Origin of the sequence: Prosthecomicrobium sp. N25 (genome assembly GCF_037203705.1) — a bacterium.
Classification (GTDB): domain Bacteria; phylum Pseudomonadota; class Alphaproteobacteria; order Rhizobiales; family Ancalomicrobiaceae; genus Prosthecodimorpha.
Map to the genome: position 1 here is coordinate 113,068 of NZ_JBBCAT010000005.1, position 57,487 is coordinate 170,554.

Sequence of the window (57,487 nt, forward strand, 5' to 3'; positions counted from 1 at the left end):
ACCCGGAGACCAATCTGCGCTGGGGCCTGAAGTATCTCGCCGGCGCGCACCGCAAGGCGGGAGGCGACGTCTGCCGGACGGCCATGAAGTTCCAGAGCGGCCATCCGGCCGAGAAGCCGACGGCGGCCAACCGGGCCTATTGCGACAAGGTCAAGCAGGCGATGGCCTCGCTCTGAGACGGGCTCGCGCCGGCTGGCGGGTTGACCGCGCGGCCCCCATGTGAAAGGACGGCGGCGCCAGTCGGCCGGACGGCCGCTCTTCCGCGAGGAGGGGAGGAAAGTCCGGGCTCCATGGAACAACGGTGCCGGCTAACGGCCGGCGGGGGCGACCCCAGGGACAGTGCCACAGAGATCGAACCGCCGCGGGTGCGCCCGCGGCAAGGGTGAAAAGGTGCGGTAAGAGCGCACCGCGGGACCGGCAACGGGACCGGCATGGCAAACCCCACCGGGAGCAAGACCAAATAGGGGCGACGCGGAGGCTTCGGCCTCCAGCTGGTTCCGAGCCAGTCGCCCGGGTCGGTCGCGCGAGGCGTGCGGCAACGCACGTCCCAGATGAATGGCCGTCGCGCCGGGGGCGACCCCGGCCTTACAGAACCCGGCTTACAGGCCGGCTGGCGCCTCTTCTCCTGCCGTCGAGCCCGCGCTGCGGCGCGACCGTGACGCCACGGCCACGCCATCGGATTCCCGTATGCCGGACGCAGCGGCCCTGCCGGCCGGCTCCGGGCCTCAGGCCTGGGCGGCCGGGCGCCCGGGCGGGACGTTCTGGATCTGAAATGTTGAATCGATTCAGCGCCGTTCAGCCGGGTTCCTCAACCGCTCGTTAACCTTGCTCAGGTCTGAATGGAGGCCCGTGTCCGACTGTGGACGGGGCGGCCGATTCCATTGACGCCCATATGAGCCCATGTTATCCCAAATCGTCCCGTTCGCGCTTTCGGTCTCTCCGACCGACCGGTGCCGGAGCCGCCGTCGCGGCCCCGCTCCCGGCTCCCTTGCGCGCGGTCCGGGTGTCTTTTCAGCGGGATTTCAGCCATCCGTCAGGAGCGGCGCAGGTCGTGAGCGGGGAGGGGAATGGAGCGGTTTCTCGGCCGGCACCCCAAGCGCATCGACGCCAAGGGGCGCGTCTCGATCCCGGCCCCGTTCCGAGCGGTCCTGGTGCGCGACGGCTTCGAGGGGCTGTTCTGCGTGAGGGCGCTCTCCCAGCCGGCCGTGGAGGCGGGCGGCCATGCGCTGATCCGGCAGATCGACGCAGTGGTGGACGCGCACGACCCCTTCTCGCCGGAGCACCTGCTTCTGGCCACGACCCTGATGGGCGCGGGCGATACGCTGACCATCGACGGCGAGGGCCGGATCGTCGTGCCGGACTGGATCCGCACGGCGACGGGGGCCGCGGACGAGCTCGTCTTCGTCGGCCTCGGGCAGAAGTTCCAAATCTGGGCACCGGAAGCCTTCGGGCGCTTCGAGGCGGAGGCGCGGGAGGCCGCGGCCGCGTTGATCGCCCGAACCCGCGGGGGCGCAGCATGACCGACGCGGAACGCCACGTGCCCGTCATGCTCGGGCCGGTGCTGGCGCATCTGGCGCCCAAGCCGGGCGAGCTGCACGTGGACGGCACCTTCGGCAACGGCGGCTACAGCCGCGCGATCCTGGCGGCCGGCGCCGCGGTGATCGCCATCGACCGCGACCCGGACGCGATCGCGCGCGGGCAGGCGCTGGTCGGCGGGTCCGGCGGCCGGCTGACCCTGGTGGAGGGGCGCTTCGGCGATCTCGACGAGCATGTCCGGGCGGCGGGGCACATGTCGGCCGACGGGGTGGTGCTCGACGTCGGGGTCTCCTCGATGCAGCTCGACGAGGCGGAGCGGGGCTTCTCGTTCCGGTTCGACGGTCCGCTCGACATGCGCATGAGCCGCTCGGGGCCGAGCGCGGCGGACGTCGTCAACGCGACGCCGGAGCGGGAGCTCGGCCGTATCCTGTATCTGCTCGGCGAGGAGCGGAAGGCGAACCAGCTCGCGCGGGCGATCGTCCGTCGGCGCGAGAGCACGCCTTTCGTGGGGACGCGCGACCTCGCGGACCTCTGCGAGCGGGTGCTCGGCCGCCCGAGGCGGGACGAGATCCATCCCGCGACGCGGACCTTCCAGGCGCTGCGCATCCACGTGAACGGCGAACTCGACGAGCTCGCCCGGGCGCTTGGCGCGGCCGAGCGGCTGCTGTCGGAGGGAGGGCGGCTGGTGGTCGTCTCCTTCCATTCGCTCGAGGACCGGATCGTCAAGCGCTTCATGGCCGACCGCTCGCGCGACCGGGCCGGCGGCTCCCGGCATGCGCCCGAGACCCTGGTGCCGGACCCGACCTTCACGCTCCTCGCCAAGGGCGCGGTCGAGCCGGACGCCGAGGAGGTGGCTGCCAACCCGCGGGCCCGCTCGGCGAAGCTTCGGGCCGCTCGCCGGACGGCGGCGCCGGCGCGTGCCGTCGATGCGGCGGCGCTCGGGGTGCCCGAGGTCGAGACCCGCGGATCGGGGAGGGGCCGGGCATGATGCGGACGATCAATATCCTGCTCGTCGGCGGCATGCTGGCCGGGGCCGGCTACGTCTACTACCTGAAGTACGACGCGGAGCGGGCGACGACCCATCTGGCCCAGCTCAACCGCAAGATCCAGCAGGAGCGCGAGACGATCGCGACGCTGAAGGCGGAATGGAGCCTCCTCAACCAGCCCCGTCGCCTGCAGGAGATGACCGAGCGCTACCACACCTACCTGGAGCTGGAGCCGCTCGACCCGAACCAGGTGGCGACCATCGACGAGATCCCGTTCCGCAGCGCCGTGCCGGCTGCTTCCGCGGACGCCGCCGGCGCCCGGAAGGACCTCAAGGGCGTGGCGGCGATCAAGCCGATCGACATCACCGGCACGGTGAAGAAGACCGGCGAGCGGCTGACCGGCAAGACCGACAAGCCGGCCGAGCCCAAGGGCATCGACCCCCGACCCAACGACCCCCTCAACAGCATCCTGAGATAGGCGGATCGGCGACATGGCCCTGACCGACACCCCAGCGCCGGCCGACCGCACGGAACGGCCCTCCGCCCCGGCACCGCGCAGCGCGATCGGCAAGGTCCGGCTGCGCTTCGCCATGGCGTGCTTCCTGGGCGTCTATGGCGTGATCGCCGGCAAGCTCGTCTATCTCGGCGTGAAGGGCCCGGAGCACACCGGCTCGGTGGCGATCGTCAACCAGACCTCGCCGCGTCCCGACCTCCTCGACCGCAACGGCGAGGTGCTGGCGACGGACATCAAGACGTCCTCGCTCTTCGCCGAGCCCAACCACATCCTCGACGTCGACGAGGCCGTGGAGGCGCTTGCCAGCGTGCTGCCGGAGATGCGCGACGCCTCCGTCCGCCACAAGCTCAGGAGCGGCGCCAAGTTCGTCTGGCTGAAGAGGGAGATCACCCCGGAGCAGCGCTTCCGCATCCACCGCCTCGGCATTCCCGGGATCGGCTTCCGAGACGAGAACAAGCGCTTCTATCCGGGCGGCGGCATGGTCAGCCATGTGGTCGGCCACGTCAACATCGACAACCAGGGCATCGCCGGGATCGAGAAGTACATCGACGACGAAATGGGCCTCGGCGACTTGCACAAGCTCGGCATGGTGCCCGACCGGGGGCTCGAGCCGCGCCGGCTGTCGCTCGACCTGCGCGTGCAGCACGTGGTGCGCGACGAGCTGTCGGCCGCCAAGGAGCGCTACCAGGCGGTCGCGGCGGTGGGCATCGTGCTCGACGTGCACACGGGCGAGGTCATCGCCATGTCGTCGCTGCCCGACTACGACCCGAACGACCCCGCGCAGGCGCTCGAGAAGGACCGCATGAACCGGGCGACCGGCGGCGTCTTCGAGATGGGCTCGGTCTTCAAGACCTTCAACTCGGCGATGGCGCTCGATTCCGGCAAGATCGGGCTCAACGACAGCTTCGACGCGCGCGGCGGCCTGTCGTTCGGCGGCGCCCGGATCTCCGACTTCCACGGCAAGAACCGCGTGTTGTCGGTGCCGGAGATCTTCATCTACTCGTCGAACATCGGCTCGGCCAAGATGGCGATGCGGGTCGGCGCGCAAGCGCAGTACGACTTCTTCTCCAAGATGGGCTTCCATTCCAAGATCCCCATGGAGCTGCCCGAAAACGCGCTGCCGCTCTGGCCCAAGAAGCTCTCGGAGGTGTCGACCGCGACCCAATCCTTCGGGCACGGCATCTCGATCAGCCCCATGCACACGGCCGCGGCGGCGGTCGCGGTGGTCAACGGCGGTCGCTTCATCCCGCCGACCTTCTTCCTGCGCACGGCCGCGGAGGCGAATGCCGTCGCCAAACAGGTGCTGCGTCCGGAGACCAGCGAGAAGATGAAGTATCTCTTCAAGCTCAACGCCGAGCGCGGCTCGGGCCGGCGCGCCGATGTGCCGGGCTACCGGGTCGGCGGCAAGACCGGCACGGCGGAGAAGCTCGAGAACGGCCACTACTCGGGCAACAAGCGCTTCAACTCCTACCTCTCGGCCTTCCCGATCGACGACCCCAAGTACGTCGTTCTCGTGGTGCTCGACGAACCCAAGCCGGAGAAGGAAGTCGGCGCCGCGACGGCCGCGCTCAACGCCGCCCCGACGGTCGGGGCGATCGTCAAGCGCATCGCGCCGATGCTCAACATCGCTCCCCGGTTCGACCTGGCGCCGGCGGCCTTCGCCTCCGCCAATTGACCTCATCATCGCGTTCGGTTACCCGCGTCCCTGGGAATCCCATTTTAGGACGAAGCACCGATGCGCCTCTCCGACCTCGCCCGGGGTCTCGCGATCCCGGGCGCCGCGCCGGCCGCCGATCCGGACGTCTCGGGCCTCACGGCCGACAGCCGCAAGGTGGCTGCCGGCGGCCTGTTCGTCGCGCTCGCGGGCACCCGGGCCGACGGGGCCGGCTTTGCCGCCGACGCGGTCGCGCGCGGGGCGGCGGCGGTGGTGGCGGGGGAGGGCGCGGACATCGGCGCGCTCGCCGTGCCCGTCTTGCGCGTCGCCGATCCGCGGCTCGCCCTCTCGGTGATGGCGGCGCGCTTCTATCGCCGCCAGCCGGAGACGATCGTGGCGGTCACGGGCACGAGCGGCAAGACCTCGGTCGCCGCCTTCGTGCGCCAGGTCTGGGCGGCGACGGGTCGGGCGGCGGCGTCGATCGGCACGGTCGGCGTGGTCAGCCCCAAGGGGGCCGTCTACGGGTCGCTGACGACGCCGGATCCGGTCGACCTCGCCCGCACGCTCGCCGATCTCGCCGCCGACGGCGTGACGCATGCCGCGCTCGAAGCCTCCTCGCACGGGCTCGACCAGCGGCGGCTCGACGGAGTCCGGCTCGCGGCGGGAGCCTTCACCAACCTGTCCCGGGACCACCTCGACTACCATCCGTCGGTCGAGGCCTATTTCGACGCCAAGATGCGGCTCTTCGAGGCCCTGCTGGCGCCCGGCCAGCCGGCCGTCGTCGACGTGGACACCGAGGCCGGGCGGGCGGCGGCGGCGCGGGCGAAGCGGCGGGGGCTTACGGTGTTCGCGGTCGGCCGCACGGGCGGCGACTTCCGTGTGACGCGGACCGAGCCCGACGGCTTCCGGCAGATCGTCACGGTGGACGCCGCCGGCCGCAGCCACACGATCCGGCTGCCGCTGCTCGGCACGTTCCAGGTCTCCAACGCGCTGGTGGCGGCCGGCCTCTGCACCGTCACGGGCACCGATGCCGGGGCCGCGCTCGGCGCGCTCGAGGGACTGGTCGGCGCCTCGGGGCGGCTCGACCTCGTCGGGACGACGCCGGAAGGCGCGCCCGTGTTCGTCGACTACGCGCACAAGCCGGACGCGCTGGAGAAGGTGCTCGAGGCGCTGCGCCCCTATACGCGCGGACGGCTCGTCGTGGTGTTCGGCTGCGGCGGCGACCGCGATCCCGGCAAGCGGCCGATCATGGGCGAGATCGCGACCCGGCTCGCCGACATCACGGTCGTCACCGACGACAATCCGCGCAGCGAAGACCCGGCGGCGATCCGGCGGGCGATCCTTGCGGCGGCGCCGGGCGCGCTGGAGATCGGCGACCGGCAGGCCGCCATCGAGGCGGGGGTCGCGATGCTGGGGGCCGGGGACATCCTGGTCGTCGCCGGCAAGGGACACGAAACCGGCCAGATCGTCGGCGATCGGGTACTCACCTTCTCGGACCACGATGCCGCCCGGGCGGCGCTCGCAAAGGCAGGCTCATGACAGCTCCGCTCTGGACCCTCGACGCGCTCGCGACGGCCTGCCGGGGCCGCATCGTCGGCGCCCCCGCGGCGGCGATCACGGGCATCTCGATCGACAGCCGGACGATCCTGCCCGGCGAGGCCTTCTTCGCCATCCGGGGCGACGTGCACGACGGGCACGGCTTCGTGGCCAAGGCGCTCGCGGCCGGCGCAGGGGTCGCGGTGGTGGCGGAGGAGAAGCTCGCCGACATGCCGGGCGGGGGCCGCTACGTGGTGGTCGACGACGTCCTGGAGGCGCTGCGGCGGCTCGGCGTCGCGGCGCGGGCGCGGACGGGGGCGAAGATCGTGGCGGTGACCGGCTCGGTCGGCAAGACCTCCACCAAGGAGGCGCTCCGGCTGGTCCTGTCAGCCCAGGGCCGGGTGCATGCCTCGGTGGCCTCCTTCAACAATCACTGGGGCGTGCCGCTGACGCTCGCCCGCATGCCGGCCGACGTCGACTTCGGGGTCTTCGAGATCGGCATGAACCACGCCGGCGAGATCACGCCGCTGACCCGGATGGTGCGCCCGCACGTGGCGATCGTCACCACGGTGGCGGCGGTGCACCTGGAGTTTTTCGCGAGCGTCGACGACATCGCGCGCGCCAAGGCGGAGATCTTCCTGGGCCTGGAGCCGGGCGGCGCGGCCGTTGTCAACGGCGACATCGAGCAGACCCCGATCCTGATCGAGGCCGCGCGCGCCGTCGGGGCGCGGGTGGTGACGTTCGGCGAGGGCGAGGGCCTGGACAGCCGGCTGGGCACCATCGCGCTGCTGCCGGACTGCTCGACCCTCAAGGCGACGGTGCTCGGCGAGCCGGTGACGGCCAAGATCGGGGCGCCGGGCCGGCACGTGGCGGTCAACGCGCTGGCGGTGCTCTCGGCCGCGGTGCTCGCCGGGGCGGACCTCGCCCGCGCGGCGCTGGCACTCGCCGATCTCGCGCCGCCCGAGGGGCGGGGCCAGCGATCGTCGCTCCGGATCGGCAAGAGCGAGGCGCTGCTGCTGGACGAGAGCTACAATGCCAACCCGGCCTCCATGCGGGCGGCGATCGACCTTCTCGGCCAGATGCCCGTCGGGCTGCGCGGGCGGCGGATCGCGGTCCTCGGCGACATGCTGGAACTGGGCGAGACCGGACCGGCCTTGCATGCCGGGCTCGCCCCCGCGCTCGAGGCGGCGGCGATCGACCTTGTCTTCTGCTGCGGCCCGCTGATGCGCTCGCTGTGGCAGGCCTTGCCGGCCGAGCGGCGGGGCGCGTATGCGGAGACTTCGAACGACCTGCAGCCGATTCTCCTCGAGGCCGTCTCGGCGGGCGACGCCGTGATGGTCAAAGGGTCCCTGGGCAGCCGCATGGGGCCTATCGTCAAGGCTCTCCAGGCCCGCCACGGGGCCGTCGCGGTCTCTGAAGACGCATCGGCCTGACCGGCCCGGAGGCTCCTGACGTGCTCTACCTGCTCGGTGATTTCTCCGACAAGCTCAACGCCCTCAACGTTTTCCGTTACATCACCTTCCGAACCGGCGGCGCCATCCTGACGGGGCTCGCCTTCGTGTTCATGTTCGGGCCGGCGATCATCAACACGCTGCGGGTCAAGCAGGGGAAGGGGCAGCCGATCCGTGCAGACGGGCCGCAGTCGCACCTTGCGAAGAAGGGGACGCCGACCATGGGCGGGCTGATGATCCTCTCCGGGGTCATCTTCTCGACCCTGCTGTGGGTCAACCTCACCAACATCTACATCTGGGTCGTGCTGATCGTCATGGTCGGCTTCGGCATGATCGGCTTCTTCGACGACTACCTGAAGGTGACCAAGCAGTCCCACAAGGGATTTTCCGGGCGCCAGCGGCTGGCGCTCGAGTTCCTGATCGCCGGCGTGGCGGTGTGGACCATCATGGCGGCGGGCCGGGCCCCCTTCTCGTCGTCGTTGACCTTCCCGTTCTTCAAGGACCTGCTCCTCAACCTCGGCTGGTTCTTCATCCTGTTCGGCGCCGTGGTGATCGTCGGGGCGGGCAACGCGGTCAACCTGACGGACGGCCTCGACGGGCTCGCGATCGTGCCGGTGATGATCGCGGCGGGGAGCTTCGGCGTCATCGCCTACGCGACCGGCAACGCGGTGTTCGCCGACTACCTCAACATCAACCACACGCCGGGCACGGGCGAGCTCGCGGTGGTGCTCGGAGCGGTGATCGGGGCGGGGCTCGGCTTCCTCTGGTTCAACGCGCCGCCCGCGGCGATCTTCATGGGCGACACCGGGTCGCTGGCGCTCGGGGGCCTGCTCGGCACGGTCGCGGTCGCCACCAAGCACGAGATCGTGCTCGCCATCATCGGCGGCATCTTCGTGCTGGAAGCCGCCTCGGTGATCATCCAGGTGGCGAGCTTCAAGCTGACCGGCAAGCGCGTCTTCAAGATGGCGCCGATCCACCACCATTTCGAACAGCTCGGCTGGAAGGAGCCGCAGGTCGTCATCCGCTTCTGGGTGATCGCCTTCGTGCTCGCGCTGATCGGGCTTTCGACCCTCAAGCTGCGGTGAGCCGATGATCCCGGTCGAGACCTTCGCGGGCAGGCGCGTCGCGGTGTTCGGGCTCGGCGGCTCCGGGATGGTGACCGCCGAGGCCCTGCGGGCCGGCGGCGCGGAGGCGATCGTGGCGGACGACAACGCCGCCGCGATGGACCGGGCCCGGGCGGCGGGTCTTTCGACGACGCCCTTCGAGGAGCTCGACTGGCGCAGCCTGTCGGCCCTCGTGCTGTCGCCGGGCGTGCCGCTCACCCATCCGAAGCCGCACTGGAGCGTGGACCTCGCGATCGGGCACGGCGTGCCGGTCATTGGCGACGTCGAGCTGTTCGCCCGCGAGCGCCGGGCGCGCTGCCCGGAGGCGCCCTTCGTGGCCATCACGGGCACAAACGGCAAGTCGACCACGACGGCGCTGATCGCGCATCTGCTCCGGCACGCGGGGCGGGACGTGGAGATGGGCGGCAACATCGGCCGCGCCGTCCTGTCGCTCGATCCGCCGCAGCCCGGTCGCCACTACGTGGTGGAGTGCTCGTCCTTCCAGATCGACCTCGCGCCGAGCCTCGACCCCACTGTGGGCATCCACCTGAACCTCTCCGAGGACCACCTCGACCGGCACGGGACGATGGCCAACTACGCGGCCATCAAGGAACGGCTGGTGGCGGGGGCGAAGACGGCCGTGGTCGGGGTCGACGATCCGCTGTCGACCGCCATCGCGGACCGGATCGAGCAGGCCGGCACCCGGGTCGTCCGCATCTCCAACCGGCGGCCGCTGCCGCACGGCTTCTACTACGAGGCCGGGCACGTGGTCGAAGCCGCGACCGCCTCGGCCACCGTGGTCGGCGACCTCGGCGGGATCTCGTCGCTGCGCGGCGCCCACAACGGGCAGAACGCGGCGGCGGCGATCGCGGCCGTCCGGGCGCTGGGGCTCGACGCGCGCACCATCATGGCGGGGCTGAAGACCTTCCCCGGGCTGCCGCACCGCATGGAACTGATCGGCCGGCTGGGGCGGACGCTGTTCGTCAACGACTCCAAGGCGACCAACGCGGATTCGACCGCGCAGGCGCTGGCGAGCTTCGACCGCATCTACTGGATCGTCGGCGGCAAGCCCAAGACGGGCGGCATCACCAGCCTGGAAGGCTTCTTCCCGCGCCTCGCCAAGGCCTACCTGATCGGCGTCTCGACGGAGGAGTTCGCGGCGACCCTCGAGGGGCGTGTGCCGTTCGAGCGATCCGGCACCATCGCGGCGGCGCTCGGGCAAGCGACACGGGATGCCGCGGCCGACGGCGCGGCCGAGCCCGTCGTCCTGCTGTCGCCCGCCTGCGCGTCCTACGACCAGTTCAGGAATTTCGAGGAGCGCGGCGACCATTTCCGCAGCCTCGTCCGGGACATCCCGGGCCTGGTGGGGCGGGGCGAGCGTTGAGCGTGGGCGTCCGCGGTCGGCTAACGAAGTATCAACGTTAAGCTTTTATGAGTCGCACCAAGGCATTCGCGCATCCTGTTCGAGAACCGCGCGAAGGCCTTCACAAACGGGGAGAGCCATGGTCGCCCGCACGGACCGTTCGAGCTTCGCAGCCTGGTGGTGGACGATCGACCGGGTCCTGCTCGCCGGCTTCCTGGCGCTGATGGTGACGGGGCTGGTGCTGTCTTTCGCGGCGAGCCCGCCGGTCGCCGAGCGCATCAACGTGGACAGCTTCCATTTCGTGAAGCGGCACGCGGCCTTCTTCGTGCCGGCGCTCCTGATCCTGGTGGCCGGGTCCTTCATGAGCCCGCGCACGGTGCGCCGGGTGGCGCTCGTTTCGCTCCTCATCGGGATCGCGCTGCTCGGGGCGACGCTCCTGTTCGGCCAGGAGGTCAAGGGCTCGCGACGCTGGATCAGCCTCGCCGGGCTCTCGATCCAGCCGTCCGAGTTCGTCAAGCCGGCCTTCGTGATCGTCATCGCCTGGCTCTTCGCGGAGCGGCAGCGGCGGCCGGAAATCCCCGGCAACCTCTTCGCCATCATGCTTCTCGGGGTCGTCATGGGGCTCCTCGTCGCGCAGCCGGACTTCGGCCAGACGGTGCTGACCGTCACGGCCTGGGGCGCGATGTTCTTCGTGGCCGGGGTGTCGCTCTTCTGGGTGATCCTGCTCGGGGTCGCGGGCGTCGGCGGCATCCTGGCTGCCTACGTGATGCTGCCCCACGTGGCGGCGCGCATCGACAAGTTCCTGCCGAAGTTCGACGGGACCGAGGCCCTGAAGCCCGGCTCGGAGAACTACCAAGCGGAACGGGCGATCGACAGCTTCACGAACGGCGGCTGGCTCGGGCGCGGCCCGGGCGAGGGCACGGTCAAATGGATCCTGCCGGACAGCCACACGGACTTCATCCCGGCGGTCCTCGGCGAGGAGTTCGGCATCATCGCCTGCCTGGTGCTCGTCACGGTCTTCGCGGCCATCATCCTGCGCGGCCTCCGCCACGCGCTGCAGAGCGAGGACCTGTTCATCCGGCTGGCGCTGACCGGCCTCGTGACGCTCTTCGGCATCCAGAGCGCCATCAACCTCGCGGTCAACCTGCACCTGGTGCCCTCCAAGGGCATGACGCTGCCCTTCATCTCCTACGGCGGCTCGTCGCTGCTGGCGATCGCCTTCGAGGCGAGCTGCATCCTGGCGCTCACCCGCCGACGCCCGCAGACGACCCGCATCGCCCGGCCGATCGAGGAGACGGCGCTCAGGGAGGCGCTGGCGTGAGCCGGACGGTGCTGGTCGCCGCCGGGGGGACCGGCGGGCATCTCTTCCCGGCGGAATCGCTCGCCGCCGAACTCGGCCGGCGCGGCTTCACGGTCGACCTCGCCACCGACGAGCGGGCCGACCGCTACGGGCGGGCCTTCCCGGCACGGGCCGTGCACATCATCGCGTCCGAGACGGTTCGCGGGCGGAGCCCGGCGGCGCTTGCCCGGACGGCCGCCAAGCTCGGCCTCGGCTTCCTGCAGGCCTGGCGACTCCTGGGGCGGATCCGCCCGGCGGCCGTGGTCGGCTTCGGCGGCTACCCGACCGTACCGCCCATGCTGGCGGCGGCGCTGCGGGGCGTGCCCACGATCCTGCACGACCAGAACGCCGTCATGGGGCGGGCGAACCGCGGGCTCGCGAAGCGGGCTACCCGGATCGCCCTGTCCTTCGCCAAGACCCGCCATGCGGAGAGCTTCGCGGCGAAGGCGGTGCACACCGGCAACCCGGTGCGCGACATGGTGATGGAGGCGGCCACGATCCCGTACGATCCGCCGCAGCCCGGGGGCGACTTCCGGCTCCTGGTGTTCGGCGGCAGCCAGGGGGCGCGGTTCTTCTCGGAGGCCGTGCCGCCGGCCCTCGAACGGCTGCCGGCCGAGCTGCGCGCCCGACTGAAGCTCGTCCAGCAGGTGCGGCCGGAGGACCTCGAGGCGACGCGCGCGGCCTTGTCGCGGCTCGGCATCGAGGCCGAGACGGCGCCCTTCTTCGTCGACCTGCCGGCGCGGATCGCCCGGTCGCATCTCGTCGTCTGCCGCTCCGGCGCCTCGACGGTCGGGGAACTGGCGGTGATCGGCCGACCCGCCATCATGGTGCCGCTCCCCCATGCTCTGGACCAGGATCAGGCCGAGAACGCGCGGACGCTGGAGGAGGCCGGGGGCGGCTGGACGATCCGGCAGGCGGACCTGACGCCCGAGCGGCTGGCCGGCCTCGTCGGCGACTTCATGCGCGAGCCCGGCCGGCTCGCGGCGGCCGCCGCGGCCGCGCGCGGCGAGGGGCGGCCGGACGCGGTGAAGCGGCTGGCGGACCTCGTGGAGGCGGTGGCGCGTTAGCCGGGCCACCCGGCCCGGCCGGACGGCTTCGATTGAACCAAGAGCCGCGGCGCGGCCGAGAACGGAGAACACCTCATGAAGATGCCCACCACGATCGGCCCCGTACACTTCGTGGGGATCGGCGGCATCGGGATGAGCGGCATCGCGGAGGTGCTGCACACGCTCGGCTTCACGGTCCAGGGCTCGGACGTCGCGGACAACTACAACGTCCAGCGGCTGCGCGAGAAGGGCATCGCTGTGGCGATCGGGCACGACGCCGCCAATCTCGGCGACGCGCGGGTGATCGTGGTGTCCTCGGCGATCAAGCGGGACAACCCGGAGCTCGTCGCGGCGCGGGCGCGGCTGCTGCCGGTCGTGCGGCGGGCCGAGATGCTGGCGGAGCTGATGCGCTTCAAGTCGGCGATCGCGATCGGCGGCACGCACGGCAAGACCACCACGACCTCGATGGTGGCGGCGCTGCTCGACGCGGGCGGCATGGACCCGACCGTCATCAACGGCGGCATCATCAACGCCTACGGGACGAACGCCCGGCTCGGGGCGGGGCAGTGGATGGTGGTGGAGTCCGACGAGTCGGACGGCTCCTTCGTCAAGCTGCCGGCCGACATCGCGGTCGTCACCAACATCGACCCGGAGCATCTCGATCACTACGGGGACTTCGACAAAGTCAAGGCGGCGTTCCGGCAGTTCGTCGAGAACGTCCCCTTCTACGGCTTCGCGGTGATGTGCCTCGACCATCCGGAGGTCCAGGCCATGGTTGGGCGGATCGAGGACCGGCGGATCGTCACCTACGGGTCGAACCCGCAGGCCGACGTGCGTTACGGGCAGGTGACCTCGGCGGGGCGCGCCTCGCGCTTCGTGGTCACGGTGCGTGACCGGGTGACCGGCGCCGAGAAGACGATCGACGACCTCGTCGTCAACATGCCGGGAATCCACAACGTGTCGAACGCCACGGCGGCGATCGCGGTCGCCGACCAGCTCGGCATCCCGGCGGAGGCGATCCGCAAGGGGCTCGCCGGCTTCACGGGCGTCAAGCGCCGCTTCACGCTGACCGGCGAGGCCAACGGCGTGCAGATCTTCGACGACTACGGGCATCATCCAGTGGAGATCATGGCCGTGCTGAAGGCGGCGCGCTCGGCGGTCGACGGGGAGGGCAGGGGCGGCCGGGTGGTGGCCGTCATGCAGCCGCACCGCTTCTCGCGGCTCGCCTCCCTGTTCGAGGAGTTCTGCCAGTCCTTCAACGATGCCGACGCGGTCATCGTCGCGGACGTCTACGCGGCCGGAGAGGCGCCGATCCCGGGCATGAGCCGCGATGCGCTCGTCGGCGGCCTCAGGGCGCGCGGGCACCGCAACGTGATGGCGTTGGAGAGCCCCGACCAGCTCGCCCAGATGGTGGGCGGCTTCGTCAAGCCGGGCGACTACGTCGTGTTCCTCGGGGCGGGCAACATCACCCAGTGGGCCTATGCACTGCCGAAGCAGCTCTCGGCATTCGAGGACCAGGGAGTGCGGGCGTGAGCGACCTCCTCGCGCGGATCGGCAAGGACGGCCTCCGCGGCGCGCTACAGCCCGGCTACGACCTCGCGGGACTGACCTGGTTCCGGGCCGGCGGGCCGGCGGAGCTCCTCTTCCAGCCTGCGGACGAGGCCGACCTGGCGCTCTTCATGGAGCGGCTGCCGGCCGACGTGCCGGTCACGGTCATCGGGCTCGGGTCGAACCTGCTGGTGCGCGAAGGGGGCATTCCGGGCGTGACCGTCCGCCTCTCCGCGCGGGGCTTCGGGCAGGTCGAGCCGGAGGGGCCGAACCGGCTCCGGGCCGGGGCGGCGGTGCCGGACAAACGGCTCGCGGAGGCGGCGCTGGCGGCCGGGCTCGGCGGCTTCGCCTTCTACTTCGGCATACCGGGCGGGATCGGCGGGGCCTTGCGCATGAACGCCGGGGCGAACGGCGGGGAGACGCGGCAACGCGTCGTCGAGGTCAGGGCGGTCGACCGCTCGGGCGCGGTCCGGGTGCTCTCGAACGCCGACATGGGCTACGCCTACCGGCATTCCTCGGCGCCCGCCGACCTCGTCTTCACCTCGGCCCTGTTCGAGGGCGAGCCGGCGCCGCCCGAGGAGATCCGTGCCGCCATGGAGGCCGTGACGGCGCACCGGGAGGCGGCGCAGCCGATCCGCTCGCGCACGGGCGGGTCGACCTTCAAGAACCCGCCGGGGCACAGCGCCTGGAAGCTCATCGACGCGGCCGGCTGCCGCGGCCTCACGATCGGGGGCGCGCAGGTCTCGGAGATGCACTGCAATTTCCTGATCAACCTCGGCGAGGCGACGGCCTACGACATCGAGCGGCTCGGCGAGACGGTCAGGGCGCGCGTGCTGGCCTCCTCGGGCGTCCGGCTCGAGTGGGAGATCAAGCGCTTCGGCCGCTTCCCGCCCGCGCGCGAGATCGCCGAGTTCCTGGGCGAGGGCTAGCGCCCGACCCGTCCGCCATCCGCCGGGACCACCCGGCCGTCCCTTCCCTCCGCTCCGTGGAGCGGCGCCTTCGGAGATTCGAATCATGGCCGATCGCAAACACGTCGCGGTGCTGATGGGCGGGTGGGATGCGGAGCGGCCGGTCTCGCTCAACTCCGGCGCGGGTTGCGTGAAGGCGCTCGAGGAGGCCGGATACAGGGTCACGCCGATCGACGTCGACCGTGGCATCGCGGACACACTCGCGGCCCTGAGGCCGGACGTCGCCTTCAACGCGCTGCACGGCCGCTACGGCGAGGGCGGGGCGATCCAGGGGGTCCTGGAGACCCTGCAGATCCCCTACACGCATTCGGGCGTGCTCGCCTCGGCGCTCGCCATGCAGAAGGACAAGGCCAAGATGGTCTTCGCGGCGGTCGGCCTCCCCGTAGCGGAAAGCCGGACCGTCACCCGGTTCGAGGCGGCGCGCGAGCACATCCTGCCGGCGCCCTACGTGGTCAAGCCGGTGGCCGAGGGCTCGTCCTTCGGGGTCATCATCGTCAAGGAGGACCGCAGCCATCCGCCCCAGGAACTGCTGCGCCCGGACTGGCCCTACGGCGAACGGGTGATCGTCGAGCGCTACATCCCGGGGCGGGAGCTGACCTGCGGCGTGATGGGGGACCGAGCCCTTGGAATCACAGAGGTAATCGCGAAGAGCGAGTCCTTCTACGGCTATGACGCGAAGTACGCGCCGGGGGGCTCCGAGCACATTCTTCCGGCGCCGCTTAAACCATTTATTTACCAAGGTATCCAAATGATGGCCGTGAAGGCGCACCAAGCGCTCGGCTGTCGAGGTGTTTCGCGGACGGATTTCCGCTTCGACGACCGGGGCGACGGTGAGGGCGAGATCGTCGTGCTCGAGACCAATACGCAGCCCGGCATGACAGCGACCTCCCTGGTGCCCGAGATGGCGGCTCACGAAGGCATGTCCTTCCCCGAGCTCGTCCGGTGGATGGTGGAGGACGCGAGTTGCGATCGTTAGCGAGACAGGGGCGGTGGACCCGGGCCGCGACCCCGGACGGAGGCGCCCTCTCGGCCGCTCTCCGCCGTGGTCGGATCGGCCGGACCTTCCGTCGTGTCTCGCGCGGGCTCAACGCCACCGCGGAATTCCTGCAGAAGCGCAACGGAACCACCTGGGCTGTCGTCTTCCTCGGCGGCTGGATCTCCTACGGCATGGCGCTCGGCGGCCAGTCGCGGCTGTTCCTGGACGAGGTCACGGCGGCGGCCGGCTTCGCGGTCAGCCAGATCGAGATCCGCGGCCTCGCCGAATCGGACTCGACCGAGATCGTCGACCGGATCGACGTCACCGAGACCTCCTCGCTGCTCATGCTCGACGCCGAAAAGGCGCGGTCGCGAATCGCCGAGATCCCGTGGCTCGCCGACGTGACCGTGAAGAAGGTCTATCCGGCCAAGATCGTCGTCTCGCTGCGCGAGCGGAAGCCCTACGCGCTCTGGCAGGACGACGGGCGAATCAAGGTCGTGGACCAGACCGGCGCGGTCATGTCGGAGGTGCTGCAGGCGAGCCACGCCGACCTGCCGCTCGTGGTCGGGCAAGGCGCCAACACGCGCGCCGCCGAGGCGATCGCCCTCATCAAGTCCGCCCCCTCGCTCCGCTCCAAGATTCGTGCCGCGGTGCTCGTCGCCGAGCGGCGCTGGAACCTCGTCACCGTCGACGGGGTGGAGATCCGCCTGCCGGAGGAGAACCCCGCGCCGGCGCTGGGCGAAATGGCGAAGCTGCAGGAGACCAAGAAGCTCCTGGAGCGGGACATCGACGCGGTCGACCTCAGGACCCCCGACCGGCTCTACATCAAGCTCTCCGACGCGGCCGCCAATGCCCGGAAGGAGCTGATCAAGCAGCGGCTCGCGAAGAAGAAGGCGACGGCGACATGAAGCGCTCGGCTCCCGGCCACGCCGTCCCCCGCATGCGGCCGCTGTCGGCGAAGAAGCCGACGGTGGTGTCGGTCCTCGACGTCGGCTCGTCGAAGGTCGCCTGCCTGATCGCGCGGCTGACGCCGCGCACGCCCGACAAGGTGCTGCCCGGCCGCACCCACGACCTGGCGGTGCTGGGCTACGGCATGCAACGCGCGCGGGGCATGAAGTCCGGGATGGTCGTCGACCTGGAGGAGGCCGAGCAGTCGATCCGCCTCGCGGTCGACGCGGCCGAGCGGATGGCGGGGCTGACCATCGAGAGCCTGATCGTCAACCTGAGCGCCGGGCGGCTGAAGAGCGAGATTTTCCGCGCCAGCGTCGAGGTCGCCGGCCTGGAGGTCGACGAGGCGGACATCCGCCGGGTGCTCGCCGCCGGCGGCGCGCATTCCTGCACGGAGGAGCGCTCGCTCCTGCATTCGCTGCCGATCGGCTACGCGCTCGACGGCGCCAAGGGCATCAAGGACCCGACCGGGATGCTCGGCCGGAAGCTCGCGGTCGACATGCACATCGTCACCGCCGAGACGGCGCCGGTGCGCAACCTGGAGCTCTGCATCAACCGCTGCCACCTCGAGGTCGAGACCATGGTGGCGACCCCCTATGCGGCGGGCCTCTCCACCCTCGTGGACGACGAGAGCGAGCTCGGCGTCGCCTGCGTCGACATGGGCGGCGGCACCACTTCGATCGCGGTCTTCGCCGACGGCCAGTTCTGCCACGTGGACGCCATCGCGATCGGCGGCCAGCACGTCACCATGGACATCGCGCGCGGGCTGTCGACGCGGCTCGCGGACGCCGAACGGATCAAGACGCTGCACGGCTCGGCGCTCGCCACCTCCTCGGACGACCACGAGATCGTGGGCGTGCCGGCGGTCGGCGAGGACAGCCACGACATCATCAACATCCCGCGGGGCTCGCTGACCCGCATCATCCGCCCGCGCATCGAGGAGATCCTCGAACTGACGCGCGACCGGCTGGCCGCCTCCGGCTTCGCAGGCCGGGTCGGGCGGCGGGTGGTGCTGACCGGCGGGGCGAGCCAACTCACCGGCCTCGTCGAGGTGGCCCGGCGCGTGCTCGGACGCAACGTCCGGCTCGGCCGTCCGCTCGGCATCGCCGGGCTGCCGCAGGCCGCCAAGGGGCCGGCCTTCTCGGCCGCCGTCGGGCTCCTGATCTACCCGCAGGTGGCGCAGATCGAGCAGTTCGAGACGCGCTCCCGCGGCATGCAGATGACGGGCACGGGCTATCTGGCCCGGGTCGGCCAGTGGTTTCGCGACAGTTGGTGATGCGTACCGGGTGACGCCCGGTCCGGCGGCCGGCGAGGCCCGCGGGATCCGGGGAGAGAGGACAGGTCCGTCCCGCGCTGTCGGGGCGGGGGACACGGAACAGATGGGATGCTCCCGCCGCGGCGGGTGGTCCGAAGAGGCGAGGGTGCCATGACGTTGAATCTCAAACTGCCCGACATTCGGGAACTCAGGCCGCGGATCACCGTGTTCGGCGTCGGCGGCGCCGGCGGTAACGCCGTCAACAACATGATCACCACGGGGCTCCACGGGGTCGACTTCGTCGTCGCCAACACGGACGCCCAGGCGCTCACCCTCACCAAGTCCGACCGCGTCATCCAGATGGGCGTGGCGGTGACCGAAGGCCTCGGCGCGGGCTCGCAGCCGGAGGTCGGCCGGGCGGCCGCCGAGGAGGTGATCGACGAGATCGCCGACCATCTCTCGGGTGCCCACATGGTGTTCATCACCGCCGGCATGGGCGGCGGCACCGGCACCGGCGCGGCGCCGGTGGTGGCGCGGGCGGCGCGCGAGCAGGGCATCCTGACCGTCGGCGTCGTGACGAAGCCGTTCCACTTCGAGGGCGCGCGGCGCATGCGCGTCGCCGAGCAGGGCATCGCCGAACTTCAGAAGAGCGTCGACACCCTCATCGTCATCCCGAACCAGAACCTGTTCCGAATCGCCAACGAGCGCACCACCTTCGCGGACGCCTTCGCGATGGCGGACCAGGTCCTCTACTCGGGCGTCGCCTGCATCACCGACCTGATGGTCAAGGAAGGCCTGATCAACCTCGACTTCGCCGATGTCCGCTCGATCATGCGCGGCATGGGCAAGGCGATGATGGGCACGGGCGAGGCCTCGGGCGACAAGCGCGCCCTGCAGGCGGCCGAGGCGGCGATCGCCAACCCGCTCCTCGACGAGACCTCGATGAAGGGCGCGCGCGGCGTGCTCATCTCGATCTCGGGCGGCAAGGACCTCACCCTCTACGAGGTGGACGAGGCCGCGACCCGCATCCGCGAGGAGGTCGACCCGGACGCCAACATCATCCTCGGCGCCACCTTCGACGACAGCCTCGAGGGCGTGGTGCGGGTGTCGGTGGTCGCCACCGGCATCGACCAGGAGCCCGGCGAGGGCCTCGCCACCATCGAGTATCGCCAGCCCGAGCAGCCGGTGCGCCCGCGCACGCCGGTCGCCCGCCAGGCGGCCCCGGCGTCCATCCCGGCGCCGCAGCCGCAGCCTCAGCCGGCCTTCGCGGCGCCCGCCCCGCGCTACGACGAGCCCGCGCCGCTGCAGCGCCGCGACCTCGCCCATGCGGCGGCCCTCCAGGCGGAGGCGGAAGCCCGCATCGAGCGTGAGATCGCCATTCCCGAGCCGCCGACCCAGCCGATCGCGGTGGCGGAGGATCCGGCCGTGACGATCCAGCGCCACTCGCCGGCCCCGGCCGCCTACGAGACGCCCGATCCGATCCACGACCTCGACGAGCCGCACCCGATGCGGCACGAGCCGGAGGTGTCGCGCGATCCCTACATCCCGCCGGCGGCCGCGCAGCCGAGCCAGCCGCGCATGCCGCGCTACGAGGACCTGCCGCGCCCCGGCAAGGCGCTCGCGGCGGCGGCCGGGCACGCGGGCGTCGACCCGCACGGCGACGACGGACGGCGTCCGATGAGCCTGCTGAAGCGCCTCGCCAACGGCTTCTCGCGCCAGCAGGAGGACGAGGTGCCGACCCAGGCGTCCGCGCCGCAGCCGCGCGAGCCGGGCTTCGCCCCGGCTCCGGCGCAGGACTTCGCCCGCCGGCCGCCGGTGCGGCCGCAGGCACCGGAAGCGCCCCCACGCGCTCCGCAGGGCCATCTCGATCCGCACGGCCGAATGCCCCAGGCTTCCGTCGAGCCGCAACCCCGGGCCGCCCGGGTCGGCGACGAGGACCACCTGGAGATTCCGGCCTTCCTGCGGCGGCAGGCCAACTGACGCCACACTCCGTTCCGTTTCGGGACAAGGCCCGGCGCGCCCTCGCGCCGGGCCTTCGCGTTCGTGTCATTCACCGAATTTTAGCAAAGGCCGCAATAGTTTAGACACCGTAGTACCGGTAACAATCCGTAACCAAGCGTGATTTTCCTCGCGGCGAGGGTGCCGCTACCTTCCAGGCTCACGGGATGGGCAAAGGCGTCACGCACGCTGGGTCGCTACCGGATTACGACCAAATCGAGGCTTTCCGCCGGCAGCGGCGCGGAGCCTCCGCTCGGGGTCCCAGGCGGGTGGTGAGAATGGCGCGAAACGGGGTGTACGCCCAGACGACGATCGCCGACACGGTTCGGCTGGTCGGAACAGGGGTTCACAGCGGCGAGCGCGTCTCCCTGGCGCTCCACCCCGCGGACGCCGGCACCGGCATCGTCTTCCTGCGCGGCGACCGGCGCTCCGGTCGCGAGATCGAGATCCGGGCGGACTGGACCAGCGTCTCCGCCACCGAGCTCTGCACCGTCATCGGGGATCCGGCACGCGGCACGGTCGCCACCATCGAGCACCTGATGGCCGCGCTCTCCGGCCTCGGCATCGACAATGTCACGGTCGAGATCGACGGTCCCGAAGTCCCCGTGATGGACGGCAGCGCCCGGGTGTTCGTCGAGGCGATCGAGGGCGTCGGCGTCGAGCCGCTCGCGGAGCGCCGCCGCTACATCAAGGTCCTGAAGCCGATTCGCGTGGAGAGCGGCCATTCCTTCGCGGAGTTGCGTCCGCACGAGGGGACCCGCTTCGAGATCACCATCGACTTCCCGAACACGCTCATCGGCCGGCAGACCTATGCGGCCGACCTGACGGCCAAGACCTTCGTCCGCCATGTCGCCCGGGCCCGGACCTTCGGCTTCGTCTCCGACCTCGAGAAGCTGCTGCCGCTCGGCCTCTGCCGGGGCTCCTCGCTCGAGAACTCCATCGCCATCAAGGACGACCGGGTGCTCAACCCGGAGGGTCTGCGCTACGCCGACGAGTTCGTGCGCCACAAGGCGCTCGACGCGATCGGCGACCTGGCGCTCGCGGGCGGGCCGATCATGGGCCTCTACCGCTCCTACCGGGGCGGCCACCGGCTGAACTTCCAGGCCCTCGCCGCGCTCTTCTCCGACCCGAACGCCTGGTGCATCGTGGAACAGCCCGTGCGGCGCGAGGCTCCCGTCGCCGAGATCGGCGCGGGGCTGCTCGCTCCGGCCTTCGGCCCGGACGTGCGCTGACGATCGCGGCCGACCCGCCGATCGGGACGGCGCCAGTGGCGATCCTCCACCGCCCGTCGCGCGGCCGGGCCTGTGGCACATCCGCCTCGGCCCCGACCCGAAGCAGCCGGCTTCTCCGGATCGCCACAAAAACGGACCAATCCGGACCGAGTGAGGGGCCTCTGCCGCGCTTCGGCTGCCTGCCGGGCGGGCCGGCTGTCCGAAAGCGGTATCTCGGCGACCGGATTTGCTCTAGAAGGCGGCGTCGGGCTCACAGGAACGGTTTCGAGGCATGACGGGTGAAGCGTTGATCATCACGAACCGGACCCCGCGCCTCCGCCCCGTCGCGGCCGTTCTCGTCGCCGTCGCGGCCGGCCTCGGGCTCGCCGCCTGCTCGTCCACGGACGACGGTGCCGACACGACCACGCCGGCGGACGTGCTCTACAACCAGGGCATCGCCGCGATGGCGTCCGGCAAGACCTCGGCGGCGGTCAAGAGCTTCGAGGAGGTCGACCGGCAGCACCCCTATTCGGAGCTCGCCAAGAAGTCGATCCTGCTGCAGGCCTACACGAACTTCGAGAAGGGCTCCTACACGGACGCCATCCAGGCCGCCAAGCGCTTCACGACTCTCTATCCGACCCATCCGGACGCCGCCTATGCGACGTTCCTGATCGGCGAATCCTACTACAAGCAGATCCCCGACATCTCGCGCGACCAGGAACAGACCACGAAGGCGCTCGAGGCCTATACGGAGGTCGTGCAGAAGTTCCCGACCTCGCCCTACGCCAAGGAAGCGCAGAAGAAGCTCGACTTCACGCGCGACCAGCTGGCCGGCAAGGAGATGGACATCGGCCGCTTCTATCTCGCCAAGAAGCAGTACCTGGCGGCCATCAACCGCTTCAAGACGGTGATCTCGCAATACCAGACGACGCGCCATGTCGAGGAGGCGCTGGCGCGTCTCGTCGAGAGCTACTACGCGCTCGGCGTCGTGACGGAGGCGCAGGCGGCCGCGGCCGTGCTCGGGCACAATTTCCCGGACAGTCCCTGGTACAAGGACTCCTACACGCTCCTCAAGACCGGCGGCTACGAGCCGGCCGGGTCGGAGGGAAGCTGGATCACCAAGGCCTTCAAGGGCGTCAAGCTGATCTGAGCCGAGCCGGACGCCTCGCCGCGGGGCGGCGGCGCCGCAGGCCCGCGGACGCCCAGGTTCCTGTTCCGTTCGCGGTCGCGATCTGCTAGACGACTCGGGCGAATCCGTTCGTGGAGGTCGGTCGTCCCGTCATGCTCGCTTCGCTGTCGATCCGCGACATCGTTCTGATCGAACGGCTCGAGATCGACTTCTCGCGCGGGCTCACCGTGCTTACGGGGGAGACCGGTGCGGGCAAGTCGATCCTGCTCGACGCGCTGTCGCTGGCGCTCGGCGGGCGAGGCGACGCCGGGCTGGTGCGCAGCGGAGCAGCCCAGGGACAGGTGACGGCCGTGTTCGACCTGGCGGCCGACCATCCCGCGCGGCGGCTCCTGGCCGACAACGAACTCGACCCGGAGGGCGACCTGATCGTCCGGCGCGTGCAGAGCGCGGACGGGCGGACGCGCGCCTTCGTCAACGACCAGGCGGTCAGCGCCGCGCTGCTGCGGGACCTCGGGGCTCGTCTCGTCGAGATCCACGGCCAGCACGACGACCGGGCGCTGGTCGACGAGCGGGAGCACCGCCGGCTGCTGGATGCCTTCGGGGGCCTGGAGCCGGAGGTCGCCGCCGTCGGCGAGGCCTTCGCGGCGTGGCGCCGGCTCAGCCGCGAGCGGGACCAGGCGCGGGCACGGATCGACGCGGCGCGGCGGGAGGCCGACTACCTGCGCTCGGTGCTCGACGAGCTCGACGCCCTGAAGCCGGAGGAGGGCGAGGAGACCGAGCTCGCCACCCTGCGCCACCGCATGATGCAGGCCGAGAAGGTGGCCGGCGACCTGAAGGAGGCCTTCGACACGCTCGACGGTTCGACCTCGCCGATCCCGACGGTGTCGGGCCTCCTCAGGCGGCTCGAACGCAAGGTGGCGCAGGATGCGCCGGGGCCGATGGAGGCCGTCGTGGCCGCGCTCGGGACGGCGCTCGATGCGCTCGATGAGGCACGGTCGGGGCTCGAGCTGTCGCTTCGCGAGGCCGCGTTCGACCCGCGCGTGCTGGAGCGGACGGAGGAGCGGCTCTTCGCGCTCCGTGCCGCGGCGCGCAAGCACGCCGTGCCGGTCGACGATCTTCCCCGCGTTCGGGCCAGGACGGCGGCGAGCCTGGAGGAACTCGACCACGGGGAGGAACGGCTGGGGCGCCTGACAGAGGAGGCGGAGGCCGCCAGCGGGGTCTATGCGGCGGCGGCGGAGCGCCTCTCCGAGCGGCGGCGGGCGGCGGCCTCGGCGCTGGAGGCGGCGGTCGCGGCGGAGCTGCCGGCGCTGAAGCTCGAGCGCGCGCGCTTCATCGTCGACCTGCAATCGGACGCCAGCCTGGCCGGGGCGGAGGGGAACGACCGGGCGGAGTTCCACGTGCAGACTAATCCGGGCACGCGCGCCGGGCCGATGATGAAGGTCGCCTCCGGGGGTGAGCTCTCGCGCTTCCTGCTCGCCCTCAAGGTTTCGCTGGCCGACCGGGGCTCGGCGCCGACCCTCGTTTTCGACGAGATCGACACCGGCGTGGGCGGGGCGGTCGCGGAGGCGATCGGGCTCAGGCTCGCGCGTCTCGCCGAAAGGGTACAGGTGGTCTCGGTCACGCACGCCCCGCAGGTGGCGGCCCGCGCGGCCTCGCATCTGCTGATCGCCAAGGAGCCCGTGAACGGCGAGCGGGAGGGGGAGGTCAGGGTCGCCACGCGGGTGGTCCCGCTGGAGGCGAAGTCGCGGCGGGAGGAGATCGCCAGGATGCTGGCCGGCGCCGTCATCACGGACGAGGCCCGGGCCGCGGCCGGCCGACTGCTCGCGGGCCGGTAACGGTCCAGGTGCCGCGCAGTTATAAGAACCGATAATACATTGATCTATTGAATTACCAGAATACGTATTCCGGTCTTTTCGATATTTCGCTTATACTGGCGTGTTTTCGCTCCAGAAGATGCACAACATTTCCGCAGTCGATCGGTGGTTTATTTACTATCGGGAAAGTCCGGCGCGGCAATCTTTTCGCAAAACCATTGAGGATGGCGAACGATGGCAAATGCGGTGCAGGTCGACGACGTCTTGTCAGGAGCCATTCGCGCCAAGGATCTCACCGAGGCCAAGATCGCGCAGATCAGGGCGATCACCGGGCGGCTCCGGATCCTGGCGCTCAACGCCATGATCGAGGCGACGCAGGCCGGCGCCCACGGGCGCGGTTTCGCAGTGGTGGCGCAGGAGGTGCGCAACATCTCCACCGAGGTCGAACGGATTTCCGGCTCCTTCGCGAGCGAGCTCGTCTCGGAGATCGCGGCGCTGGAGACTCTGACGCGCCGGATGGCCGAGGACGCGCAGGGGGCTCGGCTGGTTGACCTGGCGCTCAATGCCGTCGAACTGATCGACCGGAACCTCTACGAGCGAAGCTGCGACGTGCGCTGGTGGGCGACCGATTCGGCCGTCGTGGAGGCGCTCGCGGCACCCGGTCCGGAGGCCGGCGCCCATGCCTCCCTTCGCCTCGGCGTCATCCTCGACGCCTATACGGTCTACCTGGACCTCTGGCTGTGCGACATGGACGGTCGGGTGGTCGCCAACGGGCGGCCGGACCGGCACCGGGTGCAGGGCCTGGACGTGCGCGACCGGCCCTGGTTCCAGAAGGGGCGCCTGTTGGCGAGCGGCAACGACTATGCGGTGACGGAGGTCGACGCGGAGCCGGGGCTCGGCCGTGCCCAGGTCGCCACCTATGCGGCGAGCGTGCGGGAGGACGGCGACGCACACGGGCGGCCGCTCGGCATCCTGGCGATCCATTTCGACTGGGAGCCGCAGGCCCGGGCGATCGTGCAGGGGGTGCGCCTGGGGGAGGGCGAGCGCGACCGCACCCGCGTGCTCCTGGTCGACCGCGCACACCGCGTGATCGCGGCCTCGGACGGCCGCGGCCTTCTCACCGAGCGCTTCCCGCTGCGCACCGACGGCGCGCTCTCGGGCAGCTACGGGGAGCCCGGATCGGTGGTCGCCTTCCACCACACGCCCGGCTACGAAACCTACCAGGGCCTCGGCTGGTACGGGGTCATCGTCCAGCGGACGGCGTGACCGCCGCGCCGGCCGCATCGGCTTGAAGCGGGACGGCGGGGCTTCTATCGTCGCGCTCCCGCCGCCGAGGACGACGCGACGCATGCCCAGGCCCGCCCCCCAGATCCCCGTCGACGACCTGACGCCGGCCCAGGCCGAGGCCGAGCTGGCCCGCCTCGCCGCCGAGATCGCCACGCACGACGCGGCCTATTACAGGGAGGACGCGCCGCTCGTCTCGGATGCGGACTACGATGCGCTGAGGCGCCGCAACCTGGCGATCGAGATCCGCTTCCCGGAGCTGAAGCGGCCCGATTCGCCCTCCGAGCGGGTCGGAGCGGGGCCTTCGGAGAAGTTCGCCAAGGTGCGGCACGCGGTGCCGATGCTGTCGCTCGACAATGCCTTCGCGGACCAGGACGTCGTCGACTTCGCCGACCGGGTGCGGCGGTTCCTGCGCCTCGGGGAGGCGGAGGTGGCCTTCACGGCGGAACCCAAGATCGACGGCCTCTCCTGCAACCTCCGCTACGAGGGCGGGCGCCTCGTCTCCGCCGCGACGCGGGGCGACGGCCTGGAGGGCGAGAACGTCACCCTCAACGTGAAGACCATCCCGGACGTGCCCGGCGTGCTGCCCAGGGGCGTGCCGGAGATCGTCGAGGTGCGCGGCGAGGTCTACATGGGCCACGCCGAGTTCGCCAAGCTCAACGAGCGGCAGCGCGAGGCCGGCGACAAGGTCTTCGCCAACCCGCGCAACGCGGCGGCGGGATCGCTGCGGCAGCTCGACTGGCGAATCACCGCGGCGCGGCCGCTGCGCTTCTTCGCCTATGCGTGGGGCGAGATGAGCGCGATGCCGGCCGAGACCCAGATGGGCATGGTGCAGGCCTTCGCGGACTGGGGCTTCGTGATCAACCCGCTCCTCGTGCTGGCGCGCAGCACCGAAGAGCTGCTGGCGCACTACCGGCGGATCGAGGCGTCGCGGGCCTCGCTCGGCTACGACATCGACGGCGTCGTCTACAAGGTGGACCGGCTCGACTGGCAGCAGCGGCTCGGCTTCGTGTCGCGCAGCCCGCGCTGGGCGGTCGCGCACAAGTTCCCGGCCGAGAAGGCGACGACGATCCTGCGCGACATCGAGATCCAGGTCGGCCGGACCGGGGCCCTGACCCCGGTCGCCAAGCTCGAGCCGGTCACGGTTGGAGGCGTCGTCGTCTCCAACGCGACCTTGCACAATCCGGACGAGATCGCGCGCCTCGACGTGCGCAAGGGCGACACGGTCGTGGTCCAGCGGGCCGGCGACGTCATCCCGCAGATCCTCGGGGTCGTGGAGGGGCTGCGGCCGGCGGAGGCGGTGCCCTACGTCTTTCCGTCGGTCTGCCCCTGTCCCCTGCACACCCCGGTCGTCCGCGAGGAGACCGCGACGGGGGCCGAGGGGGCCGTCCGGCGCTGCACGGGCGAGTTCGCCTGCCCGTTCCAGCGACAGGAGCACCTCCGCCACTTCGTGTCGCGGCGGGCCTTCGACATCGAGGGGATCGGGGAGAAGCAGATCGAGTTCTTCTTCTCCGACCCCGACCTGCCGGTGAAGGAGCCCGCGGACCTCTTCACCCTCGCGGAGCGCGACGCGGGCAACCTCAGGAAGCTGAAGGACAAGGAGGGATTCGGAGCGACCTCCGCCGCCAAGCTCTTTGCCGCCATCGACGAGCGGCGGACGATCAGCCTGGAACGGCTCGTCTATGCGCTTGGGATCCGCAACGTGGGCGAGACCACGGCGCGCAGCCTGGCGCGGGCCTACGGATCGTGGGAGGCGTTCCACGCGGCGGCGGTCGCCGTCGCGGCGGGGGACGGGCAGGCGCGCGAGGAGATGGACGCCATCGACCAGATCGGCGAGACGGTGATCGACTCGATCGGACGCTACTTCGCGGAAGAGCACAACCTGCGCATCGTCGAGCGGCTCGTCGAGCAGCTGACCGGCGGCATCCGGGACGCCGAGCAGCCGAAGTCCGACACGGCCGTGGCGGGCAAGACGATCGTCTTCACGGGCACGCTGGAGAAGCTCACGCGCGAGGAGGCGAAGGCGCAGGCGGAGCGGCTCGGCGCCAAGGTGTCGGGCTCGGTGTCGGCGAAGACGGACCTTGTGGTCGCCGGCCCGGGCGCGGGCTCGAAGCTCGCCAAGGCCCGGGAACTCGGCGTGGCGGTGATCGACGAGGACCAGTGGATCGCGCTCACGGGCCGTTAGGTTCCGAGGAGCGCAGGGGTCGCCGCTCGAGACGGTTCGGGGCCTGCTCAGTCCGGGCAATCGCGCGCCGACGACGGATCAGGGCGCTGATAAGTACTACCCACTATCGACTTCGGAAACGGTCGATAACTTCGTTTTTCCGTAGCCCGCCGCTCGAGCCTATGGTTAATCGCAGGTGTACGGAGCGGACGAGGCCGGAAAGTCGAGCTTCCGCACCCTCCGGTTTTCTGCGGGCGACCATTCGATTTCTTATCATGGGTGCTTTTTCCCTATCCCCCCTGCAGCGCGCGGCGCTCGAAGCCGCGGCCCGGTCGCCCCTCAAGGCGTTCCGCCGGGGCTATGCGGCCGACCGGTTCGGGCCGTTCCACCGCATGACGACGATCGCGTCGCTGGAAGCGCGCGGGCTGGTCGAACGGCGACGAACGGGTAGTATCTGTCGTGCCACGCCGGAGGGGTTGGCCCGACTCGCGGCGGCGCGGGATCTCGCGCCGGCAGATGCCTGACGGTTCCCTCGATCCCGCGCAGGCACCGACAGGCGGAGCCCCATGTTCGTCTCCTACGCGCAGAATTTCGAAGACGTTATCCTCAACCGCCTGTTCGCCGACCGGGAGACCGGCACCTACGTGGACGTGGGCGCCTCGCACCCGGTGATCGACAGCGTCACACACGCCTTCTACGAGCGGGGCTGGTCGGGGCTGAACATCGAGCCGCTGCCGGAGCGCATCGCGGAGCTCGACTACGCGCGGCCGCGCGACCGCAACCTGCGGATCGCGGTGGCGGAGGCGGCGGGCACGGCGACCTTCCACGCCTTCCCGAAGTGGCACGGGCTCTCGACTCTCGACCCGGAGGTCGCGGCGGCGATGCGGCGCTGGGGCGACGAGGCGCACCCGGTGGAGGTGACGATCCGGACGCTGTCGGAGGTGCTCGCCGAGGAGAAGGTCGGCGCCATCGACTTCCTGAAGATCGACGTGGAGGGCGCGGAGGGCCGGGTCCTCGCCGGTCTCGACCTGACCCGGTGGCGCCCGGTGGTGATCCTGATCGAGGCCACCTATCCGACCACGTCGGAGCCGAGCCACCACGGCTGGGAGCCCGCGCTCCTCGCCTGCGGCTACCGCTTCGTCCTCTTCGACGGGCTCAACCGCTTCTACCTGCGCGAGGAATCCTCCGAATTCGCCGGACGCTTCAGCCTGCCGCCCAACGTCTTCGACAAATACGTGCGCTGGCAGGATGCCGGCCGCCCACTCGCCCACGAGGCGCATCCGGAGCACCGCTTCGCCCGCCACCTCGCCGACGCTTGGCTCGCCGACATCGGGCAGGTGGACGAGGCGGCGCTGGTGCGGCTCCTCGGGTCCGGCATCCCGCCGCACGCGATGGAGAAGCCGATCACGGCGGAGAGCTTCGCGGACCTGTGGCGGCGGGTGTTCGGCGAAGACGTTCCGGCCGGCGCCGCGGAGGCGGTGGCGGCCAACGACCCTAGGCCGACGGTCGCGGCGACGCTCAAGGGCCTCGTCGCCTCGGAGCGGTTCCGGCGCAAGCGGAGCCGGCTTGCCGGCTGGTGAGCCGGTCCGCCGGCTGGTGAGCCGGGACGGGCTCAGCCGAGGCCGCGCGTGGCCTCCTCCAGGAAGGCGCGGGTCTCCGCGTCGACCAGAGGGCCGACCTCGGCGAGGACACGGGCGTGATAGGCGTCCAGCCATTGCAGTTCGGCGCGGGTGAGGAGTTCCGGCGCGATCAGTCGACGGTCGATCGGCGCGAGGGTGAGGGTCTCGAAGGCCATCATGGGACGGTCGCCGCCGGGGATCTCGGCGGGCTCGGTCACCAGGATCAGGTTCTCGATGCGGATGCCGAAGGCCCCCGTCCGGTAGTAGCCGGGTTCGTTGGAGAGGATCATGCCCGGCTCGAGCGGGACCATGCCGGTCTTGGCGATCCGCTGGGGCCCCTCGTGGACGGAGAGGAAGCTGCCCACGCCGTGGCCGGTGCCGTGGTCGTAGTCGAGGCCCGCCTGCCAGAGCGCGGCGCGCGCGAAGGCGTCCAGATGGCCGCCGGCGGTCCCCTTGGGGAAGCGGGCGGTGGCGATGGCGATGTGGCCCTTGAGCACGCGGGTGAAGCAGGCGCGCATGGTCTCGGTCGGGGTGCCGACCGCGATCGTGCGGGTGATGTCGGTTGTGCCGTCCCGATACTGGGCGCCGGAATCGATCAGGAACAGCGTCCCGGGCTCGACCGGGCGGTTGGTCTTGCGGGTGACGCGGTAGTGCACGACGGCGCCGTTCGGGCCGGAGCCCGAGATGGTGTCGAAGGAGATGTCGACCAGCTCGCCCGTCTCCCGTCGGAACGCCTCGAGCGCCTCGACGACCGCGATCTCGTCCAGGCCGCCCTTCGGCGCCTCGCGGTCGAACCATGCGAGGAAGCGGGCGAAGGCCGCGGCGTCGCGCAGATGGGCGGAGCGGGTGCCGGCGATCTCGGCGGCGTTCTTGCGCGCCTTCGGGAGGATCACCGGGTCCTCGCCCTCGACGAGCTGGCCGCCGGCCTCGCGGATGCGGGTGGCGACCGCGGAGGCGACCCAGGCCGGGTCGATCAGCACCGCGGCCTTGCCGGCCCCCAGCGCCTCGAGGGCGGGGGCGAGGGCCGCGGGCTCCTCGACGTCCGCCAGGTCCTCCAGATGCGCGCGCTCCTCGTTGCCGAGCTTGCGGCCGTCGATGAAGAGGCTCGGCCGGCCGTCGCGGCGGAGGATCGCGAAGGAAAGGGGCAGGGGCGTGTGCGGCACGTCGGCGCCGCGGATGTTGAAGGTCCAGGCGATGGAGTCCGGCTGGGTCAGCACCACCGCGTCCGCGCGGCGCTCCGCCAGGATGCGGCCGAGGCGGGCGAGCTTGTCGGCGGGGGCCTCGCCGGCGAAGTCCAGGGGCTGCAGACGGACGCGGCCGAGCGGCGCGGCGGGCCGGTCCGGCCAGATGGCGTCGACCGGGTTGCCGTCGACGGCCACCAGCGTGGCGCCCGCGCGCTCGGCGGCGCGCTCGAGGGCGCGGACCCCCGCGACCGTATGGAGCCAGGGGTCGTAGCCGAAGCGGGCACCGGCGGGGAGGGCGGTCTCCAGCCAGACGCTCGGCGGGGTCGCGACCAGGTCGACCGGCTCGTAGGCGGCCATGTCCACCTGCTGGCGGACCTGCAGCGTGTAGCGGCCGTCGACGAAGACTGCGGCGCGGTCCCTCAGGACTACGGCGGCGCCGGCGGAGCCCGAGAAGCCGGTCAGCCACTTCAGGCGCTCGGCGGAGGGCGGGACGTATTCGCCCTGGTGCTCGTCGGCGCGCGGAACGATGAAGCCGTCGAGGCCGCGGCGGGCGAGTTCGGCGCGGAGGGCGGCAAGGCGCACGAGGCCGAGGGAGGGGTCGGCGCTGTCGTCGAAGGTCTGGAACATGGGGCGGACCTTAGCGGGGGCCGGACAGGGCGGCAACCGGCTCGGGGCGCACATCGGGCGCTGATCAGCGGCGCCCCTTCTCGAGCACGAGGGCCTGCCAGTCGTCCCGCTCGACGCGGCCGGCGAGCCGAAGGCCGTGGGGCAGCCAGGCCGAGAGGACGCGCGGGGCGTCGCTCCTGCGCAGGCCGGACAGGACGACGGTGGCCCGGGGCGCCAGGGCGCGCGCGACGGGGGCGGCGAGCAGCATGAGGGGGCGGGCGAGGATGTTGGCCACGACCAGGTCGTAGGGGGCCGCCTCGACGAGCCGGCGGGCGCGCATGCCGTCCGCCACCAGGCATTCGACGAGGCCGCCGACGCCGTTCAGGCGCACGTTGGCCTCGGCGATGCGCACCGCCACGGGATCGATGTCGGTGGCGATCACGGGCACGCGCAGGACACGGGCGGCCGCGATCGCCAGGACGGCGGTGCCGGTGCCGAGGTCGAGCGGGCGGACGAAGCGGCGCTTCAGGAACAGGCGGTCCAGGGCGGCCAGGCAGGCCCAGGTGGTCGCGTGGTGGCCGGTGCCGAAGGCGAGCTCCGCGTCGATCTCGATCGACTGGCCGGTCGGCGGGCGCTTGGCCCGGTCGTGTCGGCCATGGACGAAGAAGCGGCCGGCGCGGACGGGCTTGCGGATCTCCTCGCTCATGGCGATCCAGTTCGTCGCGTCGTCGAGGGCGGTCGCCGTGATGGCGAGCCTGTCGGCGACCGGGCCGAGGACAGCGCGGACGGCGGCCTCGGCGGTCTCGGGCTCGTGGTCGAACAGGATCGCGTCGACGGTCCAGATGCCGCTGTAGGCCGGGGTCTCCTCCTGGGTGACCGGATAGCCATCCGCCTCGAAGGCGGTCTCGAGGAGGGCGGCGAGCACGGGTGCGTCGGCGTCGCCGGCTTGGAAGCGGACCTGGACGGTGGGCATGGGCTACTCGCGGATCGGGGCTCGGCCGGCCGCCTTCATGCACGGCGGCGGGCGCCGGGTCCAGCGCCGGGACGGCGGAACTGCAGGGATGCCCATTCCCGGGTCACCAGCCGGCCTTCGAAGATCAAGCCGCGGGCCCGGTAGGCCGAGACGAGGCGGGGCTCCTCGCCGATGCGCAGTCCGGCGATGACGAGCGTCGCGCCCGGGGCCATGAGGGGGACGATCCCGGGAGCGAGCCGGGCGAGGGGGTCGGGCAGGATGTTGGCGAGGACGAGATCGTAGGGCGCGCCGGCCCGGATGCGCGCGTCGCCGAGGCCGTCGGCGAGGAGGGCGGCGAAGCGGCGGGAGACCGCGTTGCCGGCGCGGTTGGCCTCGGCCATGCGCACGGCGACCGGCTCGATGTCCGAGGCGACGACCCGGGCGTCCGGCACCGCGCGGGCCAGCGCCAGGCCGAGGATGCCGGTGCCGGTGCCGAGGTCCAGCACGCGGCGTGGGCGGCGCGCCCGGAGGATCCGGTCGAGACGGGCGAGGCTCAGCCAGGTGGAGGCGTGGTCGCCGGTGCCGAAGGCGGTGGAGGCGGCGATGACGAGGTCGCGGCGGCGGCGTTCGCCCGGCGGGGGGGCGTTGTGGTCGCCGAAGACGCGGAAGGCGCCGGCGATGATCGGGGGCAGGTCCGCGAGGCCGGCCGCGGTCCAGTCCTCCGCCGCGAAGGGACGGACCGTCAGGCCCGCGAGCGCCTCGCGTATCCCGGGAACGCCCTGCTCCAGCGCGCCGGCGAGGCGGTCCGCGAGGGCGTCGCGATCGGGTCGGCCGGTGAACCAGGCCTCGAGCCGCCAGCGTCCCCCGCCGATGTCGAAGGCGCCGGCGGCGTCGGCGCCGGCCCGCTCGTCGTCGCCGAGGCGGTCCGCGACGGCGGTCACCAGCGCGGCCGGGCCCTCCAGCGTGGCGAGGTAGGTGGACACGCGTCGGCCGGCTCCGTCAGCGGGGCTCGCCGGAGCCGCCCGGGGGGATCGCGTCGAGCAGATCCAACTGGGCCTTCAGCGACTCGATCTGGCCGGCGGCGGACAGGACGACCCCGTGGGCGATCTCGGGATCTCCCGACGAGAGATGGCTGTCCGCCGCGGCGAGGAAGCCTTCCAGCCGGTCGAGCGTGGCGCGCATCTTGGAGACGACATCGCGCATGGTGGAACGGTCCTCTGTTCCCTGCGGGGCGGACGTCTGTCCCGTCCCAAATTCGGACATGGCGCGCTTGATGGCGGCCGCGGTGAGTTCGCCCTTCGAGAGAACCCGCAGCCGCGCGCTCGGGTGATAGACCTCGAGCATCTCCTCCGGCGAGAGGTTCGACAGGACGACCACGGGCGGCCCGTTCTCCCGCGCCAGGCTGGCGGCGATGATCTGGGCGGAGCTGTCCGGCCCGACCCAGAAATCGAACACCAGCAGATCGAAGGACTCTGAGGCGAGCCGGCGCTCGGCCTCTGCGATCGAGGGGGCGACCGTGATGCGGCGCGGGTCGAGTCCCGCCTTGCCGGCGTACCAGACGAACAGCTTGGCGTCGGCCGGATCGTCCTCGACCAGGAGAATCGCAGGACCCTTGCCGTCGGGCGAGGGCGGAGCGACGGAGCCCTGGGTGGGGGCCGGCCGGCGGCGGATCGGCATGTGCAGGATCTTGGCGGTGGTCATGGGCGCGCGGTCGCCTCCAGGCTGCGTGTAGAGCGGGTGGGGCAGAGAACGCTGCCGCGCGGGATGACGAGAGAGAAGGTGGAGCCCTCGTCCACCCGGCTCTCGACTTCGATTGTCCAGCCATGGCGACGGGCGGCGGTCGCACAGATGGCGAGCCCGATGCCGGTGCCGGCGTATTCGTCGCGGCTGTGCAGGCGGCGGAAGGGCTCGAAGATGCGGCGCTGGTACTGCATGTCGAAGCCGATGCCGTTGTCGGCCACATCCAGGGAAAGGCCGCGACGGCGGTGCTCGCTGGTGCTCACCCTAATTTCGACTGGGCGGCCGGGCTTGCGGTACTTCACGGCGTTGGCGAGGAGATTTTGGAGGATCTGGCGGACCTGCACCATGTCGCCGCTGACAGCGTGGGCAGGGTCGACGGCGACCTCGACGGTCGCCCCGGCCGCCTCGATGTCGGCGGACAGGTCCCGAACGACGTCGTCGACGAGGGTGGCGAGCGAGATCGGCACGCGCTGGAGTTCCGCGTCCGAGGCACGGAAATAGTGCAGCAGGTCGGTGATCATCGTCTCGGCCCGCGCGGCGGCGTTCTGGATCACTCCGGCCGCCTGCTCGATCTCCTCGGGGTCGTCCCCGTCCAGCGTCTCCCGAAGCATGTCCGAATAGCCGACCAGCTTGCGCAGCGGCTCACGCAAGTCGTGGGAGAGGATCCGGCTGAACTGGCTCAGGTTCTCGTGCGCCTGGCTGAGCTCCCGGTAGAGTGCCGCCAGCTTCTGATGTTGCCGGCGGATGTTGTCGGACAGCGCCCGGGCTTCGGTGTTGTCGCGGCCGACGCTGAAGATCTCGATGACGCGGCCGTCCGGCCCGAAGATCGCACGGTCCGTCCAGGCGAGCCAGCGCAGGGCGCCGTCGCTGCGCAACTGCTGGTTCTCGTGCATGGTCAGCGGGTTCTCGGGCGTCATTGCGGCGATCAGGTCGAGAACCTCGCGGGCGAGTTCCGGCGACAGGGCGTCGGTGGCGCGCCGGCCGACGATCTCCGTCTCGGCGATGCCGAAGAACTCGCAATATTTCCGATTGACGAACACCACCGTCGTGTCCGGCAGCGCGCGGATGATCAATTCCGGGACATAGGCGAGCGTTTCCCGGTTCAGGCGCTCCTGCTCGACGACGCGGCGCTGAGCGTTGTTTCGCGCGCTCACGTCGGCCAGGATGGCCAGGCATCGCGCATTCGAACCCTCGCCCTGCATGGTGGCGCTGATCTCGACCTCGAGCACGCTGCCGTCCTTGCGGCGGAACTCCTGGGGCTGCTGCTTGAGGACGCCGGTCCGGGAGAAGGTCGGGAAGAGCACCTCGTGCGAGTAGATCCGGCTCGCATCGGTCAGGAACTCGCCCGAAAATCGGCCGATGACCTCGTCCCGCCGGTATCCGAGGACGCGCAGCCACTCGTCGGAGACCTCGATCAGGCGCCCGCAGCCGTCGACGGAATGCATCATGGCCGGGCTTTGGCGGACGATCTCGCGCCACTCGTCCGATACGACCGGAGCCAACCGGGGCCTGTGGCCTGACTGCGGCAGGACGTCGAGCATCCGGGCTCACCCCGTTCTGGTCTGGTCTGGAATTCCTCGGTGGCACCCCGAGCCTGCTCCGCCTGCCGGCGGCTGTCGATGCGGCACCGCAACGCAACGACTCTGATGCAAATCGATTGATTTGCATTTGATCCCTATCATGGACCGAGACCATTCAGCTTATTCACACTGGAAAAAATACAGAAGCGTTCCCCTGTAACGCAACGTAAGTGCGTATTTTCCTGCAGATCAAGCAGTCTCAGGGACGGGCGACGAAGCTGTCGAGCACCCGCTTGCGACCGGCGCGGTCGAAGTCGATCGTCAGCTTGTTGCCCTCGACTTCGGCGACCGTGCCGTTGCCGAACTTCTGGTGGAAGACGCGCTCTCCGACCGCGTAAAGGGGTTGCTCGGTGGCGACCGACTTGGCCACTAGCGCGCCCTCGATCACGGCGCCGGCGCGGCGCTGACGCACCGGATTGCCCCAGCGGTCGCGCATCTCGTCCCGGCGGCCATGGCCGGGCCCGGCGGCGTAGCCGGCCCGCGCCTCCTCGAAGCCGCCGGCCTCCGCCGCGCCCGCACCACTATCCTCGCGCAGCTTGCGGGCACGCTGCCAGCCCGGGGACGTGTAGGACGAGCCGAAGGGGTCCATCCGGTCGAAGCGGCTCTGGGTGTAGCCGCCATAGTTCGAGGAGGGCTCGACCACGTCGACGTGGGCTTCCGGCAGTTCGTCCAGGAAGCGGCTCGGGATGGAGGAACTCCAGGAGCCGTGGATGCGGCGGTTGGACGCGAACCAGATGCGGGCGCGCCGGCGGGCACGGGTCAGGCCTACATAGGCGAGGCGCCGCTCCTCCTCGAGGCCGGCCCGGCCCGATTCGTCGAGGGCGCGCTGGTGCGGGAACAGGCCCTCCTCCCAGCCCGGCAGGAAGACGGTGTCGAACTCCAGACCCTTGGCGGAATGGAGCGTCATGATGGTGACCGCGTCCACCTCCGCCTGGCTGTCGGCGTCCATCACGAGCGAGACGTGCTCCAGGAAGGCCGGCAGGGACTCGTAGTCCTCCATGGACCGGAGGAGTTCCTTGAGGTTCTCGAGACGGCCCGGGGCTTCCGCCGAGCGGTCCTGCTGCCACATCCCGGTGTAGCCGGACTCGTCCAGGATGATGCCGGCGAGCTCGGTATGGGACAACGCGTCGAGCTGGTTGCGCCAGCGGCCGAACGACGTGCCGAGGTCCTTCAGGGCGCTGCGCGCCTTGGGCTTCAGCTCCTCGGTCTCGACGATCTCGGCCGCGGCCTGCACCAGGGGGATGGACCGAGCGCGCGCGAAGGTGTGCAGCTGCTGGATGGTGGCGTCGCCGAGGCCGCGCTTCGGGACGTTGACGATGCGCTCGAAGGCGAGGTCGTCGGCGGGCTGGCAGGTGACGCGGAAATACGCCAGGGCGTCGCGGATCTCGGCGCGCTCGTAGAAGCGCGGGCCGCCGACCACCCGATAGGGCATGCCGAGGGTGACGAAGCGGTCCTCGAATTCGCGCATCTGGAAGGAGGCGCGGACCAGGATGGCGATGCCGTTCAGGGGATGGCCCTGGCGCTGGAGCCGCTCGATCTCCTCGCCGATCGAGCGGGCCTCCTCCTCGGAATCCCAGGCCGACGCCACCTTGACCTTCTCGGCGTCCGGGTCGGAGAGGTCGGTGAAGAGCGTCTTGCCGAGCCGGCCCTCGTTGTGGGCGATGAGGTGGGAGGCGGCGGCGAGGATATGGCTGGTGGAGCGGTAGTTGCGCTCCAGGCGGATCACCTTGGCGCCGGGGAAGTCGTGCTCGAAGCGCAGGATGTTGTCGACCTCGGCGCCGCGCCAGCCGTAGATCGACTGGTCGTCGTCGCCGACGCAGCAGACGTTCTTGGAGCCCGTCGCGATCAGGCGCAGCCAGAGATACTGGGCCACGTTGGTGTCCTGGTACTCGTCGACGAGGATGTAGCGGAAGCGCTGCTGGTAGTCGGCGAGCACGTCCGGGTGGCCGCGCCAGATGCGGATCACGTGGACGAGAAGGTCGCCGAAGTCGCAGGCGTTGAGGGTGCGCAGGCGGTCCTGGTAGGCTTGGTAGAGCGCGGCCCCCTTGCCGTTGCCGAAGGCGCGGCCCTCGAGCGGGGGCACCTCGGAGGGGCCGAGGCCCTTGTTCTTCCAGCTGTCGATGAAGCTCGCCAGCTGGCGGGCGGGCCAGCGCTTCTCGTCGATGCCCTCCGCCTGGATGACCTGCTTCAGGAGCCGGAGCTGGTCGTCCATGTCGAGGATGGTGAAATCGGATCTGAGGCCGACCAGCTCGGCGTGCCGGCGCAGGACCCGGGTGCCGATCGAGTGGAAGGTGCCGAGCCAGGGCATGCCCTCGACCGCCTCGCCCACCAGGGCGGAGATGCGGTGCTTCATCTCGCGCGCGGCCTTGTTGGTGAAGGTGACGGCCAGGATCTGGCTCGCACGGGCGCGGCCGGTCGCCAGGATGTGGGCGATGCGGGTGGTCAGGACGCGGGTCTTGCCGGTGCCGGCGCCGGCGAGGACCAGGAGCGGGCCCTCGGTCGACAGGATGGCCTCGCGCTGCTCGGGGTTGAGGCCCTGCAGGTAGCCGGTCTCGGCCGGCATGCGGGCGCCGGCGGCGCGGGCCGCGATGCCGCCCGGGCGGGGCGCGGGCGCATCGACCGGCCGGTTCGTGGCGGGACGGGCGGGAGCCGGGCGCACGTCGAAGGGCGGCTCCTCGAAGGGCGGCTCGTCTTGCGCATCGGTTTCGGGACCGGACGCAAGGGGAGCGTCGCCCGGGAAGCCCTCCGCGAAGGGATCGTCGAAGGCGTCGTCGGCCGAGGCCGACGAACGGGAAGAAGGCTTGCCAGCGGCCATGGATGTTTCCGACTCGTTCTCCGCGAGCCTTTATATAGATCATGCGGCAGGGATGCGGCAGGGCGGGCCTCGCCTCTCCCGCGCGACGGCCCGGCCGGTCCGGCTCACATCATCGCGGCATTGAGCCGGCGGAACTTGGCGATCCCTCTCGCGGACCGCGGGTTCTCCGCGACGCTGTCGGCGGCGAGCGCGGGCGCGGGCGCGGTGGCGGCCCTCACGAGGCCGGTCATCGGGGCGATCGCGCCGCTGCCCGGGAATACGGCCGTGTCGAGCGTGGTCCGGCCGACGCCGAGGTGGTCGGCGAGCAGGCCCTTGAAGACGGCGCGGAGATCGGTTGTCGGCCTCAGGTCGCGGCCCTCGTAGAGGTTCGCGGCGGCGAGGCCGGGCCAGTCGCCGTAGACCTTGCCGCCCTGGACGGAGCCGCCCGCGAGAAGCGCGACGGTGCCGACGCCGTGGTCGGTGCCGTAGGTCCCGTTGGTCTTGGCGGTGCGGCCGAATTCGGTGACGCAGGCGACGACGGTCTGGCTCCAGGCCGCGCCGGAGACCGTTCGGAAGTCGTCGAGCGCGGTGTCGAGCTGGCCGAGGACGGCGGCGAGCGCGCTCGCCTGGTTGATGTGCGTGTCGAAGCCGGTGACCGACAGGACGGCGATGCGGGGCCCGGTCGGCTGCGCCATCAGGGCGGCGGCGCCGCGGAACGATTTCTGCAGGGAGGTCAGGGTGCCGGTCGTCGAGGTGCCGGCCGCGGTCGCCATGGCGTTGGCGGCGAGGCCCCGGGAGAGGTTGTCGTAGAGCACCGGGTCGGCGGTCCGGTAGAGGTTGACGAGGTTGTTGTCGAAGACCTGGTCGGGGCGGCCGAAGGCGGCGGGCGACCAGCCGAGGACGGGGGCGGGCCCGGCGAGGATCAGCGGGGCCGGGCCGACCTGCAGGGCGCCGTTGACACGGACGGGGCTGCCGGCCGGCAGCGCGGTCAGGAGCCGGTTCAGCCATCCGCTCGGGGCGGTCGAGACCTGGCCGGGCTGGCCGTTCTCCAGATTGTCCTGGCAGTCGAAATGGGAGCGATTGCGCAGCGGCACGCAGGCCGCGTGCACGACCGCGGCTTCGCCGGCCTGCACCATGGCGCCGAATTTCGGCATCGCGGCGTTGAGGCCGAAGAAGCCGTCGATGGCGATGGTCGAGGCGGCCGGGATGGCGAGGCCGCCGCGCAGGGTCACGTAGTCGGGGTCGCCGAAGGGGACGACGGTGTTCAGGCCGTCCATGCCGCCGCGCAGGACGACGATCAGGAGGCGCGGGTCCGTGGCGCTGCCGGCCTCGGCGAAGCCGGGGACCATGGCCCAGGAGAAGAAGCTCGCCGACAGGCCGAGGACGGCACGCCGACTGAGGGCGAGGCGGGACTCCTCGCATCCGGCCGCAGCGGCGGCGGCGATGCGCGGGTCGATGTCGTCGTGGTCTTGCGCCATCGTCAGCTCCGCAGGAATTCGGGGGTCATGAACAGGGTGGCGAGGCCGCGCCGGGTATCGGGCCAGAGGGTCACGGCCTGCAGCGAGGCGGCCGAGAGGGACCCGGGGTAGAGCTGGGCGGCGAGATCCTTCGGGGCCGGGCCGGCGTAGCCCGACTGGACCATGCCGGCGACCATGTAGGCGGCGTCCTCGCGGACCCGGACGGCGTCCGGGTTGATCCACGCGAAGCTCTCGTCCGGATAGCCGTCCGGGGTCAGGCACTGCCACGGGGCGTGGTTGAGAGTGGAGAGGGCCCAGTTGACGGCGTTCTCGTTGGTGGTGTCGACGGCCTTGCCGGACGCCCTGAGCTGGGCGACCATCGACAGGTAGGGCGTGCGGATGCGCGAAAGCGGCGCCGACCAGGCCTCCGGCATGAGCACCAGGGCCCGGGCCATCGCCTTGAGGTCGCCGCCGGACCTGGTAAAGGCGTCGACGAGCGTCTTCACCATGGCGGCCGTCGGCGCGTCGGTGACGAAGTGGACCAGCATGCGGAAAGCGAGGTGCTGGGCGGTGGCGGGATGGGCGGCCAGCATGCGCAGGACGGCGAGGCCCTGCTGCTGGCCGGTGGCCGGCCAGCTCCGGCCGAGCACCGTGAAGGGGCCGGGCTCGTGGCCCTGGTCGCGGTAGACGAACTGGCCGACGACCGCCTGGGTGGCCCCGAGCCAGCCGTTGTCCGCCTCCCACTTGCTGACATAGGACCAGCCGGTCAGCACATTGGCGAAGTTGGTGACGTCCGCCTGCGTGTACGGGCCGCCGACGCCGAGGGTGTGGAGCTCGAGGGTCTCGCGGGCGAGGTTCTCGTTGTAGCCGAAGTGGGCGCCCTTTCCGATCGGCGAGTTCGGTCCGTAGGACTTCTGGTTGTCCAGGTAGGTGATCATGGCCGGGTGCTGGAACACCGCGAGCAGCATGTCGGAGAACTTGCCGAGCACGGTCTTGCGGATGACGTCCCGCTCCCATTGGCCGATGGTGGCCCGGACCACGTCGTTCTTGCCGCGGTTCATCGAAAAGTGGTTCGACCAGAACAGGACGAGGCGCTCGACGAAGCCGATCTCGGGGGCGAGGTGCTTGGCGTAGCGGGCGCGCAGCTCCTGCTTGTTGAGGGTGTCGGCGCCGCTGAACCCGGTCGTCCCGAGTGCGCAGGCCGCCGCGTAGGTCGGAAGGGCCGGGTCGGAGATCAGGGCGATGTTCGGCGTGTCCAGCTCGGCGAGGAGCGCGTCGCGGGCCGCGTTGGCGCTGGCGGCGAGGCGGGCGGCCGTGCCGCCGGGCTTGGCGCCGAGGCCGAAGCGCTGCAGCGCGATGCGCGCCTTCATCTGCGGCGTCAGGACCGGGGCGGCGGTGGTCGTGGTCGCCCCCGCGGTGCCGGCCTTCTTGCGCCGCGTCTCGTCTTGCATGGCGTCGAGCATGGTCCGCCTCCGGGTCGATCGCGGAGGGGACGTTCGGCCGCCGTCTCCTAACGGGTCCTGAATCCGATCGGTGAATGACGCTTCGTCAGCAACCAAGATTACCCAAAGGCAAAGCGGCTCCGGCACAGTTTAACGGAGGGCGCGCCCGCCCCGCGCGGCGGGCGTCACCCATGCGGCTGCGGGGCTGGCCGGGGGCGACGGGGATCGGCATAGTTGCATCCCCTCGTCGTCCCCCGGAATGGATCCCGCCCCCGTGAGTGTCTCCTCCTCGTCCGATGCCGCCCCGGCCGGGCCTGCCCAGACCGGTGCGGTGGCCGGGATCCTGGTCGCGGTCAGCCTCGGGCACTTCATCAACGACACCATCCAGTCGCTCGTGCCGGCGATCTACCCGATCCTCAAGGACGGGTTCCGGCTCGACTTCGGGCAGATCGGCATCATCACGCTGGTCTGGCAGCTGACCGCCTCGATCTTCCAGCCGCTGGTCGGCATCGCGACCGACCGGCGGCCGCAGTCCTACAGCCTCGTCGCCGCCATGGCGCTGACCTCGGTCGGCGTTCTGATGCTGGCGCGGGCGGGGAGCTACGGAGCGATCCTGGCGGCGGTCGCGCTGGTCGGGCTCGGCTCGGCGGTGTTCCATCCGGAATCGGCGCGGGTCGCCCGGCTCGCCTCGGGCGGGCGGCACGGCTTCGCCCAGTCGATCTTCCAGGTCGGCGGTAATGCCGGCTCCGCTGTCGGGCCGCTGCTCGCGGCCTTCATCGTGCTCCCCTACGGCCAGGGCGCGATCGGGTGGTTCGCGGCCTTGTCGATGGCCGGGCTCGTGCTGCTGGCCGGGGTGGGACGCTGGTACGCGGCCCACCGGCGCAAGCCCGCCGCCGCGGCGGCGCCCCGGGCGAGCGGGGTCGACCCCCGGCAGGTGACGATCGCCATCGCGGTCCTGTGCCTGCTCGTCTTCTCGAAGTACTTCACCTACGCGGCGATCTCGAACTACTTCACCTTCTACCTCATCGAGCGCTTCGGGCTGTCGGTCGGCGAGGCGCAGGTGCGGCTGTTCCTGTTCCTGGCCGCCACCGCCGTGGGCACGCTCGTGGGCGGACCGATCGGCGACCGGATCGGGCGGCGGACCGTGATCTGGTTCTCGATCCTCGGCGTCCTGCCCTTCACGATCGGGCTGCCCTACATGGGGCCGGTCGGCGCGGTCGTCTGCGCACTCGCGACCGGGGTGATCCTGGCCTCGGCCTTCCCGGCGATCGTGGTCTACGCGCAGGAGCTCCTGCCGGGGCGGGTCGGGATGGTCAACGGGCTCTTCTTCGGCCTCGCCTTCGGGATGGGCGGCCTCGGCGGCGCGCTCCTCGGAGAAATGGCGGACGTCACCGGCCTGACCGTCATGTTCCAGGCGGCGGGATTCCTGCCGGCGATCGGGCTCCTCGCCTGGTTCCTGCCGGACCTCAAGGGCGCGCGCCGGAGCTAGCCGCGCCGCGGGATGCCGATGGCGCGGCCGGCCCGCTCGGGCCGGGGCAGGGCGTCGGCGGCGCGCTTCATCGCCTCGAAGCCGGCGCGGATCTCGAGCGGCCACGGGGCGGTGCGCCGGGCCGTCATGTCGACGTGCAAGTACATCTGCTCGCTCGTCGCCGAGACCCAGCCCTCCTCGGCATGCAGGAGCTCGGAGAAGACGTGCAGGCGCTTGTCGTCGACGTCGAGGACGCGCAGCCGGACCCGGACCGGCGTCTCCAGGAAGATCTCGCGCAGGTAGCAGACGTGGATCTCCGCCGTCATGTAGCTCATGGCGCGGGTCTTCACATAGTCCGGGCCGAGGCCCAGGTGCTCGAAGACGGCGTCGGCGGCGCGGTCGAAGAAGACGTTGTAGTAGGCCATGTTGAGGTGGCCGTTGTAGTCGATCCAGGCCGGTTCCACGGCCATGATCGGCGACAGGGGGAGGGTCAGGTCGGCGTCCATTCTGGGTCCCGCAATCCTTGCATAGCCCGAAGAGCCTAACCCTCCGGGACGCCTGTCGTCATCCGGTCCCTTCTGGTAGCGTCCGCCGGCCTCGACGATCGGCACCGTCGCGGCGCGCGGCGGGGAGGAGACAACCATGGACAAGCCCGGTTTCATGACGGCGCGGCCGGATCCGGCGACGGTCGAGACGGCGGTCGGCATCCTGAAGCAGCGCTTCGGCGAGCGGCTGTCGACCTCGCAGGCGCTGCGCGAGCAGCACGCGCACACCACGACCTGGATCCCCGTCGAGGCGCCCGACGCGGTGGTGTTCGCGGAGAGCGAGGCGGAGGTGCAGGAGATCGTGCAGGTCGCCGCCGCGCACCGGATTCCGATCGTACCCTTCGGGACCGGTTCGTCGCTCGAGGGGCACCTCAACGCGACCTTCGGCGGCATTTCGATCGACCTGTCGCGGATGAACCGCATCCTGGCCATCCATGCGGAGGATCTCGACGCGGTGGTGCAGCCGGGCGTCACCCGCAAGCTCCTCAACGAGACCCTGCGCGACACCGGCCTCTTCTTCCCCATCGACCCGGGCGCGGACGCCTCGCTCGGCGGCATGGCGGCGACGCGCGCCTCGGGCACCAACGCGGTGCGGTACGGCACCATGAAGGACAACGTGCTGGCGCTCAGGGCCGTGACGGCGGACGGGTCGGTGGTGAAGACCTCCCAGCGGGCGCGCAAGTCGTCGGCCGGCTACGACCTGACGCGGCTCTTCGTCGGCTCGGAGGGCACGCTCGGCATCATCACGGAGCTGACCGTCAAGCTGCAGGGCATCCCCGAGGCGATCTCGGCCGGCTCCTGCCCGTTCCCTTCCGTAAAGGCGGCGGCGGACGCCGTCATCCTGACCATCCAGGCGGGGATCCCGGTGGCCCGCATCGAGCTCCTGGACGAGCTCCAGGTGCGCGCCGTCAACACCTACTCCAAGCTCGGCCTGCCGGAGACGCCGCTTCTGCTTCTCGAATTCCACGGCACCGACGCCTGGGTGGCGGAGCAGTCGGAGCGCTTCGGCGAGATCGCGGCGGAGTTCGGCGGCGGCCCCTTCACGTGGGTGACCAAGCCGGAGGAGCGTTCGAAGCTCTGGCAGGCGCGGCACGACGTCTACTGGGCGAGCCTCGCCTTGCGGCCGGGCGCCAAGGGCGTGTCGACGGACGTCTGCGTGCCGATCTCGCGGCTCGCCGAGTGCATCGACGAGACGAAGCACGACATCGAGGCGACCGGCCTGCTGGCCCCGATCGTCGGGCACGTGGGCGACGGCAACTTCCATGTCCTGCCGCTCGTCGACGTGGAGAACGCCGCGGAGGTCGCGGTCGCCAAGGCCTTCATCGAGCGCATGGTCGAGCGCGCGATCGCGATGGAGGGCACCTGCACGGGCGAGCACGGGGTCGGGTCGGGCAAGATGAAGTACATGCTGGCCGAGCACGGGGCGCCGGCGCTGGCGGTCATGCGCAGCCTCAAGGGGGCGCTCGATCCGCTCGGCATCATGAACCCCGGCAAGATCGTCGACCCCGCGTGACGCCGGGACAAGGCCGCGCCGGCGTCACAGGATCGCCGGATCAAGGCCTTAGAGGTGGCACTCCGCAATTCGGCTTCGCACGATCCGTCCGCATGGACTAGATTGGGCGGGTGGCGGCCGGGTCGGACGGCCGCCGGCGCGGAGCGGGGAGGAGGCGCTTGAACTCGCTCTACATCGGCATCGGGCTCGCCATCATCGCGGCGCTGGTGGCCGCGCTGGTCGGTCCGCTGTTCGTGGACTGGACGGCCTATCGCGCCGCTTTCGAGCGCGAGGGGGGCCGCATTCTCGGCGCGCGCGTGACCGTGCTGGGGGACGTGGAAGCGCGCCTGCTGCCGAGCCCGCGGGTGGTGCTCGGCGACGTGGTCGTCGGCAATCCGGAACGGCCCGGGGCCACGGTCGCCCGATTCGAGATGCAGCTCGAGCTGACGCCGCTCCTCAAGGGCGAGATGCGCATCGCCGACCTGCGGCTCGAGCGGCCGCTCGCGCGGGTGTCGATCGGGCGGACGGGCTCCCTCGTGCTCGCCGCCGGAGGGCCGGGCGTCGACGGGGTCGACCGCCGCGACCTGTCCCAGGCCGCCCTTGAGGCGGCCGAGATCGTCGACGGCCGGATCGAGTTCGAGGACGAGCGCAACGGCCAGCGCCTTTCGGTGGAGCGCGTCAATGCGACACTGTCGGCGGGGGCCCTGACCGGACCGCTCAAGGCCGAGGGCGGCGCCGAGTCGGACGGGCAGGCCTATTCGTTCCGGATCGCGACCGGCCGGGCCGCTCCGGACGGGACCTTCGCGCTCAAGGTCCAGGTGTCACCGGCCGCGCAGCCGCTCGTGTTCACGGTCGATTCGACCGTCAACCTGGGGCAGGGCGCGACCCCGCCGCGCGCCTCCGGGCAGGCGAGCCTGGTCAGGGCCGGGGACGTGGAGGGCAAGCGCGACCGCGGCGACACCGGGCCGATGCCCTGGCGGGCGGACACGAAGTTCACCCTCGATCCGGCGCGCCTGAAGCTCGAGACCCTGGCCTTCACGTTCGGCTCCGAAGACCGCTCCTATTCGATCGGCGGCACGGCGAGCATCGACTTCGGGGTGAAGCCCTCCTTCGACGCGACGCTCGCCGCCAAGCAGGTGGACCTCGACCGGGCGCTGGCCGGCAAGGTCGGCGAGGCCGCGGACCTGCAGGCGGCGATCGCGCGCTTCGCGGGCGTCCTCGGCGTGCTGCCGACGCCGGAGATGCCGGGGCGGGTCGCGGTCGACCTGCCGGGCGTGGTGCTCGGGGGCGGGGTCCTGCAGGAGCTGCGCCTGGTGGCGCGGCCGCGGCCGGGCGGCTTCACGATCGAGGAATTCTCCGCCCGCCTGCCGGGCCGTACCGCCATGACGGCCTCCGGCCGGCTGACGATCGACCAGGCGCAGCCGGCCTTCGAGGGCCGGCTCTACGTCACCTCCGAGCAGCCGAACAGCTTCGCGACCTGGTTCCGCCAGGGCTCCAGCCTGCCGCGGCTGGATCCGCTCAGCGTCGACGCGCTGGTGACCGCCGGGCCGGCCGGCTTCCGGGCCGACCAGATCGTCGCCCGCCTCGGGGCGGCGCAGGCGCGCGGCTGGATCCAGATCGCGGGCGGCGAGGCCGGGCGCGGCCCGCGGCTCGAGACGGGGCTGACAGCCGACCGCCTCGACCTCGACCAGATCAAGGCCCTGAGCGTGCTGCTCTGGGGCCGCGAGGGAGCCGACGCGCCCGCGGAGGCGCGGGTCGACATCGACGCCGGCCAGGTGGTGGTCGGCGGCGTGACCCTGCGCGGCGTGGCGGCGCGGGTCGCCATCGAGGGCGAAGGGCTGGTCGTCGACCGCTTCTCGGTCAAGGACGCCGCCGGGGCGTCGATCGAGGTGGCCGGTCGCATCGACCGGGCGCTGACCCGGCCGGACGGCAGCCTGGAGGCGAAGATCGCCGCGGATCGGCTGGACGGCCTCCTCACCCTGGCGCGGCTCGTCCTCCCCGAGGGCGGGGCCTTCGACCGGCTCGCCGCGGCGGCCCCGAACCTCGCGCCGCTCGCGCTGACCGCCCGCCTGACGGGGCAGGCCGGTGCGGACCGGAGCGCCGTCCGCCTCGTCCTCGAAGGGCCGGTCGCCGCCAGCCGCCTGACCGTCGACGGCCGCTTCGACGGCAGCCCGGCGGACTGGCGTCGCGGGCGGGTCGACGTCGCGGCGCGGCTCGAGGGGCCGGACGGCGGCGGCGTGCTGCGCCAGCTCGGCCTCGGCGCCACGCCCACCAAGGGGCAGGCGGGGGCGGTCGCGCTCACGGCCGCGGGCGTGCCGGCCGACGGCCTGGACACGCGTCTCTCGACCGCCGTCGCGGGCGCGGTCCTGGAGGCCTCGGGCAAGGTCGCGCTCGACGACTCCGGCCGGGTGACGACCTCCGGCGAGGCGAGCCTCAAGGCGGCCGACATCGCCCCGCTGGCGCTCGCGCTCGATCGTCCGCTCAGCCTCACCGGCGAGCGGGTGCCGGCGGACCTCAAGGCCGCCTTCGCGGGCAGCCTGCCGCGGATCGGGGTGAGCGCGGTCGAAGGCACCTTCGCGGGGGTGGGCCTGCGGGGGGACGGCACGGTCGACCTGGGGCAGAGCCCGCCTCTCGCCGAAGGGCGGTTGTCGCTCGGGGAGGTGCCGCTCGCGGGACTCATCGAGCTCGGGATCGGACCGGACGAACTCAGCGTGCCGCCGGAGCGCAACGCGGCCTGGCCGTCCCGGCCGGTCGCCGGCCCAGTGGTCGCGGGCGTCGCGGCGGATCTGGCGGTCACGGCGGAGCGGGTGCTCCTGACGGGGTTCCGGCCGATCGAGAAGGCCCAGTTCCGGCTCAGGGCGCGGCCGGGCGAGACGGGGGTCGAGAGTTTCCGCGGCGCGGTCGCGGGCGGCACGGTGCAGGGGCAGTTGCGGTTCCGGCGCGCGTCCGGCGGCGACCTGGCGGTCTCGGGCGACATCAAGCTGGAGAAGACGTCGGTCGAGGAGTTCGTCTGGCGCCGGGACGGGCGCCCGGTGGCGACGGGAACGGCGGACCTCAGCGTCTCCTTCGACACGGGCGGGCGTTCGGTGGCGGCGCTGATGTCCAACCTTCAGGGCAGCGGGGCGCTGTCGGTGCGCGGCGGGGCGATCCGCTACGTGAACGCCGATGCGTTCAACGCCATCGTGGTGGCGGCGGACGGCGGGCTGGAGCTGAAGGAGGACCGGATCCGCTCGGTCTTCCAGAGTTATCTCGACGCCGGCACGCTGCCCTTCGACCGCATCGAGGCCGCCTTCCAGATGGGCGGCGGCGTCGCGCGGCTGCGCGAGGTGTCGGTGGAGAGCCCGCGGGCGCGGACCTCGGGGTCGGCGACCCTCGACCTCGGGCGCTGGACCATGGAGGCGGACTGGACCGTCAAGGTCGACGCCGGCAAGAACGCCGTCACGGGGGCGGAGCCGCAGGTGGGCGTGCTCCTGCGCGGGCCGATCGGAGACCCCGTCCGCAGCCTCGACGTCGCGCCCCTCAACGCCTTCCTGACGCTCAGGGCCTTCGAGCGCGAGGTGCAGCGCGTTGAGGCGCTGCAGCAGGACATCATGGAGCGCGAGCGCTTCGCCCGCGAGCTGAAGCGCTTGCGCGATCAGCAGGCCCGCAGGGAGCAGGAGGCGCGCGAGGCCGAGGCGGCGCGCCAGGCCGAGGAGGTGCGCAAGCGGGCCGAGGAGGAAGCCCGCCGGCAGGCGATCGAAGCCGCGCGCCGCAAGGCCGAGGACGACCAGCGCCGGCGCGCTGAAGAAGCCCGCCGCGTGGAGGAGGCCCGCCAGGCCGAGGAGTCCCGCAAGGCCGCGGAGGCGGCGCGGCTGGCCGAAGAAGCGCGCAAGGCGGAAGAAGCCCGGAAGGCCGAGGAGGCGCGAAGGGCCGCGGAGGCGGCGCGGCTGGCCGAGGAAGCGCGCAAGGCGGAAGAAGCGCGCAAAGCGGAGGAGGCCCGCAAGGCCGAGGAGACGCGCAGGGCAGCGGAAGCGGCGCGGCTGGCCGAGGAGGCCCGCAAGGCGGAAGAAGTCCGGAAGGCCGAGGAGGCGCGCAGGGCCGCGGAGGCGGCACGGCTGGCCGAGGAGGTCCGCAAGGCGGACGAAGCGCGCAAGGCCGAGGAGGCCCGCAAGGCGGAGGAAGCCCGGAAGGCCGAGGAGGCGCGCAGGGCCGCCGAGGCGGCGCGTCGGGCCGAGGACGCCAGGAAGGCCGAGGAGGCGCGGCGGCGCGAGGTGGAGGAGGTCTCGCGGCGGGCCGAAGAGGAACGCCGCAAGGTCCTTGGCCCCCTGCCGACCCTGCCGCAGGCGGAGACGACCGAGGGAACGGCTCCCGCGCCGGTCAGGGCCGGGGAGGGCGCTGCCGTCCCGCCGCCGCTGCCGCCGCCCATCGTGATCCCGCCCGCGCCCGCCATCCTGCCCGGCGGCGGCCAGCGGCCGCTCAGCATCCTGCCGGGCGGGTGACGCGCCCTCGCAGAGCCCCGGACGGCGGGAATGGTCCCGCGCATTCCGACCCTCTCAGCCGGTAAGGCGTCCCGGCTGGCCGTCGGTCCTGTCGTCCCCGGGCCTTCCCCGGTCCGCATGGTCGAGGGGGTCGAGACGGGCCGTCTGGCCACGTCCCGCCCAAGCCGATGGGCCCGGCAAAGGAGGCGATGCCGCCGGAACGGCCGTATGTCAGCCCCGGCCGGCCTTGTAGTGGGCGAGGACGGCGAGGCGGATGGCGGAGGCGAGGTTCTGGGCTTCGCGGGCCTCGGCGGCGCGGTCGCGGTCGATCTCGGCGACGAGGCGGGGGAGGGTGAGGCCGCGGGCGGCGGCGATCTCCTCGAGCCCCTGCCAGAACTCGGCCTCCAGGGCGAGGCTGGTGCGGTGGCCGGCAATGGTCAGGGAGCGCTTGATCACGTCGGGCCCGCGAGGATCGGGCGGCCTTCCGCCGGCAGGCCCGTCGCGGACGATGCCGCGTTGCGCCGGGCGGTCGATTGCGAGGCGGAACCGCTCACGAGCCGGCCGGGCCGCCGTCCCGGCGGTGGGCCTCGATCCGGCGGAGGGCGGCCTCGGCCTCGGCGCGGGCCTTCTCCTTCTCGGCGCGCGTGCGGCCGAAGCGGACGCGATTCTCCGCGGCCTCGGCGGCGCGGGCCGCCTTGTCGCGCGCCTTGCGCGCCTTGCCGAGACCGACGACCTCGCCCATGCGGCGGCGCTCCTCAGGTCTTCTTGCGGAAGCTGTCCATGGAGATGACCTTGGCCGGCTCGGCCGCGTCGGCAGCCGGCGGCTCGGCGGCGGCCTCGGCAGGCGCCGGTTTCGGGGCCGGGGCGGGCTTCGGGGCCGACTTGGGAGCCGGCGTCTTGCGGCCGGGCTCGGACTGGTCGGGACGCACCAGCGCCGCCGGCTTGGCCGGTTCGGGGGCCGCCTCGGCGGTCTCCTCCTCGTCCTCGTCGTCCTCGTCGTTCGCCGCCTCGCCGACGTCGAACTGCAGGCCGAACTGGACGGAGGGGTCGAAGAAGCCCTTCACGGCCGTGAAGGGGACGAGCAGTCGTTCCGGGATGCCGCCGAAGGACAGGCCGACCTCGAGGGCGTAGTCGGTGACGACCAGATCCCAGAACTGGTGCTGGAGGACGATCGTCATCTCCTCCGGATAGCGCTGGCGCATCCGGGTCGACAGCCTGACGCCGGGGTGTCGGGTGTCGAAGGAGACGTAGAAGTGGTGCTGCCCGGGCAGGCCGGTCTTGACCACCTCCTGGAGCACCTTCTTGACGACGCCGCGCAGCGCCTCCTGCACCAGAACGTCGTAGCGGATGAGATCCTGGGGAGCGTCTGAGGCCATGCGCAGTCTTCGACTCACGGAAAAGGCCGGCTCTGCCGAGGGCGGCCGGGCCGGCGGAATGAAGTGGAGGTTTCTGTTGCCAGGTACCTCCGAACCCCGCCTGCCGGGGCTAACCGTCAGGACTTGAACCCGGATTAGTTACCGCTTACGCGGCAACCGCAACCGGAGCATAGTTGTCGTTGGCAACTATAAAGTGACCCGATAACGGCGGTATCATGCCGGGCAAAAAGACGACTTTTAGGCCCTCGTCGATCCTAGTTCGCCCCCGCCGGAGCCCGCCGGCCGCTCGTCGCGGCCCGTGGGCTCGGGTGGAGGCGCCGGGTACTGCCCCCGGGTCCGATAGGCTTATTACGACGCCCGTTTATCGCCATAGTCGCCTTGCGGCGACAGGCCGAATATAGGGGGGCGGAGCGCGCGGGGAAAGGCCCCCGCCCCGTGTTCTTTCGCAAGTTCATCAGAGCCACCGCTCTTCGCGGCGGCGGCGGACGAGTTCGGCGAGCCGGACGTCGGTCCCCGCCAGGGTGTCTCGGCGGGTCTCCGCCTCGAGGTCGGCGCGGGTCAGGCCGATGTCCTGGAGGAGGTGGTCGTCGAGGTCGGCGAGCACCATCCAGGTGCGCCGGCCGCGGATGCGTGCCCGAATCCCGACAGCGAGGTCGCGGACGAGGTCGGCCACGCGCTCGGCGAGGCTCGGGGCATAGCCGTCCTGCTGGGCGGCGATCATTCTGGCTGCATCGCGCATGGCATGAGTCCTCCGTTGCCGAAAACCGTTCCGTCCGAATCGGTTCGCGGGCTCGTTTGCGGTGCTTCTCGAAGGACGGAGGGGGGCGTCCCTCTCCGACATTGCCCAAGATACGCCCCCGGATTGATCAATCAAACGAAAAGGAGTAATGGATCGGTTCAGCGAAACTGATCGAACGCCGGAGGGCTACCATGGCGCTGATGGACGAGTTGGAGGTCGCAACGCGGCTCGGGGGCGGACCGGGCTTCTCGGCCGGCCCGGTGCTGGAGATCGATCTCCTGCGCACGCTGGTGGCGATCGTGTCCACGGGGAGCTTCAACCGCGCCGCCAAGGCGGTGTTCCGCACCCCGTCGGCGGTCTCCATGCAGATGAAGAAGCTCGAGGACATCGTCGGCAAGCCGATCTTCGCCAAGGACGGGCGCGGGGTGGCGCTGACCACCGACGGCGAGGAGCTCCTGGGCTTCGCCCGGCGCATGCTGCAGCTCAACGACGAGGCCCTGTCGCGCTTCCGTTGCCAGAAGACCGAGGGCGTGGTGCGCCTCGGAACCCCGGACGACTACGCGACCGGCTTCCTGCCGCGCATCCTCTCGCGCTTCGCCGCGACCCACCCCCTGGTGCAGGTGGACGTCACCTGCAAACCATCCAGCGAGCTGGTCGCCATGGTGGACGAGGGCGAGATCGACGTCGGCCTGATGAGCGTCGGGGCGACCTGCGGGGCGCCCAACACGGGCGACATCGTGCATCGCGAGCGGCTCGTGTGGGCGGGCCTGCGCCACGGCCAGGCGCACACGCGGCGGCCGCTGCCGATCGCCGCCTCCGGGCGGACCTGCTGCTGGCGCGCGATGGCGACCGAGAAGCTCGACAAGGCCGGCATCCCGTATCGCATCGCCTATTCGAGCGCGCATTACGTGGGGCAGGTCGCGGCGGTGCTCGCCGACCTCGCGGTCGCGCCGCTGCCCAAGAGCGTGCTCGACGGCGACCTGATGCCCGTCGACGACCGGGCGCTGCCCTCGATCGGCTACTACGAGATCCAGATCCGCACCTCGCCGCTCGCCTCCGGGGCGGCCGTGGAGGCGCTGGCGAATCACATCCGGCAGAGCTTCGAGACGGAGGCGCTCGCGGCGGCCTGAGGATTCACAGGGCAAGTCCCTGGAAACGCTGTGGTTCGCGCCCGACACGTGCGGCCGGATCCGGTCCGGTCTAGGGTGAGCCGCCCGGGGCGGCCGGGCGGGCGGACCGGGCCATGCAGCAGTACCACGACCTGATGCGGCGCATCCTCGAAACCGGGGCGACGAAGCACGACCGGACGGGGACCGGCACCCGCTCCGTGTTCGGCCACCAGATGCGGTTCGACCTGGCCGCGGGCTTCCCGCTCGTGACGACCAAGAAGCTGCACCTGAAGTCGATCGTGTACGAGCTCCTGTGGTTCCTGCGCGGCGAGACCAACGTGCGCTGGCTCAACGAGCGCGGCGTGACGATCTGGGACGAATGGGCCGACGCGAACGGGGACCTGGGGCCCGTCTACGGACACCAGTGGCGCTCCTGGCCGACGCCGGACGGCGGCACCATCGACCAGATCGCCTGGGTGGAGCAGGAGATCCGGCGTAATCCCGACTCCCGCCGCCTGATGGTCACCGCCTGGAACCCGGCCGACATCCCCAAGATGAAGCTGCCGCCCTGTCATGCGCTGTTCCAGTTCTACGTGGCGGAGGGCCGGCTCTCCTGCCAGCTCTACCAGCGATCGGCCGACGTCTTCCTCGGCGTCCCCTTCAACATCGCCAGCTACGCGCTCCTGACCCTGATGATGGCGCAGGTGACGGGCCTCAAACCGGGCGAGTTCGTCCACACCCTCGGCGACGCCCACCTCTACCTCAACCACCTCGACCAGGCCCGCCTGCAACTCGCCCGCAGCCCCCGGCCCTTGCCGACGATGCGCCTCGACCCGGCGGTGAAGTCCTTGTTTGACTTCTCGTACGAGAGCTTCCGCCTCGAAGGGTACGACCCGCATCCGCATATCGCGGCCGCCGTCGCGGTCTGATCTTGCGCCGGCGGGCGATCCGGTCGTAGCCCTTCTGCCTCCACTCTCCGAGTAACACCATGTCCCTCTCCATCCGCCCCGCCGAGCCGGCCGATGCCGCGCTGGTTTTCGCGTTCGTGATGAAGCTCGCGGACTACGAGCGGCTGGCGCACGAGGTGGAGGCGACGCGGGAGGGGATCGCGGCGGCGCTCTTCGGGGAGGCCCCGCGCGTCTTCTGCGACCTCGCCTTCTGGGACGGCGCGCCGGCCGGCTTCGCGCTCTGGTTCTACAACTACTCCACCTTCCGCGGCCGCCACGGGATCTACCTGGAGGACCTGTTCGTCGAGCCGGCGCTGCGCGGGAAGGGGATCGGCAAGGCCCTTCTGGTGCATCTGGCCCGGCGCTGCGTGGCGGAGGGGCTCGGCCGGTTCGAATGGTCGGTGCTCGACTGGAACGAGCCGTCGATCCGCTTCTACCGATCGCTTGGCGCCGTGGCCAAGGACGAATGGACCATGTACCAGGTGGCCGGCGACGCGCTGGCCCGGCTCGGGGCGCCGGAGGGGATGCGGTGAGGGACGACCCCGAGATCGTGATCGTGGTGGCGGTGGCCCGGAACGGCGTCATCGGGCGCGAGAACGGCATGCCCTGGCGGCTGCCCTCGGATCTCCGGCACTTCCGCGCCACCACGATGGGTCGGCCGGTGGTGATGGGGCGCAAGACGTTCGAATCGATCGGCCGGCCGCTCGACGGGCGGACCAACATCGTGGTGACCCGGGACCCGGGCTATGCGCCCGAGGGGGTCGTGGTGGCCGGGTCGCTCGCAGAGGCGCTCGACCGGGCCCGGGCGGTGGCTCGGCGGGACGGGGTCGGGCAGGTCATGGTGACGGGCGGCGGCCAGATCTACGCGGAGGCCTTGCCGCTCGCCGACAGGGTCGTCCTGACCGAGGTCGACCTGGCGCCGGACGGGACGGTGACGTTTCCCCCCCTCGATCCGACGGTCTGGCGCGAGACGGCGCGCGAGGCGGGCTCGCGCGGCCCGAAGGACGAGGCCGGCTTCTCCTTCGTCACCTACGAAAGGTCATCGGCGGCAAGCTGACGAGATTGACAGCTTGCTGGTGGCGTCCCACTTACCGTTCCGTCGGATGAGGCTCGAGCGGGGCAGGCGCTTCGTTGAAAGCGGCGGCGCTCGCCCCTATAACCCGCGAGGCACTTTCCTCGCGACGGCCCGTGGCCGTCGAGACCTTCCGGCGGACCGCGGCATCCCGCAGCGGTTCTTCCCACCCGTAGCGACCAGCACTAAGGACAGGACATGCCTTGGAGTAACCAGAGCGGCGGCGGCGGCTGGCGGGGCGGCGGCGGAGGAGGGCCCTGGGGCTCCCCGCCGCGCGGGCCGTCGGGCGGCGGCGGCCAGCCCCCCGATCTCGAGGAGATCCTGCGCCGGAGCCAGGACCGGCTGAAGACGATCCTGCCGGGTGGAGACGGGTTCGGCGTGAAGGGCCTCGGCCTCGCGGCCGCGGCGGCGCTGGCGCTCTGGCTGGTGACCGGCTTCTACCGGGTGGAGTCCGACGAGATCGGCGTCGAGCTGGTGCTCGGGCAGGAACACGCCCGCACGCAGCCGGGCCTCAACTACAACTGGCCCTATCCGATCGGGCAGGTCTATACGCCGCAGGTCCTCACGGTGCGCGAGATGACGATCGGCATGCGCGAGACCGACACCGGGCGCGGCATCCAGACGCGCGACGTGCCGGAGGAGAGCCTGATGCTGACGGGCGACGAGAACCTGGTCGACGTCGACTTCAAGGTTCAGTGGGCCGTCAAGGACGCGGGCGCCTTCCTGTTCAACATCCAGATGCCCGAGGCGACCGTGAAGGCGGTTTCCGAGAGCGCCATGCGCGAGGCGATCGGGCGGACGAACATCTCCCTCATCCTCACCGAGGACCGGCGCCGGATCGAGATCGCGGTGCGCGAGCTCATGCAGAAGGCGCTCGACGACTACAAGTCCGGGATCGAGGTGCGCCTCGTCCAGATGCAGAAGGTCGACCCGCCGCAGCAGGTCATCGACGCCTTCCGGGACGTGCAGGCCGCGCGCATCGACGCGGAGCGCTTGCAGAACGAGGCGCAGGCCTACGCCAACCGGATCGTGCCGGAAGCGCGCGGCCAGGCGGCGCAGATCATCAACGCCGCCACCGCCTACCAGCGGCAGGCGGTCGAGGAGGCCCGCGGCCAGGCGGACCGCTTCTCCAAGATCTACGAGGAATACTCCAAGGCGCCCGACATCACGCGGGAACGGCTCTATCTGGAGACCATGGAGCGGGTTTTCGGCGGCATGGACAAGGTGATCATCGACCAGAACGCGGCCGGCGGCCAGGGCGTGGTGCCCTACCTGCCGCTCGACCGCCTTACGCAACCGAGGCAGCCGGCCGGGCCGGGCGCGCCGCGCACGGGGGGCCAGCCATGAAGACCGGTTTCATGGGCATCGTCGCCGCCGTCCTCGTCCTCGCCGCCGTGCTGGTCTACGCCTCCGCCTTCGTGGTCGGCCCGACCGCGCAGGCGCTCGTCCTGCAGTTCGGCCAGGTGCGCCGGGCGATCGTTCAGTCGGGGCTCTATTTCAAGGTGCCGTTCATCCAGAACGTGGAGTATCTGGACCGGCGCATCCTGGACCTCGACCTGGAGAGCCAGGAGGTGATCGCGGCCGACCAGAAGCGGCTGATCGTCGACGCCTTCGCGCGGTATCGGATCAGCGATCCAGTGAAGTTCTTCCAGGCGGTCCGGACGGTTTCGGGCGGCAATCAGCGCCTGAACACCTTCACGTCCTCGGCGCTGCGCGCCTACGTGGCCGACGCCACCTTCGCGGGCGTGGTCCGCGACCATCGCGCCGAGCTGATGGAGAAGATTAAGACGGCGGTCGACCAGCAGGCCAAGACCATCGGGATCGACATCATCGACGTGCGCATCCGCCGGGCCGACCTGCCGCAGCAGAACAGCCAGGCGATCTTCCAGCGCATGCAGACGGAACGGCAGCGGGAGGCGGCCGAGCTGCGCGCCCGCGGCGCCGAGGAAAGCCAGCGCATCCGCTCCAAGTCCGATGCCGAGAAGGAGATCATCATCGCGGAGGCGCGGCGCGACGCCGACCGCCTGCGCGGCGAGGGCGACGCGCAGCGCAACCGCGTCTTCGCCGAGGCCTTCGGCAAGGACCCGGAATTCTTCGCCTTCTACCGCTCGATGCAGGCCTACGAGGCGGGGCTGAAGGCGCAGGATACGCGGCTCCTGATCTCGCCGAGCTCCGACTTCTTCCGCTACTTCGCGGACCCGCAGGGCCGTCCCCCGCAGGCGCGGGCGACGCCGGCCCTGCCGCCGGCCCCGACCCCGCCTGCCCAGCCGGCCCCGTCCTCGCCGCCGGCCCAGTAGGCTCCTCGGCCCCGCCGGACACCCGACGGGGCCGTTTCGCGTGACGCCAGCCGGCCGGCCCCCGGGCCGGCGCCTGCCGGGACGAACCCATGAGCCTCTTCCTTCTCGCGCTCGGCCTCGGCCTCGCCATCGAGGGCACCCTCTACGCGCTCTTTCCCGGGGGCGCGAAGGCCATGATGCGGCGCGCGCTCGACCTCTCCGACCAGGGCTTCCGGCTGATGGGCGTGGCCGCGCTGGCTCTCGGGGTTTTGATCGTGGCGCTGGTCCGCGGCTTCGGCAGCGTCGTATGATCGGGCAGGGCCAGGGAGCGCGCCGACTCGCCTCGGGCGGGGGAGGTCGCTTTTCCGCCTCATTTGGGCTTTGATGCTCGGGGGACCGTCGCGCGGGCCGCTGGGGAACGTGGAACGCGGGCGTCCCGTTCGGATGGGGCTCGGACACGAACCCACCCGGGACGGAGCGACGAGAGGTGCCGGACCCGCCCTGGCGGGCGTGCGGCCATCAGGAGAACGGGCGATCGCCATGCTGAACGGAACTCATCGTCGGAACGCTCTCGGCCGGGTGCTCGCCGCGGCGGCGCTCGGGCTGACGCTCGGCCTCGCACCGGCCGGTGCCGCGCCGTTCAAGGGCCCCGATTCGATCGCGGACCTCGCCGAAGCCCTGCAGGACGCGGTCGTCAACATCTCCACGTCGCAGAAGGCGCAGGCCGAGCGGATCGTGCCGCCGGCGGGACCGACCCCGCGGGCTCCGGAAGGGTCGCCCTTCCAGGAGTTCTTCGACGAGTTCTTCAA

At 71.4% G+C, this 57,487-nt stretch carries 48 protein-coding genes and 2 other RNA genes (2 of these 50 running past the window's edge); 36 read left to right on the top strand and 14 right to left on the bottom strand.

What is annotated here, in order from left to right; translation table 11 throughout:
* The 25 genes from WBG79_RS24990 to WBG79_RS25110 form a co-directional block, all read left to right on the top strand.
* Positions 1–176: the 3' portion of a transglycosylase SLT domain-containing protein gene (locus WBG79_RS24990; protein ID WP_337359962.1), read on the top strand. The gene continues 838 nt to the left of window position 1, outside the view; 176 of the gene's 1,014 nt are visible here — the last part of the coding sequence; the start codon falls outside the window, past its left edge; the stop codon is at positions 174–176.
* A gap of 60 nt (positions 177–236) precedes the next feature.
* Positions 237–618: RNase P RNA component class A (rnpB, locus tag WBG79_RS24995), an RNA gene on the top strand.
* Positions 619–1,067: 449 nt separating this feature from the next.
* The gene (locus WBG79_RS25000; RefSeq protein ID WP_337359963.1) at positions 1,068–1,520 is read left to right on the top strand and encodes a division/cell wall cluster transcriptional repressor MraZ; all 453 of its coding nucleotides are present in this window, start codon (positions 1,068–1,070) and stop codon (positions 1,518–1,520) included.
* Entirely contained in the window at positions 1,517–2,524 is a 1,008-nt protein-coding gene (gene rsmH, locus WBG79_RS25005) for a 16S rRNA (cytosine(1402)-N(4))-methyltransferase RsmH (protein ID WP_337359964.1), read from the top strand. The genes WBG79_RS25000 and rsmH overlap by 4 nt, the downstream gene beginning before the upstream one ends.
* Positions 2,521–3,000: a cell division protein FtsL gene (gene ftsL / locus WBG79_RS25010; protein WP_337359965.1), complete on the top strand. Its 480-nt coding sequence runs from the start codon at positions 2,521–2,523 to the stop codon at positions 2,998–3,000. The genes rsmH and ftsL overlap by 4 nt, the downstream gene beginning before the upstream one ends.
* A gap of 13 nt (positions 3,001–3,013) precedes the next feature.
* Positions 3,014–4,711 (top strand): peptidoglycan D,D-transpeptidase FtsI family protein, encoded by a 1,698-nt coding sequence (locus tag WBG79_RS25015; protein WP_337359966.1) that lies wholly within the window; start codon positions 3,014–3,016, stop codon positions 4,709–4,711.
* A gap of 60 nt (positions 4,712–4,771) precedes the next feature.
* A complete protein-coding gene (locus WBG79_RS25020; RefSeq protein ID WP_337359967.1) occupies positions 4,772–6,229 on the top strand; it encodes a UDP-N-acetylmuramoyl-L-alanyl-D-glutamate--2,6-diaminopimelate ligase in 1,458 nt (485 codons plus the stop codon).
* Complete coding sequence (locus tag WBG79_RS25025; protein ID WP_337359968.1) at positions 6,226–7,659, top strand: UDP-N-acetylmuramoylalanyl-D-glutamyl-2,6-diaminopimelate--D-alanyl-D-alanine ligase; 1,434 nt, start codon at positions 6,226–6,228, stop codon at positions 7,657–7,659. Before WBG79_RS25020 ends, WBG79_RS25025 begins: the two co-directional genes overlap by 4 nt.
* Positions 7,660–7,679: 20 nt before the next feature.
* Entirely contained in the window at positions 7,680–8,762 is a 1,083-nt protein-coding gene (gene mraY / locus WBG79_RS25030; protein WP_337359969.1) for a phospho-N-acetylmuramoyl-pentapeptide-transferase, read from the top strand.
* Positions 8,763–8,766: 4 nt separating this feature from the next.
* On the top strand, positions 8,767–10,164 hold the full coding sequence (murD, locus tag WBG79_RS25035; RefSeq protein WP_337359970.1) for a UDP-N-acetylmuramoyl-L-alanine--D-glutamate ligase: 1,398 nt from the start codon (positions 8,767–8,769) through the stop codon (positions 10,162–10,164).
* Positions 10,165–10,282: 118 nt separating this feature from the next.
* The gene (gene ftsW / locus WBG79_RS25040) at positions 10,283–11,464 is read left to right on the top strand and encodes a putative lipid II flippase FtsW (RefSeq protein ID WP_337359971.1); all 1,182 of its coding nucleotides are present in this window, start codon (positions 10,283–10,285) and stop codon (positions 11,462–11,464) included.
* A complete protein-coding gene (murG, locus tag WBG79_RS25045) occupies positions 11,461–12,549 on the top strand; it encodes an undecaprenyldiphospho-muramoylpentapeptide beta-N-acetylglucosaminyltransferase (RefSeq protein WP_337359972.1) in 1,089 nt (362 codons plus the stop codon). Before ftsW ends, murG begins: the two co-directional genes overlap by 4 nt.
* Positions 12,550–12,624: 75 nt before the next feature.
* On the top strand, positions 12,625–14,061 hold the full coding sequence (murC, locus tag WBG79_RS25050; RefSeq protein ID WP_337359973.1) for a UDP-N-acetylmuramate--L-alanine ligase: 1,437 nt from the start codon (positions 12,625–12,627) through the stop codon (positions 14,059–14,061).
* Entirely contained in the window at positions 14,058–15,005 is a 948-nt protein-coding gene (gene murB / locus WBG79_RS25055; RefSeq protein WP_337359974.1) for a UDP-N-acetylmuramate dehydrogenase, read from the top strand. Before murC ends, murB begins: the two co-directional genes overlap by 4 nt.
* Before the next feature lie 85 nt (positions 15,006–15,090).
* On the top strand, positions 15,091–16,020 hold the full coding sequence (locus tag WBG79_RS25060) for a D-alanine--D-alanine ligase (RefSeq protein ID WP_337359975.1): 930 nt from the start codon (positions 15,091–15,093) through the stop codon (positions 16,018–16,020).
* Entirely contained in the window at positions 16,008–16,928 is a 921-nt protein-coding gene (locus WBG79_RS25065; RefSeq protein ID WP_337359976.1) for a cell division protein FtsQ/DivIB, read from the top strand. Before WBG79_RS25060 ends, WBG79_RS25065 begins: the two co-directional genes overlap by 13 nt.
* Positions 16,925–18,244 carry a cell division protein FtsA gene (gene ftsA, locus WBG79_RS25070; protein WP_337359977.1) on the top strand — a complete coding sequence of 440 codons (1,320 nt, stop codon included), beginning with the start codon at positions 16,925–16,927 and terminating at the stop codon, positions 18,242–18,244. Before WBG79_RS25065 ends, ftsA begins: the two co-directional genes overlap by 4 nt.
* A 150-nt stretch (positions 18,245–18,394) precedes the next feature.
* A complete protein-coding gene (gene ftsZ, locus WBG79_RS25075) occupies positions 18,395–20,203 on the top strand; it encodes a cell division protein FtsZ (protein WP_337359978.1) in 1,809 nt (602 codons plus the stop codon).
* Between the two features lie 296 nt (positions 20,204–20,499).
* Positions 20,500–21,453 carry a UDP-3-O-acyl-N-acetylglucosamine deacetylase gene (lpxC, locus tag WBG79_RS25080; protein ID WP_337359979.1) on the top strand — a complete coding sequence of 318 codons (954 nt, stop codon included), beginning with the start codon at positions 20,500–20,502 and terminating at the stop codon, positions 21,451–21,453.
* Positions 21,454–21,724: 271 nt separating this feature from the next.
* Positions 21,725–22,582, top strand: coding sequence for an outer membrane protein assembly factor BamD (locus WBG79_RS25085; protein WP_337359980.1), 858 nt, complete (start codon positions 21,725–21,727; stop codon positions 22,580–22,582).
* A 131-nt stretch (positions 22,583–22,713) separates the two neighbouring features.
* The gene (recN, locus tag WBG79_RS25090) at positions 22,714–24,396 is read left to right on the top strand and encodes a DNA repair protein RecN (protein WP_337359981.1); all 1,683 of its coding nucleotides are present in this window, start codon (positions 22,714–22,716) and stop codon (positions 24,394–24,396) included.
* 213 nt (positions 24,397–24,609) lie between these two features.
* On the top strand, positions 24,610–25,641 hold the full coding sequence (locus WBG79_RS25095) for a methyl-accepting chemotaxis protein (RefSeq protein ID WP_337359982.1): 1,032 nt from the start codon (positions 24,610–24,612) through the stop codon (positions 25,639–25,641).
* A gap of 82 nt (positions 25,642–25,723) precedes the next feature.
* Positions 25,724–27,844 (top strand): NAD-dependent DNA ligase LigA, encoded by a 2,121-nt coding sequence (gene ligA, locus WBG79_RS25100; RefSeq protein WP_337359983.1) that lies wholly within the window; start codon positions 25,724–25,726, stop codon positions 27,842–27,844.
* 254 nt (positions 27,845–28,098) lie between these two features.
* Positions 28,099–28,347, top strand: coding sequence for a hypothetical protein (locus WBG79_RS25105; protein WP_337359984.1), 249 nt, complete (start codon positions 28,099–28,101; stop codon positions 28,345–28,347).
* Between the two features lie 42 nt (positions 28,348–28,389).
* Positions 28,390–29,403 (top strand): FkbM family methyltransferase, encoded by a 1,014-nt coding sequence (locus WBG79_RS25110; RefSeq protein ID WP_337359985.1) that lies wholly within the window; start codon positions 28,390–28,392, stop codon positions 29,401–29,403.
* Between the two features lie 32 nt (positions 29,404–29,435).
* Here the strand turns inward: WBG79_RS25110 and WBG79_RS25115 are convergent, their stop codons facing one another.
* The 8 genes from WBG79_RS25115 to WBG79_RS25150 form a co-directional block, all read right to left on the bottom strand.
* Complete coding sequence (locus WBG79_RS25115; RefSeq protein ID WP_337359986.1) at positions 29,436–31,253, bottom strand: aminopeptidase P family protein; 1,818 nt, start codon at positions 31,251–31,253, stop codon at positions 29,436–29,438.
* A gap of 64 nt (positions 31,254–31,317) precedes the next feature.
* Complete coding sequence (locus WBG79_RS25120; protein ID WP_337359987.1) at positions 31,318–32,205, bottom strand: 50S ribosomal protein L11 methyltransferase; 888 nt, start codon at positions 32,203–32,205, stop codon at positions 31,318–31,320.
* 35 nt (positions 32,206–32,240) lie between these two features.
* Positions 32,241–33,167, bottom strand: a complete 927-nt coding sequence (locus WBG79_RS25125) for a 50S ribosomal protein L11 methyltransferase (protein WP_337359988.1) — start codon at positions 33,165–33,167, stop codon at positions 32,241–32,243.
* Between the two features lie 16 nt (positions 33,168–33,183).
* On the bottom strand, positions 33,184–33,885 hold the full coding sequence (locus WBG79_RS25130; RefSeq protein WP_337359989.1) for a hypothetical protein: 702 nt from the start codon (positions 33,883–33,885) through the stop codon (positions 33,184–33,186).
* Positions 33,882–35,465, bottom strand: coding sequence for a sensor histidine kinase (locus WBG79_RS25135; RefSeq protein ID WP_337359990.1), 1,584 nt, complete (start codon positions 35,463–35,465; stop codon positions 33,882–33,884). Before WBG79_RS25135 ends, WBG79_RS25130 begins: the two co-directional genes overlap by 4 nt.
* Before the next feature lie 238 nt (positions 35,466–35,703).
* Complete coding sequence (locus WBG79_RS25140; protein ID WP_337359991.1) at positions 35,704–38,319, bottom strand: ATP-dependent helicase; 2,616 nt, start codon at positions 38,317–38,319, stop codon at positions 35,704–35,706.
* A 104-nt stretch (positions 38,320–38,423) separates the two neighbouring features.
* Entirely contained in the window at positions 38,424–39,776 is a 1,353-nt protein-coding gene (locus WBG79_RS25145; RefSeq protein ID WP_337359992.1) for a DUF1501 domain-containing protein, read from the bottom strand.
* A gap of 2 nt (positions 39,777–39,778) precedes the next feature.
* Positions 39,779–41,218, bottom strand: a complete 1,440-nt coding sequence (locus tag WBG79_RS25150; protein ID WP_337359993.1) for a DUF1800 domain-containing protein — start codon at positions 41,216–41,218, stop codon at positions 39,779–39,781.
* Between the two features lie 238 nt (positions 41,219–41,456).
* On the opposite strand from WBG79_RS25150, the gene WBG79_RS25155 reads away from it, so the two are divergent.
* Positions 41,457–42,686 (top strand): MFS transporter, encoded by a 1,230-nt coding sequence (locus WBG79_RS25155; protein ID WP_443147509.1) that lies wholly within the window; start codon positions 41,457–41,459, stop codon positions 42,684–42,686.
* Here WBG79_RS25155 and WBG79_RS25160 read toward each other — a convergent pair.
* Complete coding sequence (locus WBG79_RS25160; protein ID WP_337359995.1) at positions 42,683–43,171, bottom strand: thioesterase family protein; 489 nt, start codon at positions 43,169–43,171, stop codon at positions 42,683–42,685. The two genes, WBG79_RS25155 and WBG79_RS25160, sit on opposite strands and share 4 nt — an antisense overlap.
* Positions 43,172–43,307: 136 nt before the next feature.
* Here WBG79_RS25160 and WBG79_RS25165 point away from each other — a divergent pair, with 136 nt between their 5' ends.
* Complete coding sequence (locus WBG79_RS25165) at positions 43,308–44,723, top strand: FAD-binding oxidoreductase (RefSeq protein WP_443147510.1); 1,416 nt, start codon at positions 43,308–43,310, stop codon at positions 44,721–44,723.
* 158 nt (positions 44,724–44,881) lie between these two features.
* Positions 44,882–49,180: an AsmA family protein gene (locus tag WBG79_RS25170; protein ID WP_337359996.1), complete on the top strand. Its 4,299-nt coding sequence runs from the start codon at positions 44,882–44,884 to the stop codon at positions 49,178–49,180.
* A gap of 210 nt (positions 49,181–49,390) precedes the next feature.
* On the opposite strand, the gene WBG79_RS25175 is transcribed toward WBG79_RS25170, so the two are convergent.
* The 5 genes from WBG79_RS25175 to WBG79_RS25195 all read right to left on the bottom strand — a co-directional run bounded on the left by WBG79_RS25175 (position 49,391) and on the right by WBG79_RS25195 (position 51,274).
* A complete protein-coding gene (locus WBG79_RS25175; RefSeq protein WP_337359997.1) occupies positions 49,391–49,615 on the bottom strand; it encodes a ribbon-helix-helix domain-containing protein in 225 nt (74 codons plus the stop codon).
* Between the two features lie 94 nt (positions 49,616–49,709).
* Complete coding sequence (locus WBG79_RS25180) at positions 49,710–49,901, bottom strand: DUF4169 family protein (protein ID WP_337359998.1); 192 nt, start codon at positions 49,899–49,901, stop codon at positions 49,710–49,712.
* A gap of 13 nt (positions 49,902–49,914) precedes the next feature.
* Entirely contained in the window at positions 49,915–50,535 is a 621-nt protein-coding gene (locus WBG79_RS25185) for an SspB family protein (RefSeq protein ID WP_337359999.1), read from the bottom strand.
* Between the two features lie 62 nt (positions 50,536–50,597).
* Positions 50,598–50,962, bottom strand: a transfer-messenger RNA (tmRNA) gene (gene ssrA / locus WBG79_RS25190).
* A gap of 27 nt (positions 50,963–50,989) precedes the next feature.
* A complete protein-coding gene (locus tag WBG79_RS25195) occupies positions 50,990–51,274 on the bottom strand; it encodes a DUF1127 domain-containing protein (RefSeq protein WP_337360000.1) in 285 nt (94 codons plus the stop codon).
* 191 nt (positions 51,275–51,465) lie between these two features.
* Here WBG79_RS25195 and WBG79_RS25200 point away from each other — a divergent pair, with 191 nt between their 5' ends.
* The 8 genes from WBG79_RS25200 to WBG79_RS25235 all read left to right on the top strand — a co-directional run.
* Positions 51,466–52,404, top strand: a complete 939-nt coding sequence (locus WBG79_RS25200) for a LysR substrate-binding domain-containing protein (protein WP_337360001.1) — start codon at positions 51,466–51,468, stop codon at positions 52,402–52,404.
* 113 nt (positions 52,405–52,517) lie between these two features.
* A complete protein-coding gene (locus WBG79_RS25205) occupies positions 52,518–53,312 on the top strand; it encodes a thymidylate synthase (protein ID WP_337360002.1) in 795 nt (264 codons plus the stop codon).
* Between the two features lie 59 nt (positions 53,313–53,371).
* Positions 53,372–53,863: a GNAT family N-acetyltransferase gene (locus tag WBG79_RS25210; RefSeq protein ID WP_337360003.1), complete on the top strand. Its 492-nt coding sequence runs from the start codon at positions 53,372–53,374 to the stop codon at positions 53,861–53,863.
* The gene (locus tag WBG79_RS25215; protein WP_337360004.1) at positions 53,860–54,387 is read left to right on the top strand and encodes a dihydrofolate reductase; all 528 of its coding nucleotides are present in this window, start codon (positions 53,860–53,862) and stop codon (positions 54,385–54,387) included. Before WBG79_RS25210 ends, WBG79_RS25215 begins: the two co-directional genes overlap by 4 nt.
* Positions 54,388–54,600: 213 nt before the next feature.
* Positions 54,601–55,749: an FtsH protease activity modulator HflK gene (hflK, locus tag WBG79_RS25220; protein ID WP_337360005.1), complete on the top strand. Its 1,149-nt coding sequence runs from the start codon at positions 54,601–54,603 to the stop codon at positions 55,747–55,749.
* A complete protein-coding gene (gene hflC, locus WBG79_RS25225; RefSeq protein WP_337360006.1) occupies positions 55,746–56,699 on the top strand; it encodes a protease modulator HflC in 954 nt (317 codons plus the stop codon). Before hflK ends, hflC begins: the two co-directional genes overlap by 4 nt.
* An 89-nt stretch (positions 56,700–56,788) precedes the next feature.
* Positions 56,789–56,989, top strand: a complete 201-nt coding sequence (locus WBG79_RS25230; protein ID WP_337360007.1) for a DUF2065 domain-containing protein — start codon at positions 56,789–56,791, stop codon at positions 56,987–56,989.
* A 229-nt stretch (positions 56,990–57,218) separates the two neighbouring features.
* On the top strand, positions 57,219–57,487 hold the beginning of the coding sequence (locus WBG79_RS25235) for a DegQ family serine endoprotease (RefSeq protein ID WP_337360008.1). The gene runs 1,228 nt beyond the window's last position; 269 of the gene's 1,497 nt are visible here — the first part of the coding sequence; the start codon lies at positions 57,219–57,221; its stop codon lies beyond the right edge, outside the window.

Excerpts from the sequence above, each read along its gene's own strand:
- ligA (WP_337359983.1), top strand. The coding sequence starts at position 25,724 with ATGCCCAGGCCCGCCCCCCAGATCCCCGTCGACGACCTGACGCCGGCC.
- murD (WP_337359970.1), top strand. The coding sequence starts at position 8,767 with ATGATCCCGGTCGAGACCTTCGCGGGCAGGCGCGTCGCGGTGTTCGGG.
- ftsZ (WP_337359978.1), top strand. The coding sequence starts at position 18,395 with ATGACGTTGAATCTCAAACTGCCCGACATTCGGGAACTCAGGCCGCGG.
- hflK (WP_337360005.1), top strand. The coding sequence starts at position 54,601 with ATGCCTTGGAGTAACCAGAGCGGCGGCGGCGGCTGGCGGGGCGGCGGC.
- WBG79_RS25180 (WP_337359998.1), bottom strand. The coding sequence starts at position 49,901 with ATGGGCGAGGTCGTCGGTCTCGGCAAGGCGCGCAAGGCGCGCGACAAG.
- WBG79_RS25015 (WP_337359966.1), top strand. The coding sequence starts at position 3,014 with ATGGCCCTGACCGACACCCCAGCGCCGGCCGACCGCACGGAACGGCCC.
- WBG79_RS25135 (WP_337359990.1), bottom strand. The coding sequence starts at position 35,465 with ATGCTCGACGTCCTGCCGCAGTCAGGCCACAGGCCCCGGTTGGCTCCG.
- WBG79_RS25205 (WP_337360002.1), top strand. The coding sequence starts at position 52,518 with ATGCAGCAGTACCACGACCTGATGCGGCGCATCCTCGAAACCGGGGCG.
- lpxC (WP_337359979.1), top strand. The coding sequence starts at position 20,500 with ATGGCGCGAAACGGGGTGTACGCCCAGACGACGATCGCCGACACGGTT.
- WBG79_RS25130 (WP_337359989.1), bottom strand. The coding sequence starts at position 33,885 with ATGACCACCGCCAAGATCCTGCACATGCCGATCCGCCGCCGGCCGGCC.
- WBG79_RS25000 (WP_337359963.1), top strand. The coding sequence starts at position 1,068 with ATGGAGCGGTTTCTCGGCCGGCACCCCAAGCGCATCGACGCCAAGGGG.
- WBG79_RS25120 (WP_337359987.1), bottom strand. The coding sequence starts at position 32,205 with ATGCCCACCGTCCAGGTCCGCTTCCAAGCCGGCGACGCCGACGCACCC.
- ftsW (WP_337359971.1), top strand. The coding sequence starts at position 10,283 with ATGGTCGCCCGCACGGACCGTTCGAGCTTCGCAGCCTGGTGGTGGACG.
- WBG79_RS25115 (WP_337359986.1), bottom strand. The coding sequence starts at position 31,253 with ATGTTCCAGACCTTCGACGACAGCGCCGACCCCTCCCTCGGCCTCGTG.
- WBG79_RS25110 (WP_337359985.1), top strand. The coding sequence starts at position 28,390 with ATGTTCGTCTCCTACGCGCAGAATTTCGAAGACGTTATCCTCAACCGC.
- WBG79_RS25165 (WP_443147510.1), top strand. The coding sequence starts at position 43,308 with ATGGACAAGCCCGGTTTCATGACGGCGCGGCCGGATCCGGCGACGGTC.
- WBG79_RS25145 (WP_337359992.1), bottom strand. The coding sequence starts at position 39,776 with ATGGCGCAAGACCACGACGACATCGACCCGCGCATCGCCGCCGCCGCT.
- WBG79_RS25195 (WP_337360000.1), bottom strand. The coding sequence starts at position 51,274 with ATGCGCGATGCAGCCAGAATGATCGCCGCCCAGCAGGACGGCTATGCC.
- hflC (WP_337360006.1), top strand. The coding sequence starts at position 55,746 with ATGAAGACCGGTTTCATGGGCATCGTCGCCGCCGTCCTCGTCCTCGCC.
- WBG79_RS25230 (WP_337360007.1), top strand. The coding sequence starts at position 56,789 with ATGAGCCTCTTCCTTCTCGCGCTCGGCCTCGGCCTCGCCATCGAGGGC.
- WBG79_RS25095 (WP_337359982.1), top strand. The coding sequence starts at position 24,610 with ATGGCAAATGCGGTGCAGGTCGACGACGTCTTGTCAGGAGCCATTCGC.
- WBG79_RS25085 (WP_337359980.1), top strand. The coding sequence starts at position 21,725 with ATGACGGGTGAAGCGTTGATCATCACGAACCGGACCCCGCGCCTCCGC.
- WBG79_RS25160 (WP_337359995.1), bottom strand. The coding sequence starts at position 43,171 with ATGGACGCCGACCTGACCCTCCCCCTGTCGCCGATCATGGCCGTGGAA.
- WBG79_RS25200 (WP_337360001.1), top strand. The coding sequence starts at position 51,466 with ATGGCGCTGATGGACGAGTTGGAGGTCGCAACGCGGCTCGGGGGCGGA.
- WBG79_RS25025 (WP_337359968.1), top strand. The coding sequence starts at position 6,226 with ATGACAGCTCCGCTCTGGACCCTCGACGCGCTCGCGACGGCCTGCCGG.
- WBG79_RS25155 (WP_443147509.1), top strand. The coding sequence starts at position 41,457 with ATGGATCCCGCCCCCGTGAGTGTCTCCTCCTCGTCCGATGCCGCCCCG.
- WBG79_RS25210 (WP_337360003.1), top strand. The coding sequence starts at position 53,372 with ATGTCCCTCTCCATCCGCCCCGCCGAGCCGGCCGATGCCGCGCTGGTT.
- WBG79_RS25150 (WP_337359993.1), bottom strand. The coding sequence starts at position 41,218 with ATGCTCGACGCCATGCAAGACGAGACGCGGCGCAAGAAGGCCGGCACC.
- rsmH (WP_337359964.1), top strand. The coding sequence starts at position 1,517 with ATGACCGACGCGGAACGCCACGTGCCCGTCATGCTCGGGCCGGTGCTG.
- WBG79_RS25140 (WP_337359991.1), bottom strand. The coding sequence starts at position 38,319 with ATGGCCGCTGGCAAGCCTTCTTCCCGTTCGTCGGCCTCGGCCGACGAC.
- WBG79_RS25185 (WP_337359999.1), bottom strand. The coding sequence starts at position 50,535 with ATGGCCTCAGACGCTCCCCAGGATCTCATCCGCTACGACGTTCTGGTG.
- recN (WP_337359981.1), top strand. The coding sequence starts at position 22,714 with ATGCTCGCTTCGCTGTCGATCCGCGACATCGTTCTGATCGAACGGCTC.
- WBG79_RS25105 (WP_337359984.1), top strand. The coding sequence starts at position 28,099 with ATGGGTGCTTTTTCCCTATCCCCCCTGCAGCGCGCGGCGCTCGAAGCC.
- ftsA (WP_337359977.1), top strand. The coding sequence starts at position 16,925 with ATGAAGCGCTCGGCTCCCGGCCACGCCGTCCCCCGCATGCGGCCGCTG.
- WBG79_RS25060 (WP_337359975.1), top strand. The coding sequence starts at position 15,091 with ATGGCCGATCGCAAACACGTCGCGGTGCTGATGGGCGGGTGGGATGCG.
- WBG79_RS25020 (WP_337359967.1), top strand. The coding sequence starts at position 4,772 with ATGCGCCTCTCCGACCTCGCCCGGGGTCTCGCGATCCCGGGCGCCGCG.
- murC (WP_337359973.1), top strand. The coding sequence starts at position 12,625 with ATGAAGATGCCCACCACGATCGGCCCCGTACACTTCGTGGGGATCGGC.
- ftsL (WP_337359965.1), top strand. The coding sequence starts at position 2,521 with ATGATGCGGACGATCAATATCCTGCTCGTCGGCGGCATGCTGGCCGGG.